This is a genomic window from Acidimicrobiia bacterium (assembly GCA_009694375.1).
GTDB lineage: Bacteria > Actinomycetota > Acidimicrobiia > Acidimicrobiales > VFJN01 > VFJN01.
On record SHVB01000020.1, the window covers coordinates 1 to 42,550 of the forward strand.

The window sequence follows — 42,550 nt, forward strand, 5'->3', positions numbered from 1 at the left end:
GCCCGCCGCCAACAAGCCCGCCGCCAACAAGCCCGCCGCCAACAAGCCCGCCGCCAACAAGCCCGCCGCCAACAAGCCCGCCGCCAACAAGCCCGCCGCCAACAAGCCCCCGATGGCCCCGGTCATAGCTCCCACCATCAACGACCCGGCCACCGCCGCACCGGAAGTCCTCTCCTCCTGACCCGTCGACGCCTTGACGCCGAGATCGTCCGAAGAGGTCTGGCGCCAAGCCGTCAGCGAGCCCAAGCCGACATCGACGCGGGGCGTGTCACCGTGTGCGGTGCTCCGGCGAACAAAGCCACCCGCCTCGTAGCCCCCGATGAACCGATCTATATCTACGGTCCGCCTGCGCCGTACGTCGGACGCGGGGGCGAAAAACTCGCCGGAGCCCTGGATCGTTTCCCGGTCGTAGTAGCCGGTCGACGGGCCTACGACATTGGAGCCTCCACCGGCGGGTTCACCGACTGCCTCCTGCAACGAGGCGCCGCCTCGGTGGTGGCCATCGACGTGGCCTATGGACAGCTGCACCATCGACTGCGAAGCCATCCCAGGGTGGAGGTCCACGAACGCACCAACGTTCGCCATCTTCAACCCGGTGATGTCGGCGCCCCCGCCGATCTGGTGGTCGCCGACCTGTCCTTTATCTCGTTGCGGACCGTGCTGCCCTCGGTGCTGGCACTCACCAGTCCCGGGGCCGATGTGGTGGCTCTGGTGAAGCCGCAATTTGAGGCGGAACGGGTCGAGGCGGCCCGGGGTAAAGGCGTGATCACCGATCCGGCGGTATGGGCTCGGGTCCTGCAAGAGGTGGCTGCCGCGCTCGGAGCGCAAGGAGCCGCCATGATGGACGCCATGGCGTCACCTCTCACCGGAGCGGACGGAAACGTCGAGTTCCTCGTCCATGCCCGCATCGCGCCGGTCACCGGCGGGGGAGCCACCGCCGCCATGCTCGACGCGGCCGTTGCCGAAGCGGTGTCTCGCTGATGAGCACCGTGGCGTTCGTCCTGCACCATCAGCGATCCCAGGCCGCCGAGTTGGCTCGCGCGACGGCCCAATGGCTTGCCGCCGCCGGCCACCGCGCGCGCATGCCGCAGCACGACGCCGACCTTGCGGGGCTGGCCGCCCTCGGATGTGCCGATGCCGATCTGGCCTCCGGTGTCGCCGTGGCGGTGAGCCTGGGCGGCGACGGCACCATGTTGCGCACCGTCGACCTGGTCTCCGCCGCGGGTGTTCCGATCATGGGCGTGAACGTGGGCCAGATGGGATACCTCACCGATATTGAGCCAGCGGGTCTGCGGGACGCGCTCGAACGCTTCCTGGGCGGCGAAGAAGCGGTGGAAGAACGGATGCTGCTTTCCGTTCGCGTCGAACGTACCGACGGAACCACCACGAAGTGTCTGGCTTTCAACGAGGCCGTACTGGAAAAGACGCCGATGGGACATACCGTGCGTCTGGCGGTGGAGGTAAACGGGGAGTTTTTCACCACCTATGCGGCCGATGGTCTGATCGTCGCTACCCCCACCGGATCCACCGCCTACGCCTTCTCCGCCCGCGGGCCGATCGTGGCTCCCACCCATCGCGCCCTGCTCCTCACCCCCGTGTCGCCGCACATGCTCTTCGACCGTACCCTTGTGCTCGAGCCCAGTGCTGAGGTCCGCCTCGTGGTTCAGGGCCACCGCCCCGCCACCGTGAGCGTGGATGGTCGCAACCTGGGGGAGTTGGGCGAGGGCGACGCCATCGTGTGTACCGCCGCCCAGCAGCGGGCCCGTCTCGTGTCGAGCGGTCCTCGAGATTTCTTGGCGCGGCTCAAAAGCAAGTTCGGTCTCGAGGACCGGTAGCGGGGTGGCGGAAGTGCCACGAACCCTCACCTTGGGTGATCCCCAACGGTTCGCGCCCACCGCCTACGCTAGAAGTTCAGCCATGGTTCCTCGCCCCCACCCTGTCCTCTGCTGTTGCATCGTCCCCGAGGCGCACTGATGCTCGCGGAGTTGGCCGTGACCGACCTCGGCGTGATCGACGAACTCGCCCTGCTGTTCGAGCCCGGCATGACAGCCCTCACTGGTGAAACCGGGGCGGGCAAGACCATGGTGGTGGGGGCTATCGGCCTCCTGACGGGCGATCGCTCCGATGCCAGCGTGGTGCGGCCGGGCGCTCGCGAGGCCACGGTGGAGGGGCGTTTCGTGCGAGCCGACAGCGAAGTGGTGCTGACGCGAGTTGTGCCGCGTTCGGGTCGTTCGCGCGCCTATCGCAATGGACGCCTGGTGACGGCGGCCCAACTGGCTGAAGAGGCCGCCACCCTCGTGGATCTCCACGCTCAACACGCCCATGTGGGTCTGCTCACCACCGCCAGTCAGCGTCACGCCCTCGATCGCTTCGCCGGGGTGGATCTGGGCGATCTAGAGGCCGCCCGGGCCGCGGTGCGAACAGCCGAAAAGACCCTCGAGGCACTGGGGGGCGATGAACCCGCCCGAGCGCGCGAGGCGGAGTTCCTCCGCTTCCAGCTGGACGAGATCGCCCGCGCCGGGCTCACCGACCCTGAGGAAGACGACCGCCTGGCCACGGAGGAACTACTCCTCGGCGATATCGATGCCCTCCGCCATGCTGCTGCCGCCGCCGATGCCGCCCTTGGTACCGACGGCGGGGCACGCGACCTCATCGCCCAGGCCCTCGGTGCGTTGGCGCAACGGCCCTCCTTCGCCGACCCGGTGGGGCGATTGCGGGCCGTGGAGGTGGAGCTGGCCGACGTGACTCACGAACTGCGAAGCGGGCTCGGGGGCACCGAAGCCGACCCCGCCCGTCTGGCCATCGTGCAGGCCCGCCGACGCGACCTCACCGACCTGCGTCGTCGCTACACCGGCAACACACGAGCACCCCTGGCCGAGCTGTTCGCGGTGCGCGACGAACTCCAGCACCGTTTGGACGATCTGGAGGCGCACGCCGAGCGGGCTGAAGCAGCCGATGCCGCACGCGCCGCCGCCACCCAAGCGGTACAGATGGCGGCCGCGGTCGTGGGAACCCGTCGACGGGAACACGCACCCCGCCTGGCGGCGGCGGTGGAGGCGCGACTAGTGGAACTGGCTCTGCCCCGGGCGGCGGTCACCATCCATCTCGGGCCCGCTGATCCCGGCGACGACGTCGCGTTTCTCTTGGCCCTCAACGCAGGCCTACCGGCAGTTCCTCTAGCCAAGGCCGCATCGGGGGGCGAATTGGCCCGCACGATGCTTGCCCTGCGCTTGGTGGTGGGCGCGCCGGTGCCCACCTTGGTGTTCGACGAGGTGGATGCCGGTGTGGGAGGCACGGCGGCACGAGCGGTGGGCCGTTCACTGGCCGCGCTGGCCGAGCACAAACAGGTTGTGGTGGTCACCCACCTTCCGCAAGTGGCGGCCTTCGCCGACGCCCAGGTGGCCCTGGTAAAGCGGGATAATGGCACCACCACCGTCGTGCGAGCCGAGACACTGGGCGCCGAGGCGCGGGTTAGGGAACTGGCTCGGATGCTTTCGGGGCTCCCCGAAAGCGACACCGGCCACGACCACGCCGAGGAACTCCTCGCCACGGCCGCCTCGGAACGAGGCCGGTAGTGCGCGGTTTGCGAAAAGAGCGCAGGACAAGCAACACGGTAGAGGGCCGGGCGCGGGTGGGTAGGCGCACCAAGGACCTCATCAAGCGGCTCGAGCCCGGAGACATCGCCGTGATCGACCATGCCGACATTGATCGCATCGCCGCCGACGGTTTGATCGATGCTGGTGTGCGAGCGGTGATCAACGCTTCGCCGTCGATCACCGGGCGCTACCCCAACGGAGGCCCCCTGCGGTTGGTCATGGCAGGAGTCGCCCTGGTGGACGACGTGGGCCCATCGATCATGGATGCGGTGCACGACGGTTCCATAGTCCGACTGGCCGGCGGGCAGGTGATGCTCGGAGAGGCCGAGGTGGGGTCCGGGCACCTGCTCGGTGAGGATGAGATCACCCGGCGGATGGAGGAGGCGCGCGCCGGCATCGGACACGAACTCCAGCGTTTCGCCGAGAACACGCTGGAGTACGTGAAGCGCGAGGCGGAGCTCGTCTTCGCCCCCATTGTGTTGCCGAAACTCGGTGTTTCATTTGCCGGCCGTCATGCCCTCGTGGTCGTACGCGGCCTGGACTACAAAGCGGACCTGAAGGTCTTGCGGACCTACATTCGCGAGTTCCGCCCCGTGTTGATCGGCGTCGATGGCGGCGCCGACGCCCTGCTCGATGTTGGCTTGCAGCCCGACATCATCCTGGGCGATTTCGACTCGGTCTCCGTCGCCGCTATGAACACCGGGGCCGAGCACGTACACCACGTCCATCCTGATGGCCGCAACCCCGGTCACGAGGAACTCCAAGGCTTCGGCAAGCACTACGTGGAATTTGTGGTGGAAGGCACCAGTGAGGACGCCGCCATGCTCCTGGCCTACGAGGCCGGTGCCAAACTCATCGTGGCCGTGGGCACGCACGACACCATGGTGGAGTTCCTCGACAAAGGGCGAGCCGGGATGTCGTCTACCTTCCTCACGCGCTTGCGCCTCGGCCCGATGCTGGTAGACGCCAAAGGGGTGGCGCGTTTGCACGAATCCAACGTGCGCCGCCGCGATCTGGTTGGGTTGGTGGCGGCCGCCCTCACGGTGATGTTGGTGGTCATTATCGTGTCGAATCCGCTACACGTGTTCCTGGACGGCATCTGGCTGACGCTGCACGAGTTCTGGCTGAATCTCACAGGGACGTTCTGACCGGCTGACCGGCCAAGGAGAATCATGATCTCGTTCCGCTTCCATGTGGTGTCCATCACCGCCGTGTTTCTCGCCCTGGCCATCGGCATTCTGGTGGGTTCCACCTATGTCGATCGTGCCATCGTGGACAACCTCCAGAGTCGGATCGACGGCGTGTCGGTCAATCTGGATGTTCGTAAAGCGGAGAACGACGCCTTAGAGACCGAACTCGCGCAAGCCCGGGCGTACATCACCCCCAGCGCCGACTTCGCCGTCAGCGACCGCCTCACGGGGGTCCCCGTGCTGGTGGTGGCCATGCGCGGGGTAGATGACGCCGCCGTGGCTGAGAGTGTTCGCTTGGCTCGCCAGGCGGGCGGGATTGTGCCCGGTGTCGTGTGGGTCGAGCCCAAGCGGGACCTCGCGAGCGAGGAAGATCTCGCCGCCATGAACGAGGCGGTCGGCGGATCCGCCGGTGCAGAACCCGAGCAGCTCTGGGATGCGGCCTGGTCGGGTATCGCCGGGGAACTGGCGCAGGCACCGGCCCCGGACTTGGCCGGTGCCCCCGGTCAGCAACCAGGCACGCCTCTGCTGAGCGCCCTGATCAAGGCCGGTTTCCTTGCCTTCGATAACCAAGGCGATGAAACACAAGGGGTCACGACCCTGGCTGGGCGTGGGCCGAGAGTGCTGGTGGTAACCGGCAGCGACTTGGCCGCGGATGTCAGCCCGCTGGTGGTCCAGGCCAACGCGGCCGGCGGCACCGTGCTGGCCGAGGTCTTCACCATCGGGCCCGAGGGGTTGGCCCGCGGAAAGGCGCTGTCGGCCTCACTCAACGGGGAAACGCTCAATCGGATCGCCATCGTCGACAACGCCGATCGGACCGAGGGTCGTGTGGCGGCCATCCTGGCCCTCGCCGGCACGCCCAAAGTCATTCCTGGTCACTATGGCTACGGGCCTGATGCTGACGCGGTGCTCCCCGCGTGGACTCCGACGTGAAGAAGGCGCCCTTGGGCGCCTCCCCGAGTCCGGCTCGCGCGGCGGTGGGGATGGGGGCCGCCGCGGGGGTTTCCCGGATCTTCGGCGGAATACGCATGGTGGTGATCACCGCCGTACTGGGCACTACGTACCTCGGTAACACTTTCCAAGCCGCCAACAGCGTATCCAATGTGCTGTTCGAACTACTCGCCGCCGGCGCCCTGTCGGCCGTTCTGGTGCCCACCTTTGTAGCCCTGCTCGCTCGCAACACGCCCGGTCGGGCCGAAGAGGTGGCGGGGCTAATCCTGGGAGTGGCGCTCGCGGTCCTGGGCGTGGTGACGGTTCTGGGGGTCATCTTGGCCCCGGCGTTGGCCGCGTTGCTAACCACCGGCGTCGACGACCCCGAGGTGCGGGCCGCCCAGGAAGAACTCACTACCTTCCTTCTTCGCTTCTTCATTCCCCAAGTGCTTCTCTATGCGGTGGGCGCGGTGGCTACTGCGGTGCTTCATGCTCATCGACGCTTCGTACTGGCCGCTCTGGCCCCGGTGGGTAACACCATCGTGCTGATCGCCACGATGCTGCTGTTTCATTCTCTGGCGGGCCCGAACCCCGGTTTCGATCTCACCTCCGGGGAGCGTCTCACCCTGGCGCTGGGCGGAACGCTGGGCGTCGTGGCCTTCGTGGCCGCGCCCACGATTGGCCTACGGGTGATGGGCTTCCGGCTTCGGCCTCGCCTGCGGTCGGTTGGCTCCGACACCGAGGTGCGCCAGCTCGGGCGCCTCTCGGGCTGGGCGGCGGTGCAGCACTCCGGAACCGGGCTGCTTCTCGCCGCGGCGTTGGTGGTGGCGGGCGGCGTGGCCGGCGGTGTGGTGGCCTACCAGCTGGCCTTCGTCGTATTCCTTGCCCCGTACGGACTTCTCGCTCAGCCGATCTTTACCACGGCTTTACCACGCCTATCCACGGCGGTGACCCACCACGATCACCACAGCTTTCGCGCCACCTGCCGCTGGGCTTTTGATGCCATGGCGGTGGTCACTCTCCCCGCCGCCGCGCTGCTGATCGCGCTATCGGCCCCGGTGATGCGTGTGCTGGCCTTCGGCGCGGCCCAAGAGGCTCCCGGCCCCCAACTGCTCGGTCAGGCGTGCCTCGGTCTCGCCGTGGGGATCCCGGTCTACGGTGTCTTCCTGCTCCTCACCCGCGCGGGCTACGCCCTCGGCGACAGTCGGACGCCCGCCCTCGCGTCAGTGGGCTCAGCGTTGCTCGGCGCGTGTGTGATGGTGGTGGCCTTCGGGATGGCGCACGGCACCGCCCGACTAGCCATGATCGGCCTGGGTCACTCCGTCGCCTACGCCCTAGGTGCTCTCTGGCTCGACCACCGATTGGCTCCGCGGATCGGGCCGGTGCTGGCGGTGGGGCAGGTCCAACCCCTGATCCTCTCGGCGTTGGTTGGGCTGGGGGCCTGGGGGGCGATGGCGGTGTGGAATCCCGTCGGTCGTTGGTCCACCGTGGCGGCCCTGGCCGTCGTGGGGGGCACAGCCGTGGCGATCTACCTGGGCACCCTGCAGTGGTGGGGAGTGCCCTCGCGGCCGTCGGCCGCCCCCGAGGAGACCCTCGCATGAACGGACCTCGTGGCGCAGTACGGGCGTGGGGGGCAGTGGTACTCACTGTGGTGCTCGCGATGGCGACCGTGCCGTGGAATTCGGGCCGGCCGGCGGGGGCGCGCTCGGGGGAGGTCCCACGCCTGTTGGTGTTGTCGCTGCCCACCCTCGGATGGACCGATCTCTACCAGGGAGCCAGCCCCGCCATCGACGCGCTACTCGACGGCGCAGCCGTGGCGGCCATGTCGGTACGCGATGTGGACGCCACCACCAACGCCAACGATGGCTACGCGGCGCTGAGTGCTGGAAGCCGAGCACAGGGTGTGGTGCGCAGTGGGGAGGTGCTGGATGCCGCCGAGACCTACGCCACCACGCCAGCCTCCACGATCTTTGCGCGCACCACCGGTGTGGCGGTCGACACGGGGTTAGTGGCTCTGGGCTTCCCCCACCTGGTCAGCACCAATGCCGACCTCGATTACGACGCCCAACTCGGTGCGCTCGGGCAGAGCCTGGCGGATGCCATGGTGCCCAGAGCCGCCATTGCCAATGCCGATGGCGACCTCACCAACCGCGATGGTGTCGCACCGTCTGAGGCCGCCTACCAGCGCCAGGCGGCCATGTCGCTGGTCGATGAGACGGGTTGGGTGCCCGCTGGCGCCGTCACCGACGCGTTGTTGCAGCGGGATCCTTCGGCCCCCTTTGGCCTGCGGTATCAACAAAACGCGGTGGTGGCGGCCTTTTCGGCATCCTGGAGGCAGGGCGGCGTGGTGTTCGTCGAAGGCTCGGATCTGGCGCGAGCCGACCGCTACGGGCCGCTCGCCACTCCCGCCCAGCGTCAGGCCCTCCGCCAGCAGGCGCTGCGGGACACCGATGACCTAGTGGCTCGGATGTTGCTCTCGGTTGACTTCGCTCGCGACACCGTCTTGGTGGTGGCCCCGTACCACTCCGCTGGTGGGGTGGAACTAACGGTGGCCGGGTTGCGATCACCCGGGCAGGCGCCGGGCCTGTTGCGCTCCGCGAGTACTCGTCGGGCGGGGTTGGTGACCCTCGTGGACATCGCCCCCACCATCCTCAGTGTCTTTGGGGTGCCTCGGCCCGGATCGATGGAGGGGCGCCAATTCGAGCGAGCGGGCGAGGGTCCCGTCACCGGCGCGGCCCGGGCCGAGAGCCTGGCGCGCATCAACGACGCGGCGCGGTATCGCGATCGGATGGTGGCGCCGGTGGCCATCGTGTTTACCGTGCTGCAGGCGCTGCTCTGGGTCGGTGTCGCGGTGGCCCTCCGCAGCGATTCCGAGCGAACCAAGCGCCGGGTGGCGTTAGCGGCGTTGACGATGCTGGCCTACCTCCCGGCCACCTACCTCGCCGGCCTCATTCCCTTCGCTGACGCGCCGCCGCTCGCGTATTGGACCTTCGTCATCGGCATTTCGGTGATGCTCGCGTGGGGAGTCAGGGCGCTCGGACGCCGAGCGGCGATCGACCCTCTCCTGTTCTGTCTGGGACTAGTGTTTGGCCTTCTCGCGGTGGACATGGTGCTGGGCGCCCCCCTGCAACTGAACACAGTGTTCGGGTATTCACCAACGGTCGGTGGCCGTTTTGCCGGCATGGGGAACCTGGCCTTCGGTCAGTTGGCGGCGGCCACCTTCTTGTTGTGTGGTCTGCTCTCGCGCCGACTAGCCGGGCGCAGTTTTGCCACGGCGTTGGCCTTTGGCGTGTTGATAGTGGCCATCCTGATCGACGGCATGCCGATTTGGGGCTCCGACGTCGGGGGAGTGATGGCCCTCATTCCCGCCGCGGGAGTGACCGGCGCCTACCTCGTGGGGCGGCCCGTGCACTGGCGCTCGGTGCTTGGATGGGCCATGGCCACCGGGGTGGCCCTGGTGGGCTTCGCCGTCCTTGATCTGTCGCGACCCGCCGACCAACGCACCCACCTCGGACGCTTGTGGGAGGCGATCATCGATCGTGGTCCTGGCGCGTTTCAGACGGTGGTGATCCGCAAGTTGGGGGCGAACCTCAGTGTGGTCACCGGCTCGGCCTGGATGGCGCTGATCCCTCTCCTGATAGCCGCTGTGGTGTATCTCCTGTGGCATGCTCCCGACCGTGTACAACCCGTTCGGGACACGCTCAGTGGTTGTGTGCCCGGTCTGGCGCTAGTGGCGCTGCTCGGGTTCATGCTCAACGACTCCGGCATCGCCGTACCTGGGCTGATGTTGGGGGTTGTGAACGCAGCCGTGGTGTACCTCACTGTCGTAACCCTGGCCCGCGAGCCCATCACATGAAGAACCTGGTGCACTCCGGCGTACTGGTCCTGGTGCTCGTGCTCGTGCTCGTGCTGGCGACCCCCGCCGCCACCTCCCCTGGGTCCCCGGCACCGGGTCAGCGCATCGCGGAGGCCCCGCCTCCCCGCCGGGTAGTGGTTCTTAGCGTTCCCGGGCTCACCTGGAAAGACCTGGAATCCCCCGACCTTCCCGTCTTGACTGCCGTACTCAACGACAGCGCCATGGCCAACCTGGTGACCAAGGTGACCCACGTGTTGACGGAGCCGGGTGATGCCTACGCCACAATGGGTAGCGGCAGCAGGGCGGTGGCACCGCCGGAGGTGGCGGGGCAATTCTTCGACGTGGACACCCCCTACGAAAGCGGCACCGCCGGGGATGCCTACGCACGTCAGCAGGGGGCTGACGCCACCCCTGATGCACAGTTGGTGGCCTTGGGCTGGACCCTGATCCAGGAAGCCAACCAGCATGCCGAGTTCGGCGGCACCGTCGGAGCGCTGGGCGAACTCCTGGCCAAGGCGCAGGTGGAGAGCGGTGTAGTGGCCAATGCGTATGGGTCCGAGCCGTACTTGGTGGCTCCCTCCAACCATGCCGAGGCGGCGCTCACGTTGGCCGATACCTCGGGGGCTCTCCCGTGTGGGCGCGTGAACACCCGCCTCCTCGAGACCGACGCGACGGCGCCCTGGGGCGTGCGGCTGGATGAGGCGGCGGTGCTGGCCGCCGTGACGGAATGTGCCACCCCATCGTCGGTGGTCCTGGTGGAGGCCTCCGACCTGCGCCGGGCGTTGAGCTTCCGGACACGCGCCACCCCGGAGCAAGCCCAGACTGCGTGGGTAGCCGCCCTGCGCTCCACCGATGCGCTGATGGCCGGTCTCCTCCAGCAACTGGATCCAGAACGCGATGCACTGATGGTGGTGGCGCCGTTCACCCAGCCCGAGCCGGGATTGGGGGTCTTCGGCATCCGGGCCCGGGAATTCCCCCCCGGTTTCCTCATCTCGGGCACCACCCGGCGAGCGGGTTATGTGTTGTTGGCCGATGTCGCCCCCACCCTGGCCGCCTTGGCGGGAGTGCCCATGACAGAAGCCGGCATCGAAGGGCGCGCCATGCAGGCACGACCATCGTCGCTTTCGGGCCCGGACCGCCGCGCCGAGTTGGTTCGCGGGGAGGCCGCGGCCTTGTTTCGAGACAAGATGCTGACTTCAGCCACCTGGGCGTTGGTGATTGCCGTGAGCGTGCTGGCTCTGACAGCCGCGGCAGCATGGGTGCGACGCTGGCCGCACTGGAACCCATGGCTGGCCCGTGTCGCTCTGGCCCTGCTGGCCTTTCCTTCGCTCACGTATCTGGCCGCCCTGATTCCGTTCTACAGCTGGGGCGCCGCGGCCTATTGGCTTTTCCTCATCGCCGGTTCCGTGACCCTGGCGGCGGTGGGCTCCGCACTGTCTCGCCGCTGGCTCGATCCGCTGGCACTCGGATACGGACTCGTCGCCGCCCTCGTGATCGTGAGCGTGGTGGTGCTGGCGTCTCGGTTGCAGTTCGCCTCGGTCTTCGGCGACTCGCCGATTGTGGGCGGGCGATTCAGCGGTATCAACAACGTCACCTTCGCCTTCTTTTTTGTGGCCGGGGTCATGCTGGCGTGCATCGCCATCGACCGTTGGCCCGGCACCCTCGGCCGCCGAGCGATGCTCGTGATCCTGGGCGTGGTCGTGCTGGTTGATATTGCTCCCCCCTGGGGGGCCGACGTGGGCGGAGCACTCGCGGGCATCCCCGCGCTGGCGCTGGTGGCCACCGGTCTGGGCCAGTGGAAAGTTCGGTGGCGCAGCGCGGCGCTGGTGGCCCTGGCCACCTTGGTGATCATCGGACTACTGGCGTGGTTTGACCTCCAGCGGCCCAGCGCCAACCGATCCCATCTCGGACGCCTTTTCGAACGGATCGGCGAAGATGGCCTCACCGGGTTCACCACGGTGGCGGAGCGGAAGATGGAGGCCAATCTGCGGTCGCTGGGCACCAGCCTCTGGCGATTCATCGTGGGCCCGCTGGCCATCGCGGCGGCACTGGTGATGTGGGGCGCTCGCGACCGCGTACGAGCGGTAATCCTGGCCTTTCCAGCCCTGCGCCGAGCGGTTCCGGGCCTGGTGACGCTCGCCGTGTTGGGCTATGCCGCCAACGACTCCGGGATCGCCGTCCCCGCGGCCATGCTCGCCATTGCGGTTCCTGGGCTCATTTACCTCGGGGCCCGGGTTGAGGTAGAGGAGGCTGCGCCGTGACCAACGGACAGTGGGCGCTGGCGTTGCTGTTCCTCGGTGGGGTCGTGGCGGCGGTGCTATTGGAGCGAGCCGTGGCCCCCATCCTGTCGGCCCCGGCGTTGCTCCGAAAGAACTACCGCGGTCACCCCATCGCCACCGCCGGAGGGCTGATCATCGTGCTCGCGGTACTTGTGGTGGAAGCCGCGCGGACCGCGCTAGCGGAGTTCGGTCTGGGCGAGGAACTCAGCGACAGCCTGTTGCGGGCGATGGTCTTGTTCGCCTGTTTTGCCTTCGCGTTCCTCGGGATCGTGGACGATCTTGTCGGCACATCGGAGGATCACGGGTTCGCCGGCCACCTCCGGGCGCTGCGCCAAGGTCGAATCACCACCGGATCGATGAAACTCTTCGGCGGGGCCGTGGTGGCCATCGTGCTCACCGCTGCACCCGGCGAGGTGAGTGGTAGACGTTTGCTGGCCGATGCGGCGTTGGTGGCCTTGGCCGCCAACGCCGGCAATCTTCTCGACCGGGCCCCGGGGCGCACCATCAAGGTGGCGCTGGTGGCCTATGTACCCCTCGCCTGGGCGGCCGGGACATCCCCGGTGGGCCTCGCTCTCGCCCCGGTGCTCGGGGCTGGCCTTGGCCTCTTGCGAGCCGACCTACAGGAACGACTGATGCTGGGTGACACCGGGGCCAACCTGCTCGGGGCAGTGCTCGGCTTAGGCGTGGTCCTCGAGACCAGCCGACCGGTGCGCACGGCAGTTCTGGTAGCGCTCATTGTGGTCAACCTGGCGGCGGAGCGGGTGTCGTTCTCACGAGTCATCGCTTCGGTTCCCCCGCTGCGGTATCTCGACCGACTCGGGGGCCTGCACGCCGATCAGCCCGGGTCGCAGTCCTCGTCGATGTAGAGCACCCGGCCCCGATCATCGCGCTGGGCGACGGAATAACCCAGCGCCGCGAGCCCGGCAGGCAGGTCGGGGAGAGAGCCCCACCGTTGGGTGCTCCGCACCGCCACAGCACACACCTGGGGGTCGAAAGCCGCCGCCAGGATCGACGCGGTGGTGATCTGGCCCACCTCGATGCGAAGGATTGAGGTATCCACCAGATCGGGAGGGGTGGCCCGTCCGGCGCGCCAAACCAGCCCCGGATCGTCGCTGATGGCCAGGGCCCCCTCAGGCAGGTCGGCCAACAGGGCCACCACCTCGGCCGTGTCGCCTCGATACGGCTCCGGGTGCAGGAGGTCCCAGAGGTGTACGACATGTATGGGCACGGCCACCACCAGGATCGCCGCGAGCACAGACACCGGGGGTCGATGACGGGCGGCGAGCAGCGCGAGGGCCGGGATCAGGGCCGACACGTGAGGCCGCCAGAGGGGTTGTTCGGCGATGAGCACCGCCAGCGTGGCACCCAGCCAGGCCAAGAGCAGCGTGTCGGGCGAGGTGAGCCTTGCCTCCCCGGGTTGGGTCGACCGGCCCCGAGCCAGTAGGAGCCCTCCCACTGCGGCCAGAACGACCAGCACCAGGGGAAGATCCCGGTCCACCAGGGTGCTCAGAACCTTGCCGAGATTGGCCAACGGCGTGCGAGCGGCGGTGGCTTCAAGGTGATACCCATAGGACTGTTCCCATACCCGCCCCGGCCCCCACGGAAGCCAGAGCAGAAGGTGCGAGCCCACCGCCACGCCGGCGGCGGCCAGGATGGGAGCCACCCGTCGATGGGCGAGGAGCACCAGCGCCACGGGCACCACCACGGGGGCCAGCAGCGCCTTCACCGAAAGCGTGGCGCTCACCGCCAGACCCAGCCAGAGGGCACGTCGCAGGGTGATGTGGTGGCGCCACCGCAGGACCAGCAGCATCGTGAGGCCGGCGAAGAACAGCGCCACCCCGTCGGAGGAGAGGGGACCGGTAACCCACAGCACGCTGCCGCTGAAGCCCACCAGCGCAGCCGCCAGAATCGCACCCAGGCGGTCGGTCACCAGTTGTCCGGCCAGATAGGTCACAATGACCAGACCCACCCCGGCGAGTACTGCGGCCAGGCGAGGAGCGTTGGCGCCTCGCCCAGCGAGGAGGTCCGCCGCGTAGATCAGAGGTAGGTGCAGGGGGCCCTGGCTGGAAAACACGTCGCGGAACGGCTGCGCACCCGCTCTCATCGCCCTCGCCGACGCTCCGTACACACCATCATCGAAGGTGAGGTGGGTCCGGGCGGTGAAGGCCGGAATGCGCACGGCGACGGCCAGGATGACCAGCACGGCCAAATCGGTCCGGGTGGTGGAGCGCGATGAGCCGGTGGTGGAGGCAGTCGTCATGGAACCGCTTCAGGTTACCGAGCGCCGGGGTCGGGCCGGGATCGCGTCGATGCGCGCAGGGCGGGGTGGCGAAAGGTAAGGTGTAGACCCGTGGCTGCGTTCAACGATTCGGTCGCGGAGAATCTCCGATGACCAAACACATTTTTGTGACCGGCGGGGTGGCATCGTCGCTGGGCAAGGGCATCACCGCCTCGTCGCTGGGCCGTCTGCTCAAGGCGCGGGGTCTGACGGTCACGATGCAGAAACTCGACCCGTACATCAATGTAGACCCCGGCACCATGAACCCCTTTGAGCATGGGGAGGTCTTCGTAACCGACGATGGCGGGGAAACCGATCTCGACCTGGGGCACTACGAGCGGTTCATCGATGAGAACCTCACCCGGGATTCGAATGCCACCACCGGGTCGATCTACTCGGCTGTGCTCGCCGCCGAGCGTCGCGGCGACTACCTGGGCAAGACCGTACAGGTCATTCCGCACATCACCGATGAGATCAAGCGGCGCATCACCCGCCTGGCCAGCGAAGATCGCGATGTTGTGATTACCGAGGTCGGCGGCACCGTGGGTGACATCGAAATCCTCCCCTTCCTGGAGGCCATTCGGCAGTTCCGGCTCGACGTGGGGCGAGACAACGTCTTTTACCTCCACGTCACCCTGGCCCCACTCATCGTGGCCGAACAAAAGACCAAGCCCACGCAGCACTCCGTGACCGAACTACGCGGTCGGGGCATCCAGCCCGACGCCATCGTGGTGCGGAGCCAGCATCCCTTGGCCGAGGGCCTGAAACGCAAGATCTCCCGCCTGTGCGACGTGCCCATAGAAGCGGTGGTGAACGCCGCCGACGCTCGCAACCTCTACGAAATCCCGCTGGTCCTGCATGAAGAGGGTCTCGATACCGTGGTGTGCAACCTGCTCCGACTCGATGCGGGAGAGCCTGACCTCGCCGAGTGGGAAGCCCTCGTCGACAAGGTCGAGTCGCTTGATCGGACGGTGAAGATCGGCATCATCGGCAAATATGTGAGCCTCCAAGATGCCTATCTGTCGGTCGTGGAAGCCTTGAAGCACGGCGGCTTTCATCACGGTTGCGACGTGGAAATCGACTGGATCCAGGCCGAAGATGTGGAAGGACTGTTGGCCGAGGGCCGATTGCGGGATCTCGACGGCATCGTGATTCCGGGGGGTTTCGGGGAGCGCGGCACCGAAGGCAAGATCATGGCCGCCAGTTACGCCCGCCAACATGACATTCCCTGCCTGGGCCTCTGTCTCGGACTACAGATGATGACCATCGAGTTCGCTCGCAACGTGCTGGGCCTGGCGGGAGCCAACTCGAGTGAACTCGACCCCACCACCCCCTATCCGGTCATCGATCTCATGGAGACACAGCGGGGCGTCACCGACATGGGCGGAACGATGCGACTGGGAGCCTATGTAGCCCAGGTGGAGGAAGGATCGCTGGTGGCGAAGGCCTACGGGACGACCGTGGTGTCGGAGCGTCATCGCCATCGTTATGAGTTCAACGCCCGCTACCGGGCCCGCTTCGAGGAATCAGACTTCTGGTGCTCGGGTAGCTCGCCCGATGGCCGACTGGTGGAGTTCATCGAACTCCGCAACCACCCCTTCTGGGTGGGCACCCAGGCCCACCCGGAGTTGAAGAGTCGGCCCACCCGTCCCGCCCCGCTTTTCCGCGACATGGTGGGTGCAGCCTTGGATCGGGCCAACGGGCGAACGCCGCATCTCTTCGACCATGCCCCCGCCTCTCGTTCCATTACGGCGTAGTCGCCGGGTCCTGATGACCGGCACCTTCACCAAGCGGGGCGAGACACTCATCCACAACGGCTTTCGGATTCGAGTGGCGGTGGCCCGCTATGAGACCCCCAACGGGTCGATGGTGGAGCGCGACATCGTGCACCACCCCGGAGCCGTCGCGGTGGTCCCCCTCCACGAAGACGGCACCGTCACCCTCGTGCGCCAGTTCCGCACGGCGCTTGATGCCCACCTGGTGGAACTTCCCGCCGGTGTGCGCGATGTGGCCGAGGAAGCCGAGATGATCACCGCCAATCGCGAACTCACCGAGGAGGTCGGCCTCCACGCCGGTCACCTTGAACACCTCACCACCTTTCATAACTCCCCGGGCTTTTGCGACGAAGCCGTATCGGTCTTCTTAGGCACCGAGCTGCGGGAGGTACCCCACCACCCTCAGGGACCGGAAGAGGAAGCGATGACGGTGCTGCGGGTGCCCTTGGCGGATGCGGTGGCGATGATCCACGATGGGCGCATCACCGACGGCAAGACGGTGATCGGGCTCCTGCTGACCGCCGCCGGCCACCCGTGACCGTCGATGAACTTCACCTGCCGCAGCGGCAGATCCTCCCCCTGGAGGCCGAGGATCTGCTCACCTGGCTCACCGCCGAGCGGGGACGCTCGGCCAACACCATCACCGCCTACCGGCGCGATCTGCGCCGCTACACGCAGTGGCTCGACACCGAGGACCGCACCCTGGCGGAGGTGACTGAGCAAGACCTCGTGGCCTACGTCCATGCACTCCAAGACCGCGGACTGGCTCCAGCATCAGTGACCCGATCCTTAGTGCCGGTGCGGGCGCTGCACCGGTTTCTCGCCTGGGAAGGCGGCGCCAGCGTGGATCCGGGAGCCGACCTCGAACTACCCCGAGTGCCCCGCGGGGTACCGAAGGCCTTGAGCGAAGCGGAGATCATGCTTCTCCTGGCTTCCCCACAGGGCGATGGCGCCATCGCGCAACGGGATCGCGCCATCCTCGAGGTGCTCTACGGCACCGGGTTGCGGGTATCGGAACTGGTAGGGCTGTCGATGGGTGATCTCGATCTCGATGACGCGCTGATCCGGGCCTTTGGGAAGGGCGCCAAAGAGCGCATCGTCCCGCTGGGCAACCACGCCGGACGGGCGCTGGTGACTTGGCTGGGCCCCGGAGGACGCGGCCAACTGGCCCCGGCTCAGTGGGCGCGGCGGGGCGATGCGGAAGCGGTGTTCCTCAACGCCCGGGGGGGACGCCTCACCCGGCAGGGGGCGTGGGACGTACTGCGGCGCCACGGTCTGCGAGTGGGCTTGCAGGGCCGCCTCAGTCCGCACGTGTTGCGCCATTCCTGCGCCACCCACATGCTCGACCATGGGGCGGACATTCGGGCCGTTCAGGAGCTCCTCGGCCATGCCTCCATCAGTACGACACAGCTCTACACGCTGGTAGCGAAGGAACGGCTGTGGGAGGTGTACCGGTCTTCGCACCCCAGGGCATTGGCGGAGCGGTAGCCTGGGAAGGTGTCTGAACCCGCGCTTGAGAACTCCGCCCGTCGAGAATTGTCTGTGGAACGATCCCGCCTGGAAAGCCAGGTGGCCAGCCTCTCACAGGGAACGGGGGCCAGCCCCGATTTCGACGACAACTTCGCCGACTCCGGACAGGTGGCCGCCGAGCAGGGGGAGAACAAACTCCTCGCCGCCGAACTCCGGAACGAACTCGATGAGGTGGAACGGGCCCTCGCCAAACTCGACGAGGGGGTCTACGGATCCTGCGAAACCTGCGGAACGCCGGTGGGGGCCGACCGCCTCGAGGCCATGCCCGCCACCCGTTTCTGCATCGACCACGCCTAGTCATCCCGCTGATGGCCTCTACTGGGCACCTCGTGAAGCGCTTCGTGTTCTCGTTGCGTCCTGGCGGCCCCTCCGCCACGGAAACCGAATGGGTCCTGCAGCAGTTTCTACCGTCGGAAGTACCCCTGTGGGCCCGGATGTCGGGCCCGGACCGACGCCACGCCGCCGCCGTGGCCCGACGAGTTGAACGAGCACTCGGGGTCGAGGCCACGCGACCGGTGCTCGCCGCCGCCCTGCTCCACGACGTAGGCAAGGCCGAATCCTCGCTGCGCACCTACGGACGCGTCGTCGCCACCCTGTCGGCGAAACTCGCGGGCCCGGAAGCCGCCACGATCTGGCGTCGACAACGAGGAATCGCTCGCAAGGTGGGGCTGTACATGCATCACGACCGGCTCGGTGGCGACCTTCTCGAGATGGCCGGAAGTGATCCCCTCACGGTGACCTGGGCGAGAGAGCACCACCAACGCGAGTCGGCTTGGACGTTGGCCCCCCACATCGCCGCCGCCCTCAAAGCCGCCGACGACGACTAACCCAATCTCAGCCGAGCCCCAGCGCCTGCTGGGCCCGCGCCAGGGTGGCCGAGGCCACCGCGTGGGCCTGCTCGGCCCCTTGCACCAGGACCGCCCGCAGGGCCATCGGATCGGCCGCCCACTCGCGGTAGCCCGCTTGAATCGGGGCCAGGCGGGCTACCACCGCATCAGCCGTATCGGCCTTGAGCGGGCCGTACTGCTGGTACTGGCCCTCCAGCGCTTCGGGCGTGGTGTCGGTGGCGGCCGCCAGAATAGACAGCAAGTTGGACACTCCCGGTTTCGTCGCCGGGTCGAAACGCACCTCGCCGTCATTGTCCGTGACGGCTCGTTTGAACTTCCTCACGATCACCGCTGGCTCATCGAGCATCAACACGGTGCCCTGCGGCGAGTCGACGGATTTGGACATCTTGCGAGCGGGATCTTGGAGGTCCATGACCCGTGCCCCCACCGCGGAAATGTCGGCGGTGGGCACCACGAACGTATCGCCATGGCGATGATTGAAGCGCTCGGCGACATCTCGGGTGAGTTCTAGATGCTGACGCTGATCATCACCCACCGGCACCCGATCCGTGTCGTAGAGGAGGATGTCGGCGGCCATGAGGGCCGGATAGGTGAACAGGCCCGCCGATACGAACTGCTGCCGGTCGGACTTCTCCTTGAACTGTGTCATCCGGCTGAGTTCCCCAAAACTGACAGTGCACTCCAGGAGCCATGCCAACTGGCTGTGTTCGGGGACGTGGCTCTGGACGAACAGCGTGCTGGCGGCGGGGTCGATCCCGCAGGCTAGGTACAAGGCGGCGGTGTCGAGGGTGCGCTGGGCGAGCTGGCCCGGCTCCTGCGGCACGGTGATGGCGTGCAGATCCACCACGCAGAACACCGAATGGGTGGTGGTCTGGTGCCGCACGAAGCGCTGGAGCGCACCGAGGTAGGTGCCGAGGGTGAGCTCACCGGTGGGTTGGATGCCGGAAAAGACGCGGGGGGTCACGGGGGTGAATGGTAGGCCGCAGGGAGGTCACCCTCCGGCCTCCTTTAGGAACCACACGAATGTGATTAGCATTGTGGCCATGGCCTACGAGGTGACTACTCCCGTGTTCGACGGTCCTTTCGACCTGTTGCTGCACTTGATCCTGCGAGAGCAGGTGGACCTCTACGACGTTTCCCTCACCACCATCGTCAACGCCTATCTCTCCGAGTTGGACAAGATGGAAGACTTCAGCCTCGATGTGGCCACAGAGTTCCTCCTCATTGCCGCCACCCTGATCGAACTAAAGACCCGCCGACTCCTCCCGGACGAAGACGACCTCGACCTCGACGAGGAACTGGCGCTGTGGAGCGAGCGAGACATGCTCCTCACTCGCTTGGTGGAGTGCAAGACATTCAAGGACGCTGCCGTGGCCTTGGCAGGCCTGGCGAGCGAGGCGAGCCGTTCCTACCCACGAGTGGCCGGCCCCGACGAACGCTTCCTCGACCTCACCCCCGATCTGCTCGCCGGCATTACCCCAACCGCCCTCCGGGCCGCCTACCTCCGGGCGGTCACCCCGAAGCCCGTGGTGCGCATCGACCTCGACCACGTCGCGCCGATCCGGGCGTCGGTCCTCGACGCGGTGGCGGAGCTCCTGGAGGAGTTGCCCCTGGCCGGAAGAATCAGTTTCCGAGCGCTCACCGGGGACCTCGTCGAGCGCCTCGACGTAGTGGTGCGCTTCCTGGCGGTGCTGGAACTGTTCAAACAGGGCTTCGTAGATCTCGAGCAGCCCCGCAGCTTCGGCGACATCCACATTGTGTGGCTCGGGCGCGATCATTCAGAACTGGAAGACCTCGCCGGAGTCGACGCCTACGATGGGTGATGTCGTGTCCACTACCTCCACCGAAACCCGCCGGGCCATCGAAGCCGTCTTGATGGTGGCGGAGGTCCCCGTCGAGCCCCACTTGCTGGCCCAGTTACTCGAAATCCCCGCGACCCAGGTCGTGGAGGTCTGCGAGGCCCTCGCAGCAGAATACGAGGCAAGTGAGCGCGGCTTTGTCCTGGTGGCCGTAGCCGGGGGGTGGCGCTATCAGAGCCACGCCGATCTGGCCCCGTACGTGGAGCGATTCGTGCTGGAGGGACAGTCCGCTCGGTTGTCGGGGGCGGCGCTGGAAACGCTGGCCATCGTGGCCTACAAGCAGCCGGTGTCGCGAGCGCAGGTCGCCGCCATCCGAGGCGTGAACGTGGATGGGGTCATGCGAACACTGCACGTACGGGGCTTCATCGCCGAGGTGGGCAAAGACCCTGGGGTGGGTCAAGCCGTGCTGTTTGGCACCACCGCGTTGTTCCTGGAACGCCTCGGCATTGAGGGTTTGCCGCAACTGCCACCCCTGAGTGAGTTCGTGCCGGGGGCCGACGTGGTGGAACACCTGGAGTTGGGTTTACGGCCGCCGCCCGGCCCGAGCCTGAGCGAACAGCTCGACGAAATCGAGGCCAGCAACCCTCGGCGGGATACCGGCGGGGTTCCCGAAGAAATGCCCCTCGACAACCTCACTCGCCACGAGATCCGCCTCGACGACCCGGACGGTTGATTGTCCGTGACGCCTGACGACGACGGCGTTCGGCTCCAGAAGGTACTGGCCCAGGCCGGGCTGGGAAGCCGTCGGGTGTGTGAGGACCTCATCGAGAGGCGTCGCGTTCGTGTGAATGGAGAGGTGGCGGTGTTGGGTCGTCGGGTGGATCCCGAGACCGACGTCATCGAAATCGGGGGGGCACAAATCGGCGTGAAGGCGGGCTTGGTCCATTATTTGTTGAATAAGCCCGCCGGCACCATCACCACCGTGTCCGATACCCACGGTCGCCCCACGGTCACCGAGATCGTACCGAGCGAGCCGCGGGTGTTCCCGGTGGGCCGCCTCGACGCCGACAGCGAGGGCTTACTCATCCTCACCAACGACGGCGACCTCACCCACCGCCTTACCCACCCATCCTTCGGTGTCGATAAGGAATACCTGGTGTCGGTGGTGGGCGAACCGCACCGGGGTGCGATCAGTCGGCTGCGGGAGGGGGTGGAACTCGACGACGGCGTCACCCAGCCAGCCAAGGTGGCCCAGCTCGGCGCCCGCCTGCTGCGCATCACGATCCACGAAGGCCGTAATCGCCAGATTCGACGAATGTGCGAGGCCGTTGGATTTCCCGTGGAGCGGCTGGTGCGAACCCGGATTGGCACCCTCACCGACCGCACCCTCACCCCCGGGTCGTGGCGGCCTCTCACCCAGGACGAGGTGCGAGGCCTGGAACGTGCGGTGGTGGCCGGACCCCGCAGGTAACCTCTGCGACATGACGACCGCTGTTCGTGCCCTGCGGGGCGCCACCACCATCGCGGAGGACGACGAACCCCATGTCTACGAGCGGGTGATCGCCCTGCTGGAAACGATGTGCGAACGCAACGGTGTCGCTCACGACGACATCATCAGCATCCTCTTTACCTCCACCAACGACATCCACTCCGTCTTTCCGGCCGCCGCCGCCCGGCAGATGGGGTTGGGAGATGTCCCGCTCATGTGTGCCCAGGAGTTGACCATCATCGGCGGCACCGAACGGTGCGTGCGGGTCATGATGCACCTCACCACCGAGCGCTCCCGGGCCGATCTCCAACACGTCTACCTCGAAGGGGCCATCGGCCTCCGAGACGATCTGCCCGGGTAAGCCGATGAGTCAGCGACGCGCCGCGGTAGTCGGCCTTGGCCTGATAGGGGGCTCGATCAGCCTGGCGCTGCGACGCCGCGGCTGGTACGTCAGTGGTACCGACATCGACCCCTCCCGATCGGCCCGGGCACTAACCATGGGGGCTATTGATCATGCTGGCCCCGATCCCGCCGCCGAAATCACCTTCCTCGCCGTGCCCGTGCGGTCCGTGCCGGATGCTGCCGAGGCGGCGTTGGCCTCCACTCAGGGGATCGTCACCGATGTGGGCAGCGTGAAAGGGTCCATTGTGGAAGCCGTGAACCACCCGCGCTTCATCGGTGGTCACCCGATGGCGGGCTCGGAGCAGGACGGGATCGACGGGGCCGACGCCGACCTGTTCGCCGGGTCCGTGTGGGTACTTACCCCCACCCCCACGAATGACGACAGCCACCTCAACCTGCTGCGGTCGGTGATTGTGGACCTCGGGGCCGACGTGGTGGCCCTGGCCCCGGAACACCATGATGCGCTGGTGGCGGTGGTGTCCCATGTGCCCCATCTCACCGCCGCCGCGCTCATGCAACTGGCCGAAGAGCGAGGCAACGAGCACCGGGCCCTCCTCCGACTGGCCGCTGGCGGTTTCCGCGACATGACTCGGGTGGCGTCGGGACACCCTGGTATCTGGCCCGATATTTGCGTGGAAAACCGGCCCGCCATCGTGGAGGTCCTCGACGGTCTGATCGCGTCGTTGCAGGAGGTGCGGACGGTGGTGGCGGAGGGAGATCGCGATGCGCTCCTCGCCATGCTGGAGCAAGCCCGAACGGCGAGAAAGAACCTGCCGTCCCGTCTGATCGGCACCGTTGCCTTGTGCGAGCTCCGCATTCCGGTACCCGACCGGGCCGGGGTGCTGGCGGAAGTCACCACCCTGGCCGGCACCCTGGATGTCAATATCGCCGACGTCGAGATCGCCCATTCGAGTGAGGGGGAGCGCGGGGTGTTGATCCTCATCGTAGAAGCGGCGGCGGCCGAGCGACTGCGCGCCGGACTGTTGGCCCAGGGCTTTCGACCGGCGGTACTTCCCCTCCAATGAGTCTGGCGCCGCTACCCGACCCGCTCCCGATCAGCCCGATCGCTCATCCGCTGGCGGCCATCGTCACCCTGCCGGGGTCAAAGAGCCTCACCAACCGGGCGCTGGTGTGCGCCGCGCTGGCCGAGGGTACGAGCGAGATCATCAACGCTCTGCATGCGCAGGACACCGAAGCCATGGTGGACGGCCTGGCGGCCCTCGGCGTAGACATCGCGCCGCAGTGGGAGAGCGGCCGAGTGGTGGTGCAGGGCAGCGCTGGTCGCCCCTCGGCTGATGTGGCTCTGGTCGACGCCCGCCTTTCGGGTACCACCAGTCGGTTCCTGCTGCCGGTGGCGGGCCTGGGTGCCGGCCTCCACCGGGTGGATGCCGCCAATCGAATGCGCCAGCGGCCAATGGCCGAAGCCCTGACTGCGGTACGAAGTCTCGGTGCTGATGTGCGCGAGGTGGGGGCCCCGGGCCACCTGCCCGTTGAGCTCACCGGGGGGTCCCTCACGGGTGGCGAGGTGCGGCTGCGGGGCGACGTGTCGAGTCAGTTCCTTTCCGGTCTGCTCCTCGCCGGACCGGCTATGCCGAACGGTCTCACGGTGCACCTGGAGGGGCATCTCGTGTCACGGCCCTATGTGGAGATGACCGTGGCGGTCATGGCGGCGTTCGGGGCGACGGTCGACCAAGACGACCACACCTGGGTGGTGGCGCCTCAGCCCTATCGGGCCACGCAGTATGCGGTGGAACCTGATGCCAGCGCCGCCTCCTATTGCTTTGCGGCGGCGGCCCTCGTGGGGGGTTCGGTGACCGTCGAGGGACTCGGGACAGGTTCGGGGCAAGGAGACCTCGCCTTCGTGGACCTCTTGGAACAAATGGGAGCGGAGGTAGACCGGGGCGCAACTTCCACCACCGTCACCGGGCGGGGCGAACTGCGCGGCATTGCGACGAACATGGCCCAAGTTTCCGACACTGCCCAAACCCTGGCGGTGGTAGCGGCCTTCGCTCAGAGCCCTACTGAGGTGAGCGGTATCGGTTTCATTCGAGGTAAGGAGACCGATCGGATCCGGGCGGTGGTAACCGAGTTGCAGCGCCTCGGCGTGGACGCCCGCGAGCAGCCCGACGGATTCGTGGTGCGGCCGGGCCCGGTTGGGCCGGGGACGGTCCAAACCTATGACGACCATCGCATGGCCATGTCCTTCGCCCTCGTTGGGTTGCGAGTGGCGGGAATTCGTATCGCCGACCCGGCTTGCGTGGCCAAGACCTTCCCGCGGTTTTGGACCATGTTGGATGAGCTCTCCGGGCCACCCGGGGCGGGAACTATGGTACGACGGCCGTGAGAATCATCGCTATCGACGGGCCGGCCGGGTCGGGGAAATCCACGGTGGCCCGCGCCTTAGCGGTCCACCTGGGGCTGGACTATCTCGATACCGGGGCGATGTACCGATGCGTCACCTTCGCCGCCATGCGCCGGGGGATCGATCCGACCGATGCCGATGTCGTCGCCCGGATCGTCGGCGACATTGAGATGGACATCGGCCTGCAGGCGGTCACTGTGGACGGCGTGGATGCCACCATTGAGATACGGGGCACCGAGGTGAGCCGAGCGGTCAGCGTGGTGGCGGCCAACCCTGTAGTTCGGGCCGAGATGGTGCAGCGCCAGCGGGACTGGGTAGAAGACCACGCCGGAGGGGTGATCGAAGGCCGCGACATCGGCAGCGTGGTGTTCCCTGACGCCGAACTGAAGGTGTATCTCACGGCGGACCCTGCGGTGCGGGCCGAACGACGGTCCAAGGAGGTGAGCGATCTCGACTACGAGACGGTGGCGGTGGACATTGCCCGTCGGGATGCCCTCGACCAGGGCCGGGAAACATCGCCGCTCGTCGTTGCTGACGATGCCTTCTTGGTGGACACCTCATCGCTCACGGTAGACGACATCGTCGCCGTCATCGACCGGGCCCTCAATGACTAGAGATCGACCGGGGGGCGACATCCACATTTGGACGGGTGAGCCCAGTGTGGCGACCCGTCTGAGCTATGCCGTTGTCCGCGGTGCCTTCGTGTTCGTGTTCAAGGTGGTGGGCCGAGCCCAGATTTTCGGAGCGGGGCACATTCCTACGTCCGGGGCCTTTGTGCTGGCTCCCGTGCATCGAAGCAACATCGACTTCGCCCTGTCGTCCCTGGTCACGGATCGACCGATGCGCTACATGGGCAAAGACAGCATTTGGAGATTCCATCTACTGGGCCGGTTTGTCTCCGTACTGGGCGCCTTCCCCGTGCATCGAGGGACCGCGGATCGCGACGCGATGAAGGCCTGCATCGATATCGTGGAGGGCGGGAATCCATTGGTCATGTTCCCTGAGGGCACCCGCAACGAAGGACCGGAGCTCTCTGAGATCTTCGACGGGACGGCCTACGTGGCGGCCAAGTGTGGCGTTCCGATCGTTCCATTGGGCATCGGAGGGAGCGAGATGGCAATGGCGAAGGGGTCACGAATACCCCATCGGGCGCGTCTGGTTCTGGTAGTCGGTGCTCCGATACCACCACCGCCCAAGAACGAGAGCGGCCGGGTGCCCCGCAGCGCCATAAGAGCGCTCACAGAGCGGCTACGCGTCGAACTGCAGGCTCATTTCGACGAGGCCATGGCGCGAGCGGGCGGAACGCGACACTAAAAGAGATTGGCGCTGGCGAATAGGTCCCGTAGCCGGGCCTCGAAGTGCTCGAGGGGGAGCGTGTCGTAATCGGGGTCGAAGGCCTTTTGGTCCCAGTCGTCGGCGAACTGCTCTGCGAGCCGCCACTCTTGATCGGTGAGGGCGTCTCGATGGTTTTCGCGAGCGGCCGGATCGCCGCCGAAGTGGTGGTAGTAGTGAGCGCCTTGGAAATCCTGGTGCACGAGGATCATCGTGTGGACCTCGGGCCGCACGTAGGGCCGGAGGATGGCCGCCGCGATCTGGGGATGACCCGGGACACTGATGGCCTTTCCGATGTCGTGGCAGAGGCTGGCAATCACCACCTCGTCGTCGGCCCCGTCGCGCTCGGCCCGGGTGGCGGTCTGAAGGCAGTGGGTCAGTTGATCGGTGGCGAAACCGTCGGTGATCTCGGCGAGAGACCGCAACAGGTCCAACACTCGATCGGCTACCCGGGACTGGTTTTCCCGGGTTTCTTGGCCGATCACGGCCCACTCCTGCGCGGTTGAGGTATCCATGCTCCGAAATGACATGCCGGGAGCGTACCCAATTCTGGGCCTCTGGCGTAGGTCTCAGGCGGGCTCGGATGCGTTCCCCGGCCAGGCTAGAGGAGCTGTTCGAGGACGTCGCTGGCGGCGATGGCCCTATCCCGCAGGGGCGGACGAGCCTCCAGACTTCCGCCTAGCGACAAGGTGGCCAGCACATCCACCGAGCTCAACAGGTCACGCAGCTCACGCGGCGGTGGAAAATACTCGTCTTCCTCGGTGATGCGAACCTCTTCCACCCCGTTGAGCGGGGCCAGATAGGCAATGACCGCCTCCACCAACTCCTCGGGCGCCGATGCACCGGCGGTAACCCCAACGATGCCATGCAAGCCGGAGGGAATCTCTCGAGGGTGGTTGATCCGACACACCACCGCCGCGCCCGCCTCACGCGCCATTCGCTCGAGGGCGCGGGTATTCGACGAGTTGGCGGAACCGATCACAATAACCGCATCGCAGCGGGCCGCTATCGCCCCCAGCGCCGCCTGTCGATTGGTGGTGGCGAAGCAAAGGTCGCTGCTGCCGGGCTGCCAAACATCCGGGAAGCGCTCCGCGGCGCGCTCGGCCACCGCTGCCCAGTCGCTGTGCGAGAGGGTGGTCTGGGCGAGAAGAGCAACGGGCTGGTCAAACATCGGCAGGGCATCGACTTCCTCGATCGACTCCACCCGATGCACCGAATCGGGGGCCACCGCCATGGTTCCCACCGCCTCCTCGTGGCCCTCATGGCCCACGTAGACGATCTGGAAGCCCTTGGCCGCTCGCACCTTCACTTCATGGTGCACTTTGGTCACGAGGGGACACACGGCGTCCACGACGTACCCCCCGCTGGCTCGGGCGGCGAGGACCACCTCGGGGGCGGAGCCGTGAGCGGAGAGCATGAGCGGGCGTCCCGGCGGAATGTCGGCGATGTCGTCCACGAAGATCACCCCGAGAGCTCGAAAGCGATCCACCACTAACTGGTTGTGGACGATCTCGTGGTAGCAGTAGACGGGGGGCTCAAAGGCCCGCACCATCCAGGCCAACGCCTTGATCGCCATTTCCACCCCCGCACAAAAACCCCGGGGAGACGCCAGAAGCACCTTGTCGACAGCCATGGGGGCCAAGGCTAACTGCGGGTTCACCCACTCGGAGCCGTAGCCTGATCCGATGCCCTTTCCTCGTGTCGTCACCGTGGCGGCTTCATCGCCGGCGCAGGACGCGGGAGTGGCTACCGGCGACGAGGTCATCTCGATCGACGGGGTGGTCCCGCGCGACATCATCGAGTGGAGATTTCTGGTCGACGACGCCGACCCGATCCTGGAAGTGCAGCGCGGCGGGTTGCAGATCACCCTCGAGGTGAGCAAGCGCGCGGGGGAACCGCTCGGTGTCGATGTGCAGTCGGCCCTATTCGACCAAGTCCGCACATGCGACAACCACTGTGAGTTCTGTTTCATCTATCAACTACCGCCCGGCCTGCGGGAGAGCCTCTACCTCAAAGACGATGACTACCGACTCAGTTTCCTCTACGGGAACTTCACCACCCTCACTCGCTTCACCGAGGCCGACCTCGAGCGGGTCATCACCGAGCGGCTCAGCCCGCTCAATGTGTCGATCCATGCCACCGACCCTGAGGTTCGCTCCGCCATGCTGCGGAACCGCCGGGGGGCCACCAGCCTGCGATGGCTGCGAGCCCTCCTCGACCACGGCATCGAGGTACACGGCCAGATCGTGGTGTGTCCGGGGACCAATGACGGGGCCGTTCTCGATGACACCCTTGCCGGGGTGCTCGACCGTTTTCCAGAACTGGCCTCCCTGTGCGTCGTACCGCTCGGGATCAGCCGTTACAACACCGAGCCGCGCCTGCGCGCCCACACCCCGGCCGAAGCCGGAGCAGTGGTGGATTGCGTGGAGGACTGGCAGGACATTTATCAGCGTGTGTTGGGGCGACGGTTGGCCTTCGTGGGGGACGAGTACTACCTCCTGGCCCAGCGACCGTTCCCGTCGGCTGAGACCTACGAATCCTTCGCCATGCACGAGGACGGGGTGGGTATGGCCTGCACCTTCGAACGAGAATTCTTCGACGAGACCGCCTCGACCACCGGAACCCAGGCGGGGTTCTTCGCCTGGGCCGATGGCTCGGGGTCATCCGACGCCGACTACGAGCCCTATCGGGGCACCCGAGCCACCGCCGGTCAGCTCCTGCAGGTCCGCCCCTCACGGCACGCCCCCGTGGGGATTTTGACCAGCACGTACGGCGCTCGAGTGCTCGCCCCCCTCGTCGCCCGCCTCGGGCGCACCGATGTGCGTCTCGTGACCGTTGACAATCGCTTCTTTGGCGGCACCACCGGTGTTACGGGGTTGTTGGTAGGGGAAGACATCGCCCGCACCTTGGCCTCGGAACCCGCCGGCCATCGGTACCTGTTGCCGGATGTGTGCCTCTCCAACGGGCGCTTTTTGGATGGCACCGGCCCGGAGGATCTTCCTCGCCCGGTAGAGATCGTGGCCACCGATGGCCATGCGCTGCGCGTGGCCCTGGCCGATCCATCCCGCAGTTTCGTGGCCACCCGATGACGCTGCCGATCGTATGCATCGTGGGTCGCCCGAACGTGGGTAAGTCCACCCTCGTAAACCGCATCATTGGCAAGCGGGTGGCCATTGTGGAGGAGCGTCCGGGGGTCACCCGCGACCGCAAGGAAGTAGAGGCGGAATGGCAGGGCGTTCCATTTCTCCTCGTCGATACCGGCGGCTGGATTGCCAGTGGGTCCTCGCTCGACGAGAAGGTGTCACGCCAGAGCGAGCAGGCCATTCGGGATGCTGATGTGGTCCTCCTCTTGGTGGATGCGGTCACCGGAATCACCGAAGACGACAGTCGCATCGGCACGGTGGTGCGAACGCTGGCCAAAGGCCCCGTTCTCCTCGTGGCCAACAAGGTGGACGACTCCGGCCGGGAAGGCCTCATCTGGGAGGCATTGTCTCTTGGTCTCGGTGAGCCCCATCCGATCAGCGCCCTCCATGGGCGCGGCGCCGGTGACGTGCTCGATCGCTTGGTGGCGTTGCTCCCCTCCACCGCCGAGGAGGCGACCGACCCTGAGGAAGGGGAGCGGATCTTCTCCGTGGCCCTGGTGGGGCGGCCCAACGTAGGAAAATCGACGCTCTTCAACCGGATGATCGGCGAAGAGCGGGCGGTCGTGCACGACATGCCCGGTACCACCCGCGACGCGGTGGACACCGTGGTGGAGACCGAGGACGGACCGATCCGCTTCGTCGACACCGCCGGCATGCGCCGCAAGAGCAAGATCGACGAAGGCACCGAGTACTACTCGCTGGTCCGGGCGCTGCAGGCGGTGGATCAGGCCGATGTGGCGCTCCTCGTGATCGACTCCACCGTGGGGGTCACCGCCCAGGACCAGCGTCTCGCCGAGCGCATCGACGTTTCGGGGAGTCCCGTGGTGGTGCTGTTGAACAAGCACGAACTGTTGCCCGATGCCGAAGCCCGAGCCGACCTCGACTACCAGGTGAAAGAGCGCCTTCGTTTCATCGGCGAGGCCCCCGTCCTGAAGATCTCGGCGCTCACCGGCAAGGGCGTGCACAAACTGATGCCGGCCCTGTCGCTGAGCATCGAGGATTACCACCGGCGGGTCCCCACCCGGCGGGTGAACGAGGTCATGCGGTCGGCCCAGCAAGCCCAGCCCGGGCCGCACGGTGTGAAAGTTCTCTACGCCACCCAGGCCGCCGTCGACCCGCCCACCTTCACCCTGTTCTCAAATCGCGAGATTCCGCCCACTTACCTGCGTTATCTGGAGCGCATGCTGCGTGAAGGTTTCGATCTCGGTGCCACCCCGATCAAGATGCGGGTGCGGAAGCGATCGTCCTGATGCACTCCGCGAAGCGGTCCAGTTCGTCTTCGGTCGTTACGTAGTGCACCGAGGCGCGGACTACCGATTCGAGGCCGCGCGGCGGCAGGTCGAGTCGGGCAAAACTGGCGGTCCCCACCGACACGTTGACGGCCTCGGCTCGCAGGCGCTGCTGGATGACCGCCGGATCGATGTCGGCCACGCTGAAGGTGGTGATGGCGCACAAGTGTTCACCTCGATCGTGTCCCGTGACGCCGGGTATCTCAGCGAGGCGGGCCCGCAGACCCGCCGCCAACCTTTCGTTACGGGCCGCGATGTTCGCCACCCCCCAGCTCAGAGCATGGTCGATGGCGGCCCCCAGGCCTAAGCGGGCCGCCAGGTTGCACTCCCAGTTCTCGAAGCGCCGGGCATCGGCACGGATGGTGAAGCGATCAGGGGCAATCCAATCAGCGGCATGGGCATCGAGCATCACCGGTTCCACCTGTTCCAAGAGCGCCTGGCGCATGTAGAGAAAACCGGTGCCGCGCGGCCCGCGTAGAAACTTCCGACCGGTGCCGGTGAGCACGTCACAGCCCAGCTCGGTTACGTCGAGGGGAAGTTGCCCAACCGACTGACACGCATCGAGGACAAAGGTGACCCCGGCGGCCTGGCAGAGGTGACCGACCGCCGCCGCCGGATTCACGAGGCCACTTTGGGTGGGCACATGAACGAGCGAAACCAGCGCCACATCGTGATGGGCGAGGGCCTCCGCCAGGGCCTCGATGTCGATCTGGCCGTGCTTGTCGTTGTCCACCAGCAGGATCTCGGCGCCGGTGCGTTGGCAGAGTTGCAGGAGGGCGATGGCGTTGGATGCGTACTCGGCCCGGCTGATGACTACGCGTTGGGATGGGGCGATCGGAAGCGAGTACACGGCTGCGTCCCATGCCCGGGTGGCCGACTCGGTGAGAGCCACTTCACTGGCGGCACATCCAAGGAGGGAAGCCACGGCGTTGTACGTGTGCCCGAGGGTTGCGGCCGCCTCATTGGCCGCCTCGTAGCCGCCCGTGCGCCCCTCCCGTTCGAGATGGCTGATGACGGTGTCGAGAACCGGCTGCGGCATGAGGGAGGCACCGGCGTGGTTCAGGTGCAAGACCTCAGCGCAACCGGGGGTGAGGGCGCGGGCCGTGGCCACCTCCAGAGGGGTCATCGGCTCCACAGTAGTGATCGGGCGTGTGTCAGACTCCCCGCCATGCCGCAGAACGTTCCGTCCTTCGAGTTCTCCGCTCCGGCCAAGCAGCTGCGCCACTTTGTCTACGAGCACTGGTGCAGCAACGGGCGGGGCCCGAACCTACGGGTGGTTCATGAGGCCACCGGATTGGACCGCCGGGAGATCGTGCAGGCCTACAAGGAACTGCAACTCGGGATCATCTGCGTGGTGGATCAGAACTCAGTGAACTGCAATCTCCTGAAGTTCCAGCCGTTTTCTAGTTTCCCGAGTCAGGTGGAGGTGTGGATCGGTGACACGTTCCATTCCTACGCCGGTTGTGCCCTCGAATCGGTGGCCATCTCAAAGATGCCGCCCTTTGCCGGAACGACCCTCACGTTGAGAAGTTATTGCGCCTGCTGCTTGGAGCCGGTGGAACTGCGGGCGCAAGACGGCATCGTCACGCCGTCTGATGGCGCCCTGGTCCACATCAGTTCCACTCCCTGGGACTGGAACAACGACGACATCGTGCACCAGTGCGATTCGATGAATTTTGTCCTCGACGCCGACCATGCCGAGCGTTACGAACGGACCACGAGCCGTCGCGGGGTGCTGCTCACGATCGAACAGACCACCCTGTTCGTGAAGGCCACCGGCGACGAGCGAATGTGGCAGTACGACTGGGCTCCGGCCACCATCAACCCAAAAGCGGTGATCTACGGGATGAAGCAGCTGGGGGTGGATGTGAGCAACTGGACGGGTGAGCGCACCGCCGTGCCCGGACGACCCTGACCACGACAGATCGGCCACGCCCCCGGTTGGCCCGGTAGCCTCCGAAGGTGCGCGTCTCTGGTTTTACGGTCGTGGCTCTGGCCGCTCTCGTCGCGTCGGTCCTCTGGTACCGGTCAGCGCGTCGCATGCGGATGGTGTGGCGGCGGATCGAGGCCGACGCCGGGCCGGCGGCGGATGCCTCGGTCTTGGCCCGTTCGGCCTACCAGCGAGAGATGCACGCGGTCGTCTGCTACCTGGTGGTCTGCCTGGCGGCGGCGATCACGGCGATCTTGAGCCCGTCCGACGAGGGGCTTGCGTTCCTGCTGGTTCTCGTGCCGGTGGGGGCCACGGTGGTCTTTGGTCGCCACTTCCGTCGAGACGCACGGCTGGCCGAGGACCGTGACGTCCTCGGCCGTCGAGCAGAGGAGGTGCTCTCCCAGGAGAATCTGGCCCCGCGACGCTGGGCGGCCCGCCTCGCCCCCGAGGAACTGCCGCAGTTCGAAGGCTTCGAGTTGGGTCGGTTGTACCAGGCGGGCACCGGTCTGATGGCGGGCGACTTCTATGACGTGTTCCGCCTGGCCCCCACCCGCATTGCGGCGGTGATTGGCGATGTCACCGGTCACGGCATCGAGCCGTCCATCACGGCGTTCCAGGCCAAGTATCTGTTGCGGGTCTTCCTGCGACAGTACCGCGACCCGGCCCAGGCGCTGGAGGAACTCAACCGCCAGATGTCGTCGCTCGAGCGGTTCGAGGAATTTATTTCGATTTGTGTTGTCGTGTTCGATACGGAGGCCTCGACCTTACGGGTGGCTTCGGCCGGCCATCCCGCCGCCTGGCTGTGGCACGACCGGGAGGTGCGGCCGCTGCGGGCGACCGGGCCGTTGTTGATGCTCGACCCCGCCGGAGAGTACATGAGCCGGGAAATCCCTCTCGAGGCTGGCGACCTGCTTCTGCTCTACACCGACGGCTTGGCCGAGGCTCGCGCCGGTAAAGAACTTTTTGGTGAGGAACGGGTGGCCAACATGCTCCGGCGCGATCCGGGCGTGCCCCCGGAGACACTGTGTAAGACCCTCCTCGAAGCCGCCCGGGATTTCGCTACCGAACCCATGACTGACGACGTCGCCATCCTGGCGATTCGAAAGGGGTAGGGGAGTGGATCCTGAACTATCGAGACGCACCGAGCGTGCGCTCAGGGGCAACCTCCATAAAGAAGCGGACAAGTTGGCCCGTCAGTCCAAGCTCTTCGTGCGGGAGCGGATCGACCTCCTCCTCGACGACGGCTCCTTCGTCGAGGATGCCTTACTGGCCAACACCATGGCTGAGGACCTCCCCGCCGATGGCGTGGTCACCGGGGTGGGCACGGTCGAGGGGCGCAGCGTGTGCGTCGTGGCCAATGACCCCACGGTGAAGGCCGGCTCCTGGGGAGCACGCACCGTCGAGAAGATCGTGCGCCTCACCGAGTACGCCCTTCGCCATGAGGTTCCGGTCTTCTGGCTGGTTGATTCCGCCGGCGCCCGCATCACCGACCAGGTGGAGTTGTTTCCGGGGCGCCGAGGGGCGGGGCGGATCTTCTACAACCAGGTCAAACTCTCCGGGAAGGTGCCCCAGATCTGCTGTTTGTTTGGTCCGAGTGCCGCCGGTGGGGCGTACATCCCGGCCTTCTGCGACATCGTGATCATGGTGGAGGGCAACGCCTCGATGTACCTGGGCTCTCCACGGATGGCCGAGATGGTGGTGGGGGAGCAGGCCACCCTGGAGGAGATGGGGGGTGCCCGCATGCACGCCACCGTGTCGGGGTGTGGCGACAACCTCGCCGAGGGTGACGCTGATGCCATCAACCAGGCACACGCCGTGTTCTCCTACCTCCCAAGCACCTGGAGAGAGCTGCCCCCGACCTACGCCGCCGCCCCGCCGAAGCAGGTCTTGAGCGCGTCGATGATTCCCGCCGTGGACACGCAGGGTTACGACATGCACACCATCATCGACTCGATTGTGGATGCCGACAGTTTCTTCGAGGTGAAGCCGCTTTTCGCCCCGGAACTGATCGTGGGACTGGGTCGCCTTGATGGTTCTCCGGTGGGGATCGTGGCCAACAACCCCCTGGCTCTCGGGGGCGCTCTCTTCGTGGATTCCGCCGATAAGGCGGCCCGCTTCATCTGGTGGTGCGATGCGTTCAATGTGCCGCTGGTCTTTCTGGCCGACGTGCCCGGGTTCATGATCGGTACCCAGGTGGAACGCCAGGGAATCATTCGCCACGGGGCGAAGATGGTGACCGCCGTGAGCGAGGCCACCGTGCCCAAGGTGTCGGTCGTGGTCCGTAAGGCTTACGGGGCGGGCCTCTATGCCATGTGCGGTCCGGCCTTCGAACCCACCGCCACCATTGCGCTGCCCACCGCTAAAATCGCCGTGATGGGTCCGGAGGCCGCCGTCAACGCCGTCTTTGCCAACAGGATCGCCGCGATGACCAATGCGACCGACCGGGAGGCTTTCGTGGAGGAGCAGCGTCGCCTCTATGAGCAAGACGTAGATCTCTACCGCCTGGTCTCGGAACTCGTCATCGATGCCGTCGTCGACTTTCCGGATGTACGGGGGGAGTTGATCCGTCGGCTGCGTATGGCAGCGGGGAAGGACCGGCATTTCTCGGATCGGCGCCACGGCGTGCCCCCCGTGTGAATGGCAACGCTCATTCGGTCGGGAATCTTGTGATCAGGAAGACTAAGAGTGGCGAGGAAAGGAAGGGCAGTGCCCCACTGTGAACCGTGTGACCGTTTTTACAATCCCAACAGCCTGAGCGAGCAGGGGTGTTGCCCGACCTGCGGTTACCAGGTGGCCGACATACCCGAACCCGAAAAAGTTTCCCGCTTCGGGCGCGAAGGGGCACCGTGGCACTTCAAACTCCTCATCGGCATCACGGTGGTCTACCTGGGTTACCGTTTCGTGCAGCTGCTCGTATGGGCCGTTCACAGCATCTGATCCCTACCCCCTCATCTGGTAGGTTCCTCCTTCCCATCCCGGGCCGTGGCGCAGTTTGGTTAGCGCGCTTGACTGGGGGTCAAGAGGTCGGAGGTTCGAATCCTCTCGGCCCGACCGGGAAAACCGCAGGTCAGGGGCCATTCGAAAGGATGGCCCCTCCTGCATTCCGGCCCCAGGTTGCTACCGGGTTGCTACCCGGCCCGGCTGGTGAGGTGTGCCTCGACCGGCCCCAGCGATTGACCACCTACACACACCAAACCCTGCTACCGTCCACTAAAGTAGTTCCGACCAACGCACGGTGTGCACAACCCCCGGAAGTGGTTCCCGGGAATCCCGAAAGGATTCCCCTTGGCAACCACCAAACCCGTCGTCGAAAGACTGGCGTACTCACCCGCAGAGGCCGCCCAGGCCCTCGGTATCTCCCGGGCAAAATGTTGCGAGTTGATCGCTGACGGCACACTGCCGTCACTGAAACTCGACCGTCGGCGCCTGATCCGTCCCGCCGCAATCGAAGCCCTCCTCGACCACCTGCAAGGCCCCACACCGACGGTGCGGGGTGACCGTCACCATGAGCACAGATCAGCAAGACCCCCAGCGTGACCCTTCACTCCTCGATCAAGCGTTAGCCAACGCCAACCAAAACTGGTCAATCTTCCCTTGCAGGCCCGGGGGCAAGTCACCGGTCACGGCCCGCGGCTGCAAAGACGCCACCAACGACCCGGCCCAGATCAAACAGTGGTGGGCCAGGACACCGGCAGCAAACATCGGCATCGCCTGCGGGCCGTCCGGCGTCGTAGTTATCGACCTCGACGTAAGCGAAACTAAAGACGGCGTGCAGCGGTGGAAGGAACTCACCGCCGAGCACGACACGCCCCCGACCTACACCGTCACCACCCCGTCAGGTGGCCAACACCACTACTACCAGTTGCCTGACGGGTGGGAGCCTCTCCGCTGCTCAACGTCGAAACTCGCCCCAGGTATCGACGTTCGAGGCGTCGGCGGCTACGTCGTCGGCGCTGGGTCCGTTCGTGCCGACGGCAAGGCGTACAGCGTCGTCGGCGACATTCTCGAAATTGCGCCGATCCCAAAATGGGTTCACGACCTGTTGACGACGAAGCCGACCTCGAGGCCGAGCAGCCCACCGCCGCCCCGCAGCCAGCCAGCCAACGGCGACGACCCTTACGGCCGCAAGGCCCTCGACCGTGACCTGGCCGAGATCGCCAACGCAACCGAGGGACTCAACCGAAACGACACGCTGTACCTTGCGGCCCTCAGCCAGTCCCGCCTTGCCTACTGGGGCCGTGGCCTCCCAGGTGCCCGAGAGCAGATCGTGCAGGCCGGGTACGCCTGCGGCCTCGGCGAAAAAGAGGTCGATAACACCGTCGAATCAGGCTGGGACACGGGACAGAAAGACCCGCGTAAGGACCCTGGCCCCCGGTGGGGCAGCAACGCCAACGGTCACCAGAGCGACGAGGAAGCCCGGTCGCTCTCGCCGCTGCCCGGCGTCCCCCTCGGCCCCGACGGACACCGCTACACCGACGTAGGCAACGCCGACCGGCTCATCGCCGCCCACGGCGACGCGCTCCGCTACGTCCCAGCGTGGCGCCGCTGGCTCGCATGGGACGGCCGCCGCTGGCAACTCGACCACGACAACGTGCGAGTCGCCGAGCTCGCCAAGGACGTGCCCCGTCGCCTCCTCGAGCACGTCCACAACGTGACCGGCGACGACCGCAAGAAGCTCGTCGCCCACGCCACGAAAACCGAGTCAGCGACCGGGATCGCCAACACCGTGACGATGGCCCGCTCGGTCCCCGGCGTCGCGGTCGACCACGACGACCTCGACGCCGACCCGTGGCTCCTCAACGTCCACAACGGCGCCATCAACCTGCACACCTGCAAACTCCAACCCCCGGACCCCGACCGGCTCGTCACCAAACTCGCCGGCTGCGCCTACGACCCGCTCGCCACCGCGCCCACCTTCACCCGGTTCCTCGAGGAGATATTCCCCGACCCCGACGTGCGCGCCTACCTCCAACGATTCGCCGGGTACGCCCTCACCGGGGACGTAGGCGAACAGGCCCTCGGCCTCTGGTGGGGCGCCGGCCGCAACGGAAAGAGCACCCTCCTCAACATCTTCGCCGCCATGCTCGGCGACTACGCCGTCACCGTCGGCCGTGAGCTCGTCACCGTCCAACGTCACGAAGGCCACGACACCAAGTTCACCGACCTGTTCCGAGCCCGCCTCGCCGTCTGCGTCGAGCTCAAAGAACGCGAGGAGCTCGACGCCTCAAGGGTGAAAGCCCTCACCGGAGGCGATCCGATCCGCGCCCGCCGGATGCGCGAGGACTACTGGACCTTCGCGCCGACCCACAAGCTCGTCGTCGCCACCAACCACCGGCCCCGCGCCAACGCCGACGACTTCGCCCTCTGGCGCCGCGTCCACCTCGTTCCCTTCGACCAGACCATCCACGCCACCCGCGTCGACCCCCACCTCGCGGAACGCATCATTGGCGAGGAGCTGCCCGGCGTCCTCGCCTGGGCCGTCGTCGGCTGCGGCATCTGGGCACAGGAACGCCTCACACCCCCCAACGCCGTCACCAACGCCACCGCTGGTTACCAAGCCGAAGCCGACACCGTAGGGACGTTCCTCGGCGAGGTTGGCCTCGTCTTTGCCAGCGGCCTGCGCGTCCCTTCCAGCGACCTACAGACCATCCATGAGGGATGGTGCGTCGACGCCGGCGAGAACCCGCGTACCCACTGGCAGAAGGTGCAGACCCGCCTCAAGGAGCTCGGCGCCCACGCCAAGCGCACCGGTTCGTCGGGCCGGTTCTGGAACGGTGTCGGCCTCCCAGATTCCCACGGGGGTGACGCGGGGTGACGCGGGTTCCCATTGGTCTCTACGCGTGTATGTATGTGGGCGGTAATGGGAAGGCGCGTCACCCCGCGTCACCCCCCCCAGCGTCCCAGGTCAGCGGCCATGCCCGCCGCCGTCCGAGATGCCGTCACGATCCAACTGTTCAGGCTTCACCTCGAGGCCGCCCAGCAGCCGCCTACCGCCCCCGGCCCGCCCGCTGTCCCGCTACTGCGATCAGCCGCCACGGATCGACCAGAAGCCAACCCTGGCCCCCGGTGCCGATGACGGGCGGGCAGCGATGACCACCGCCCGGACGAACGGCCCTAAGTGGCTGGCGGCGACACGGCCTTACCGCCTGGCCTGGGCGAAGGCTGCGCTGCCCTGCGCCCTATGCCGAAGGCCAATCGACTACAGCCTGCACCGCAGCCACCGTGAGTCCCTCACCGTGGATCACCTCGTGCCCCTGATGCTCGATGGGTCGATGTTCGATCCGACGAACTGGCAACCGGCCCATCGGTCCTGCAACGCCAGCAAAGGCGTGAAGGATCGCAACGCCAGGGACGCCGCAGCGAATGAGCCGACTAGGTGGCGTTGGTGACCGATCCGAAGCCTGAAAGCCACTGGGTGTGGTGGGGGGGATGGGTCCGCACGTAAACCTGGAACCCCTGTGGATAACTCCCCCGCGAGCTGGTGTCGCAGCATGATGATCTCCAGGTCCTTGGCGCGGCCGGAACGAACAGCGAGCCGGGCGAGCCCGACCACAAGGCGATACAACGTGCGACGCATCCAGAGATCGTCGGCCCGCGTTTGCGCAGGTCAAACGCACGGCCGAGTTTCCGGCCCCCACACGCAACGCCTGAATGGGGATGCTCAGTCAAGCAGCCCGAGTTCGACGGCGCGCCGCACGGCCTCGAGGCGCGAACTGACGCCCAGTTTGCGCCTGATCGCATGGGCGTGGGTCCTGATGGTGTTGACCGACACGTTGAGTTCGGCGGCGACTTCGCGGTATGGCCGGTGCAGCTGCAGCTCTCGGAGCACGGCGAGCTCCGCCGCGGTCAGCGACTGCGGAAGCGCTCTGGCTGTGTTGTGCGCGCTCGGCCGGGAGTTGGACAGCAGGTGCAAGCCAAGCGGCTGGTATCTCGCCGATGGGTTCTTCAAAACCGCGTCGCGCAGGGCCGATACCGTTTCCGGGTCCTCCCGAAGGTAGGTCCACAGGAAGCCTGCACCAGCGCCGGCCTCGAGAGCCTCAACCATTGCCCCAGAGCCCGGACCGAGCCGAGCCCGCAGCAGGTCGGCCTCGATACGTCTCGCCAGCGGTAGATGCCCGAGCTCGTTGAGCTCCCTTCGCACGTGGTGTGGCAGGTTCCGCCCCAACGCGATTCGCGCCCGGACCAGCCGTACGCGTGGGGTTTCGTCGAGGCCGTCAAGCCATCGCCTGGCGACGATTCCACTGCCGGCGCGGGCCTCGATCTCTGCTGCGGACAGCCTGATACGCGCGGCCACCGCAACGGGGATGTTCGGTTGGTTCCAGCCCTGGAGCGTTGCGAGCGCTGCAGCAGCGCCGGAACGGGCCTCGATGACCGCGATGGAAGACGACGTCGCCAACCACTGATGCAACGAGGGGGGCATCATCGACGCGCTGTCGACGGCTCGACGGGCCCAGTGCTCGGCATCGTCGAGTTCGAGACGCTCGAGATGGAGCAATGCCAGCACCGAGAACAGTTCCGTGGCCGCGTGCACGGGCACCGTGCCGTCTTCGGCGCCTGCATCGAGGACGGTGCTGGCGAGTGCTTGGGCCTCGTCGAGGCGACCGCGCTGGAACAGCTCCCACGCCGCACGCGTGGGGTGGGCGACGTCGCGGACCCGTTCGGGGAGGTCGGGACGGTCGGCGATCGCTTCGACCCAGGTACGGGCGTCGGGCGCTTCGTCGACGAGGGCGGCGATGGCCATCGCAGTCGACAGCAGCGCCTCGCGGTCGGAGCGGCTGAAGTCCGGGCCGTGACGTGCGGCCAACTGCCCCACCAGCCGCCGCACTTCGTCGGTGTCACCAACGTCGAGCGCATGGAACACCGGCGTGAGCGCCATCTCGGTGTCCTCAGTTGCGGTTGTGTCGGCCCCGGCGAGCTCGCAGGCGATGCGGTGCCACCGCCCGGCCTCGACGGGGCGCCGTATCCACAGCAACGCGGTGCTGTAGGCCGCAGCCCTGGACGCATCGGTACCGATGAAGTTCGGCGGGAGCAGGTCAACCCACTCGGCGCCACGTCGCCTCGAACCACTCCGATACGCATCGCTCAAGAGGGCCCAGAACAGTTGGTAGGCCCCCTCGAGGTCCCCTGCATCGATGAGGTGACGGAACGCACCGGCTGGGTTCCCCACTTCGTTCTCGACCGCAGCCGTCCGGCGGTGCAACGCGGGCAGTTCCGCGTCCCGGGTCCGAGCGAGATCGGCGATCAGTACGTCGCGGAACAAGGCATGGAGGCGGTAGCTCGGGACGTTGGGATCGAGCGCAACCATGGGAATGCCAGCGGCGGCCAACCGGTCGAGGAGGCCAGCACCGTCGGTCACACCGAGGAGCAACTCGCATCGCCGGGGATCGAGGTCGTCGAGCAACGACAGCAAGCGCACGAGATCGCGCGTGTCCTGGGGGAGCGACGCAAGTATCTCCGTGGCGACCAAGTCGAACAGCTGGCGATCACCGATCACCAGTTCGAGGGCAGCGCGCTCCGGCAGTTCCCCGGCGCCGACCGCGACCGCAGCGAGACGGACTGCTGCCGGCCAGCCAGCCGCGACGGCGACGATGGTGCTCTTCGTCGCGGCGGACATCTCACGGGGCGCCACCCGGGAAACCAGTTCCGTCGCTTCGTCGTCGTCCATCCGCAACAGGTCCTCGCCGACGTCACCGAGCTCGCCTCGTGCCGCCCACCGTCCCCACGGCAAGCCGGGACGACTTCGGGCGACCAGCACGAAACGCAACGTCGACGGCGCTCGCTCGATGAAGAAGCGGAGCTGCTCGAGCAGCAGAGCATCGGTGATGTGATGGAGGTCGTCGATCACGATGACGCCGGGCAACGGGTCCGGCCCAAGGCGTCTGAGGAGGTCCGATGCGAGCGATTCGCCATCACCGGGTGGACCGGTTGGAGTCGCGGTGAATGTCGACCCGCTGAGCAGCGGGGTCTGCTCGAACGCTGCGGCCAGGTACCGCCAGAACGGCCCCGGGACGTTGTCGATTGGGTCGACGGTCAACCAGGCCAACGGCTCGTCGACCTGCGCGGCCCACAGCGCCACCGCCGTGGTCTTGCCGAACCCAGCGGCGCCGATCACCGCCGTGACCCGGTGCCCACCCGACAGAACGGCTTCGACCAGGAGTCGGCGGAACACGGGTCCGACCCCCACCGGAAGGCGCACCTTCACGCCCAAGATCACTGGTTGGCCGGGCATCGCGACTCCTCCGAAGCCACCGATCTCTCGTGAGAACAGGCGAACCCGCGGTGACGGTTCAGGCTACACGTGGTCCGACAGCCTACCCATCGGTGGCAGATGTGACCCGCTCCGGCTAGCGCGTGATCTCCACGCTTCGAGAGGAGGGAGTCGTGTGCCGGCTGACTGACGGCGCTGTTGCGTTCGCGGCAGCCGGGGCGCGGTTCTATGGGGGAGCGGACGCGATCAGGTGTCAGGCCTCTCGTGCGAGTTCGTCGAACGCAGCCGCGACTGTGAGCCCAGGGAGGGCGTGGGTGGCGAGTTCGTAGTGGCCTCGTCGGAGGTTCTGCATGAAGGTATGACCTCGGTTCAACTCCAGACCCCGACCCGGTCTGGATCGGTGGACACGAACGGAGGCGCTTCATCCCGCGAGCCTCGCCGAGGAGCGATGGCCAGCGCGAACGCAACAGACCCGTTCGCTAAGGACCTGAAGGTGGATCTCAACCGCTTACGGCCGCAGCGGACTTCCGCCTGGAGTCCTCCATCTGATCGGGAATAACGACGGCCGTTGGTGACTTAAAGGGGATGATTGACCACGGAGAGTGAGCTATCGCAATCATCCGAAAGGGATGATGTTTTTGTCGTGACCGCACGGCAGCGTTCGCGCCGTGCAAAACGTTCGCGGTGCCACACTGGCTTGCCTTCTCCTCGCCGTGGCACTCAGCCCGGTAGCGACCGAAACCGCTGGCGGAGCCCTGAGATCGCCGTCCCCCTCCCAACCTCGGGTGAAGCCACCGTCGAGCGTGGTACTGAGTGTGTCGGTTGCGCCTTCGTCCTGGCTCGCGGGCGCGCGGGTGACGGTCACCGACCGTCACGGCGCGAGCGTGCAGGGGGTGACCAACTCGGTGGGGCACCTGTCCGTGTCGCTCGCCGGCATGAAGAACGATCGGTGGCCGTTGCGCGTCGTGACGGAGGCGGGGACGGTTGCCGGGCAGCGGTTCGGTGGCCATCTGCAGGCCTACGCCTGGAACCCCGGCGTGACGCATCTCAACCTGTGGTCGACTGCGGCCGCGCGGATCGCGGGCGAGGGGCGCGGCAAGAGCTCGCCGAGCGAGAAGAACTGGTCGTCCGCCTTCGAGCGGGTGCGGACGGCGCTCGGGATCTCCGTGTCCGCATCCGCCGCGGTGCTCGAGGGGGGAAACCGCCACCTCGACGGTGGGCGGCTCGAAGCCAGGGTGGCCGCCGAGGGTGGCTGGGGCACGGACGCCTACGACAAGCTGGTCGCGGACGTCGTGCGGGCCGCCGAGAAGAAGTCAG

General features: G+C 66.7%; 37 protein-coding genes and 1 tRNA gene. 32 read left to right on the top strand and 6 right to left on the bottom strand.

What is annotated here, in order from left to right; genetic code table 11:
* Positions 1–177 precede the first annotated feature (177 nt).
* The 9 genes from EXQ71_10885 (at position 178) to EXQ71_10925 (ending at position 12,714) form a co-directional block, all read left to right on the top strand.
* Positions 178–981, top strand: coding sequence for a TlyA family RNA methyltransferase (locus tag EXQ71_10885; GenBank protein MSO88004.1), 804 nt, complete (start codon positions 178–180; stop codon positions 979–981).
* Positions 981–1,835, top strand: coding sequence for an NAD(+)/NADH kinase (locus tag EXQ71_10890; GenBank protein MSO88005.1), 855 nt, complete (start codon positions 981–983; stop codon positions 1,833–1,835). The genes EXQ71_10885 and EXQ71_10890 overlap by 1 nt, the downstream gene beginning before the upstream one ends.
* 114 nt (positions 1,836–1,949) lie before the next feature.
* Complete coding sequence (locus EXQ71_10895) at positions 1,950–3,575, top strand: DNA repair protein RecN (GenBank protein ID MSO88006.1); 1,626 nt, start codon at positions 1,950–1,952, stop codon at positions 3,573–3,575.
* A complete protein-coding gene (locus EXQ71_10900; protein MSO88007.1) occupies positions 3,575–4,744 on the top strand; it encodes a hypothetical protein in 1,170 nt (389 codons plus the stop codon). The genes EXQ71_10895 and EXQ71_10900 overlap by 1 nt, the downstream gene beginning before the upstream one ends.
* Positions 4,745–4,768: 24 nt before the next feature.
* The gene (locus tag EXQ71_10905) at positions 4,769–5,716 is read left to right on the top strand and encodes a hypothetical protein (GenBank protein MSO88008.1); all 948 of its coding nucleotides are present in this window, start codon (positions 4,769–4,771) and stop codon (positions 5,714–5,716) included.
* The gene (locus tag EXQ71_10910) at positions 5,701–7,314 is read left to right on the top strand and encodes a hypothetical protein (GenBank protein MSO88009.1); all 1,614 of its coding nucleotides are present in this window, start codon (positions 5,701–5,703) and stop codon (positions 7,312–7,314) included. The genes EXQ71_10905 and EXQ71_10910 overlap by 16 nt, the downstream gene beginning before the upstream one ends.
* On the top strand, positions 7,311–9,569 hold the full coding sequence (locus tag EXQ71_10915) for a hypothetical protein (GenBank protein MSO88010.1): 2,259 nt from the start codon (positions 7,311–7,313) through the stop codon (positions 9,567–9,569). The genes EXQ71_10910 and EXQ71_10915 overlap by 4 nt, the downstream gene beginning before the upstream one ends.
* Positions 9,566–11,830: a hypothetical protein gene (locus tag EXQ71_10920; GenBank protein MSO88011.1), complete on the top strand. Its 2,265-nt coding sequence runs from the start codon at positions 9,566–9,568 to the stop codon at positions 11,828–11,830. Before EXQ71_10915 ends, EXQ71_10920 begins: the two co-directional genes overlap by 4 nt.
* Entirely contained in the window at positions 11,827–12,714 is an 888-nt protein-coding gene (locus EXQ71_10925) for a hypothetical protein (protein ID MSO88012.1), read from the top strand. The genes EXQ71_10920 and EXQ71_10925 overlap by 4 nt, the downstream gene beginning before the upstream one ends.
* On the opposite strand, the gene EXQ71_10930 is transcribed toward EXQ71_10925, so the two are convergent.
* Positions 12,684–14,108 carry a phospholipid carrier-dependent glycosyltransferase gene (locus tag EXQ71_10930; GenBank protein MSO88013.1) on the bottom strand — a complete coding sequence of 475 codons (1,425 nt, stop codon included), beginning with the start codon at positions 14,106–14,108 and terminating at the stop codon, positions 12,684–12,686. The genes EXQ71_10925 and EXQ71_10930 overlap by 31 nt on opposite strands.
* A gap of 128 nt (positions 14,109–14,236) precedes the next feature.
* On the opposite strand from EXQ71_10930, the gene EXQ71_10935 reads away from it, so the two are divergent.
* The 5 genes from EXQ71_10935 to EXQ71_10955 are packed head-to-tail and all read left to right on the top strand — an operon-like array spanning position 14,237 to position 18,258.
* On the top strand, positions 14,237–15,883 hold the full coding sequence (locus EXQ71_10935) for a CTP synthase (protein MSO88014.1): 1,647 nt from the start codon (positions 14,237–14,239) through the stop codon (positions 15,881–15,883).
* Positions 15,852–16,439 (top strand): NUDIX hydrolase, encoded by a 588-nt coding sequence (locus tag EXQ71_10940; protein ID MSO88015.1) that lies wholly within the window; start codon positions 15,852–15,854, stop codon positions 16,437–16,439. The genes EXQ71_10935 and EXQ71_10940 overlap by 32 nt, the downstream gene beginning before the upstream one ends.
* 56 nt (positions 16,440–16,495) lie before the next feature.
* Complete coding sequence (locus EXQ71_10945; protein ID MSO88016.1) at positions 16,496–17,389, top strand: tyrosine recombinase XerD; 894 nt, start codon at positions 16,496–16,498, stop codon at positions 17,387–17,389.
* Positions 17,390–17,398: 9 nt separating this feature from the next.
* Entirely contained in the window at positions 17,399–17,728 is a 330-nt protein-coding gene (locus tag EXQ71_10950; protein MSO88017.1) for a hypothetical protein, read from the top strand.
* Positions 17,729–17,739: 11 nt separating this feature from the next.
* Entirely contained in the window at positions 17,740–18,258 is a 519-nt protein-coding gene (locus tag EXQ71_10955) for a hypothetical protein (protein MSO88018.1), read from the top strand.
* Positions 18,259–18,265: 7 nt separating this feature from the next.
* Here the strand turns inward: EXQ71_10955 and trpS are convergent, their stop codons facing one another.
* Entirely contained in the window at positions 18,266–19,243 is a 978-nt protein-coding gene (gene trpS, locus EXQ71_10960; GenBank protein ID MSO88019.1) for a tryptophan--tRNA ligase, read from the bottom strand.
* Positions 19,244–19,322: 79 nt separating this feature from the next.
* On the opposite strand from trpS, the gene EXQ71_10965 reads away from it, so the two are divergent.
* From EXQ71_10965 to EXQ71_11000, 8 genes are read left to right on the top strand one after another with little or no spacing between them, the layout of a single operon-like run.
* A complete protein-coding gene (locus EXQ71_10965; GenBank protein ID MSO88020.1) occupies positions 19,323–20,102 on the top strand; it encodes a segregation/condensation protein A in 780 nt (259 codons plus the stop codon).
* On the top strand, positions 20,095–20,811 hold the full coding sequence (scpB, locus tag EXQ71_10970; protein ID MSO88021.1) for an SMC-Scp complex subunit ScpB: 717 nt from the start codon (positions 20,095–20,097) through the stop codon (positions 20,809–20,811). The genes EXQ71_10965 and scpB overlap by 8 nt, the downstream gene beginning before the upstream one ends.
* Positions 20,812–21,549 carry an rRNA pseudouridine synthase gene (locus tag EXQ71_10975; protein ID MSO88022.1) on the top strand — a complete coding sequence of 246 codons (738 nt, stop codon included), beginning with the start codon at positions 20,812–20,814 and terminating at the stop codon, positions 21,547–21,549. It abuts the gene before it with no gap.
* A gap of 10 nt (positions 21,550–21,559) precedes the next feature.
* Positions 21,560–21,928, top strand: coding sequence for a chorismate mutase (gene aroH / locus EXQ71_10980; protein ID MSO88023.1), 369 nt, complete (start codon positions 21,560–21,562; stop codon positions 21,926–21,928).
* A gap of 4 nt (positions 21,929–21,932) precedes the next feature.
* Positions 21,933–22,994 carry a prephenate dehydrogenase/arogenate dehydrogenase family protein gene (locus EXQ71_10985; GenBank protein ID MSO88024.1) on the top strand — a complete coding sequence of 354 codons (1,062 nt, stop codon included), beginning with the start codon at positions 21,933–21,935 and terminating at the stop codon, positions 22,992–22,994.
* A complete protein-coding gene (aroA, locus tag EXQ71_10990; GenBank protein ID MSO88025.1) occupies positions 22,991–24,313 on the top strand; it encodes a 3-phosphoshikimate 1-carboxyvinyltransferase in 1,323 nt (440 codons plus the stop codon). Before EXQ71_10985 ends, aroA begins: the two co-directional genes overlap by 4 nt.
* Positions 24,314–24,324: 11 nt before the next feature.
* Positions 24,325–24,945 (top strand): (d)CMP kinase, encoded by a 621-nt coding sequence (locus EXQ71_10995; protein ID MSO88026.1) that lies wholly within the window; start codon positions 24,325–24,327, stop codon positions 24,943–24,945.
* Entirely contained in the window at positions 24,938–25,645 is a 708-nt protein-coding gene (locus EXQ71_11000; GenBank protein MSO88027.1) for a 1-acyl-sn-glycerol-3-phosphate acyltransferase, read from the top strand. Before EXQ71_10995 ends, EXQ71_11000 begins: the two co-directional genes overlap by 8 nt.
* On the opposite strand, the gene EXQ71_11005 is transcribed toward EXQ71_11000, so the two are convergent.
* Positions 25,642–26,193: an HD domain-containing protein gene (locus EXQ71_11005; protein ID MSO88028.1), complete on the bottom strand. Its 552-nt coding sequence runs from the start codon at positions 26,191–26,193 to the stop codon at positions 25,642–25,644. The two genes, EXQ71_11000 and EXQ71_11005, sit on opposite strands and share 4 nt — an antisense overlap.
* 71 nt (positions 26,194–26,264) lie before the next feature.
* The gene (gene ispH, locus EXQ71_11010) at positions 26,265–27,296 is read right to left on the bottom strand and encodes a 4-hydroxy-3-methylbut-2-enyl diphosphate reductase (GenBank protein MSO88029.1); all 1,032 of its coding nucleotides are present in this window, start codon (positions 27,294–27,296) and stop codon (positions 26,265–26,267) included.
* A 52-nt stretch (positions 27,297–27,348) separates the two neighbouring features.
* On the opposite strand from ispH, the gene EXQ71_11015 reads away from it, so the two are divergent.
* Both EXQ71_11015 and der read left to right on the top strand, forming a co-directional pair.
* Positions 27,349–28,752 (top strand): DUF512 domain-containing protein, encoded by a 1,404-nt coding sequence (locus EXQ71_11015; GenBank protein ID MSO88030.1) that lies wholly within the window; start codon positions 27,349–27,351, stop codon positions 28,750–28,752.
* Positions 28,749–30,056, top strand: a complete 1,308-nt coding sequence (gene der, locus EXQ71_11020; protein ID MSO88031.1) for a ribosome biogenesis GTPase Der — start codon at positions 28,749–28,751, stop codon at positions 30,054–30,056. Before EXQ71_11015 ends, der begins: the two co-directional genes overlap by 4 nt.
* Here der and EXQ71_11025 read toward each other — a convergent pair.
* Positions 30,025–31,221: an aminotransferase class V-fold PLP-dependent enzyme gene (locus EXQ71_11025; protein MSO88032.1), complete on the bottom strand. Its 1,197-nt coding sequence runs from the start codon at positions 31,219–31,221 to the stop codon at positions 30,025–30,027. The genes der and EXQ71_11025 overlap by 32 nt on opposite strands.
* A gap of 42 nt (positions 31,222–31,263) precedes the next feature.
* Between EXQ71_11025 and EXQ71_11030 the strand changes: the two genes are divergently transcribed.
* The 7 genes from EXQ71_11030 (at position 31,264) to EXQ71_11060 (ending at position 38,414) form a co-directional block, all read left to right on the top strand.
* Complete coding sequence (locus EXQ71_11030; protein ID MSO88033.1) at positions 31,264–32,010, top strand: hypothetical protein; 747 nt, start codon at positions 31,264–31,266, stop codon at positions 32,008–32,010.
* A gap of 47 nt (positions 32,011–32,057) precedes the next feature.
* The gene (locus tag EXQ71_11035) at positions 32,058–33,137 is read left to right on the top strand and encodes a serine/threonine-protein phosphatase (GenBank protein ID MSO88034.1); all 1,080 of its coding nucleotides are present in this window, start codon (positions 32,058–32,060) and stop codon (positions 33,135–33,137) included.
* A gap of 4 nt (positions 33,138–33,141) precedes the next feature.
* On the top strand, positions 33,142–34,662 hold the full coding sequence (locus EXQ71_11040) for an acyl-CoA carboxylase subunit beta (GenBank protein MSO88035.1): 1,521 nt from the start codon (positions 33,142–33,144) through the stop codon (positions 34,660–34,662).
* A gap of 339 nt (positions 34,663–35,001) precedes the next feature.
* Positions 35,002–35,079 (top strand) — tRNA-Pro (locus EXQ71_11045).
* Between the two features lie 231 nt (positions 35,080–35,310).
* Positions 35,311–35,562, top strand: coding sequence for a DNA-binding protein (locus EXQ71_11050; protein MSO88036.1), 252 nt, complete (start codon positions 35,311–35,313; stop codon positions 35,560–35,562).
* Positions 35,531–37,840, top strand: a complete 2,310-nt coding sequence (locus tag EXQ71_11055; protein ID MSO88037.1) for a hypothetical protein — start codon at positions 35,531–35,533, stop codon at positions 37,838–37,840. The genes EXQ71_11050 and EXQ71_11055 overlap by 32 nt, the downstream gene beginning before the upstream one ends.
* Before the next feature lie 274 nt (positions 37,841–38,114).
* Positions 38,115–38,414 carry an HNH endonuclease gene (locus EXQ71_11060; protein ID MSO88038.1) on the top strand — a complete coding sequence of 100 codons (300 nt, stop codon included), beginning with the start codon at positions 38,115–38,117 and terminating at the stop codon, positions 38,412–38,414.
* Between the two features lie 272 nt (positions 38,415–38,686).
* On the opposite strand, the gene EXQ71_11065 is transcribed toward EXQ71_11060, so the two are convergent.
* Positions 38,687–41,254: a hypothetical protein gene (locus tag EXQ71_11065; protein MSO88039.1), complete on the bottom strand. Its 2,568-nt coding sequence runs from the start codon at positions 41,252–41,254 to the stop codon at positions 38,687–38,689.
* A gap of 833 nt (positions 41,255–42,087) precedes the next feature.
* Here EXQ71_11065 and EXQ71_11070 point away from each other — a divergent pair.
* The coding region (locus tag EXQ71_11070) for a hypothetical protein (GenBank protein MSO88040.1) at positions 42,088–42,550 on the top strand (463 nt) is incomplete at its 3' end.

What these genes read in the sequence shown, in the direction of transcription:
- EXQ71_10890 (MSO88005.1), top strand. Translation starts at nt 981, where the DNA reads ATGAGCACCGTGGCGTTCGTCCTGCACCATCAGCGATCCCAGGCCGCC.
- EXQ71_10905 (MSO88008.1), top strand. Translation starts at nt 4,769, where the DNA reads ATGATCTCGTTCCGCTTCCATGTGGTGTCCATCACCGCCGTGTTTCTC.
- EXQ71_10915 (MSO88010.1), top strand. Translation starts at nt 7,311, where the DNA reads ATGAACGGACCTCGTGGCGCAGTACGGGCGTGGGGGGCAGTGGTACTC.
- EXQ71_10920 (MSO88011.1), top strand. Translation starts at nt 9,566, where the DNA reads ATGAAGAACCTGGTGCACTCCGGCGTACTGGTCCTGGTGCTCGTGCTC.
- EXQ71_10930 (MSO88013.1), bottom strand. Translation starts at nt 14,108, where the DNA reads ATGACGACTGCCTCCACCACCGGCTCATCGCGCTCCACCACCCGGACC.
- EXQ71_10935 (MSO88014.1), top strand. Translation starts at nt 14,237, where the DNA reads ATGACCAAACACATTTTTGTGACCGGCGGGGTGGCATCGTCGCTGGGC.
- EXQ71_10940 (MSO88015.1), top strand. Translation starts at nt 15,852, where the DNA reads ATGCCCCCGCCTCTCGTTCCATTACGGCGTAGTCGCCGGGTCCTGATG.
- EXQ71_10955 (MSO88018.1), top strand. Translation starts at nt 17,740, where the DNA reads ATGGCCTCTACTGGGCACCTCGTGAAGCGCTTCGTGTTCTCGTTGCGT.
- EXQ71_10965 (MSO88020.1), top strand. Translation starts at nt 19,323, where the DNA reads ATGGCCTACGAGGTGACTACTCCCGTGTTCGACGGTCCTTTCGACCTG.
- scpB (MSO88021.1), top strand. Translation starts at nt 20,095, where the DNA reads ATGGGTGATGTCGTGTCCACTACCTCCACCGAAACCCGCCGGGCCATC.
- aroH (MSO88023.1), top strand. Translation starts at nt 21,560, where the DNA reads ATGACGACCGCTGTTCGTGCCCTGCGGGGCGCCACCACCATCGCGGAG.
- EXQ71_10985 (MSO88024.1), top strand. Translation starts at nt 21,933, where the DNA reads ATGAGTCAGCGACGCGCCGCGGTAGTCGGCCTTGGCCTGATAGGGGGC.
- aroA (MSO88025.1), top strand. Translation starts at nt 22,991, where the DNA reads ATGAGTCTGGCGCCGCTACCCGACCCGCTCCCGATCAGCCCGATCGCT.
- EXQ71_11000 (MSO88027.1), top strand. Translation starts at nt 24,938, where the DNA reads ATGACTAGAGATCGACCGGGGGGCGACATCCACATTTGGACGGGTGAG.
- EXQ71_11005 (MSO88028.1), bottom strand. Translation starts at nt 26,193, where the DNA reads ATGTCATTTCGGAGCATGGATACCTCAACCGCGCAGGAGTGGGCCGTG.
- ispH (MSO88029.1), bottom strand. Translation starts at nt 27,296, where the DNA reads ATGGCTGTCGACAAGGTGCTTCTGGCGTCTCCCCGGGGTTTTTGTGCG.
- EXQ71_11015 (MSO88030.1), top strand. Translation starts at nt 27,349, where the DNA reads ATGCCCTTTCCTCGTGTCGTCACCGTGGCGGCTTCATCGCCGGCGCAG.
- der (MSO88031.1), top strand. Translation starts at nt 28,749, where the DNA reads ATGACGCTGCCGATCGTATGCATCGTGGGTCGCCCGAACGTGGGTAAG.
- EXQ71_11025 (MSO88032.1), bottom strand. Translation starts at nt 31,221, where the DNA reads ATGACCCCTCTGGAGGTGGCCACGGCCCGCGCCCTCACCCCCGGTTGC.
- EXQ71_11030 (MSO88033.1), top strand. Translation starts at nt 31,264, where the DNA reads ATGCCGCAGAACGTTCCGTCCTTCGAGTTCTCCGCTCCGGCCAAGCAG.
- EXQ71_11055 (MSO88037.1), top strand. Translation starts at nt 35,531, where the DNA reads ATGAGCACAGATCAGCAAGACCCCCAGCGTGACCCTTCACTCCTCGAT.
- EXQ71_11060 (MSO88038.1), top strand. Translation starts at nt 38,115, where the DNA reads ATGACCACCGCCCGGACGAACGGCCCTAAGTGGCTGGCGGCGACACGG.
- EXQ71_11065 (MSO88039.1), bottom strand. Translation starts at nt 41,254, where the DNA reads ATGCCCGGCCAACCAGTGATCTTGGGCGTGAAGGTGCGCCTTCCGGTG.